The 57671-nt window shown below is 42.7% G+C and carries 43 protein-coding genes (1 of these 43 running past the window's edge); 14 read left to right on the forward strand and 29 right to left on the reverse strand.

The window, feature by feature from the left end; translation table 11 throughout:
- Positions 1-142: 142 nt before the first annotated feature.
- The 8 genes from M8E35_RS17715 to spoIIR form a co-directional block, all read right to left on the reverse strand.
- A complete protein-coding gene (locus M8E35_RS17715) occupies positions 143-1360 on the reverse strand; it encodes an ABC transporter permease (RefSeq protein ID WP_252470779.1) in 1218 nt (405 codons plus the stop codon).
- A complete protein-coding gene (locus M8E35_RS17720) occupies positions 1357-2085 on the reverse strand; it encodes an ABC transporter ATP-binding protein (protein WP_252470781.1) in 729 nt (242 codons plus the stop codon). Before M8E35_RS17720 ends, M8E35_RS17715 begins: the two co-directional genes overlap by 4 nt.
- A gap of 111 nt (positions 2086-2196) precedes the next feature.
- Positions 2197-3735 (reverse strand): efflux RND transporter periplasmic adaptor subunit, encoded by a 1539-nt coding sequence (locus tag M8E35_RS17725; protein WP_252470783.1) that lies wholly within the window; start codon positions 3733-3735, stop codon positions 2197-2199.
- A 187-nt stretch (positions 3736-3922) separates the two neighbouring features.
- Positions 3923-5590, reverse strand: a complete 1668-nt coding sequence (locus tag M8E35_RS17730; protein ID WP_252470785.1) for a sensor histidine kinase — start codon at positions 5588-5590, stop codon at positions 3923-3925.
- Complete coding sequence (locus M8E35_RS17735) at positions 5587-6273, reverse strand: response regulator (protein WP_252470787.1); 687 nt, start codon at positions 6271-6273, stop codon at positions 5587-5589. Before M8E35_RS17735 ends, M8E35_RS17730 begins: the two co-directional genes overlap by 4 nt.
- Positions 6274-6943: 670 nt before the next feature.
- The gene (locus M8E35_RS17740; RefSeq protein ID WP_252470789.1) at positions 6944-7387 is read right to left on the reverse strand and encodes a MarR family winged helix-turn-helix transcriptional regulator; all 444 of its coding nucleotides are present in this window, start codon (positions 7385-7387) and stop codon (positions 6944-6946) included.
- Positions 7388-7615: 228 nt separating this feature from the next.
- Entirely contained in the window at positions 7616-8428 is an 813-nt protein-coding gene (locus M8E35_RS17745; RefSeq protein WP_252470791.1) for a GerMN domain-containing protein, read from the reverse strand.
- Between the two features lie 127 nt (positions 8429-8555).
- Positions 8556-9170, reverse strand: a complete 615-nt coding sequence (gene spoIIR / locus M8E35_RS17750) for a stage II sporulation protein R (RefSeq protein WP_252470793.1) — start codon at positions 9168-9170, stop codon at positions 8556-8558.
- Between the two features lie 181 nt (positions 9171-9351).
- Between spoIIR and M8E35_RS17755 the strand changes: the two genes are divergently transcribed.
- Positions 9352-10092 (forward strand): ZIP family metal transporter, encoded by a 741-nt coding sequence (locus M8E35_RS17755; protein WP_252470795.1) that lies wholly within the window; start codon positions 9352-9354, stop codon positions 10090-10092.
- 209 nt (positions 10093-10301) lie between these two features.
- On the opposite strand, the gene M8E35_RS17760 is transcribed toward M8E35_RS17755, so the two are convergent.
- Entirely contained in the window at positions 10302-10988 is a 687-nt protein-coding gene (locus M8E35_RS17760) for a GDSL-type esterase/lipase family protein (RefSeq protein WP_252470797.1), read from the reverse strand.
- A gap of 151 nt (positions 10989-11139) precedes the next feature.
- On the opposite strand from M8E35_RS17760, the gene M8E35_RS17765 reads away from it, so the two are divergent.
- The 3 genes from M8E35_RS17765 to M8E35_RS17775 all read left to right on the forward strand — a co-directional run bounded on the left by M8E35_RS17765 (position 11140) and on the right by M8E35_RS17775 (position 12707).
- Complete coding sequence (locus M8E35_RS17765) at positions 11140-11616, forward strand: YlbF/YmcA family competence regulator (RefSeq protein ID WP_252470799.1); 477 nt, start codon at positions 11140-11142, stop codon at positions 11614-11616.
- A gap of 322 nt (positions 11617-11938) precedes the next feature.
- Entirely contained in the window at positions 11939-12421 is a 483-nt protein-coding gene (locus tag M8E35_RS17770; protein ID WP_289710899.1) for a hypothetical protein, read from the forward strand.
- Positions 12405-12707: a hypothetical protein gene (locus M8E35_RS17775; protein WP_252470801.1), complete on the forward strand. Its 303-nt coding sequence runs from the start codon at positions 12405-12407 to the stop codon at positions 12705-12707. Before M8E35_RS17770 ends, M8E35_RS17775 begins: the two co-directional genes overlap by 17 nt.
- Positions 12708-12885: 178 nt before the next feature.
- Here the strand turns inward: M8E35_RS17775 and M8E35_RS17780 are convergent, their stop codons facing one another.
- Positions 12886-13788, reverse strand: a complete 903-nt coding sequence (locus tag M8E35_RS17780; RefSeq protein ID WP_252470803.1) for a hypothetical protein — start codon at positions 13786-13788, stop codon at positions 12886-12888.
- 84 nt (positions 13789-13872) lie between these two features.
- Between M8E35_RS17780 and M8E35_RS17785 the strand changes: the two genes are divergently transcribed.
- A complete protein-coding gene (locus M8E35_RS17785; protein ID WP_252470805.1) occupies positions 13873-14811 on the forward strand; it encodes a metallophosphoesterase in 939 nt (312 codons plus the stop codon).
- Positions 14812-14898: 87 nt separating this feature from the next.
- On the opposite strand, the gene M8E35_RS17790 is transcribed toward M8E35_RS17785, so the two are convergent.
- Positions 14899-15915, reverse strand: a complete 1017-nt coding sequence (locus tag M8E35_RS17790) for a cell wall hydrolase (RefSeq protein ID WP_252470807.1) — start codon at positions 15913-15915, stop codon at positions 14899-14901.
- A 273-nt stretch (positions 15916-16188) separates the two neighbouring features.
- On the opposite strand from M8E35_RS17790, the gene M8E35_RS17795 reads away from it, so the two are divergent.
- Positions 16189-16593, forward strand: a complete 405-nt coding sequence (locus tag M8E35_RS17795) for a hypothetical protein (RefSeq protein ID WP_252470809.1) — start codon at positions 16189-16191, stop codon at positions 16591-16593.
- Positions 16594-16635: 42 nt separating this feature from the next.
- On the opposite strand, the gene M8E35_RS17800 is transcribed toward M8E35_RS17795, so the two are convergent.
- From M8E35_RS17800 to M8E35_RS17845, 10 genes are all read right to left on the reverse strand, one after another.
- Entirely contained in the window at positions 16636-17220 is a 585-nt protein-coding gene (locus M8E35_RS17800; RefSeq protein WP_252470811.1) for a TetR/AcrR family transcriptional regulator, read from the reverse strand.
- Between the two features lie 73 nt (positions 17221-17293).
- Complete coding sequence (locus tag M8E35_RS17805) at positions 17294-20437, reverse strand: efflux RND transporter permease subunit (protein ID WP_252470813.1); 3144 nt, start codon at positions 20435-20437, stop codon at positions 17294-17296.
- Complete coding sequence (locus M8E35_RS17810; protein WP_252470815.1) at positions 20434-21642, reverse strand: efflux RND transporter periplasmic adaptor subunit; 1209 nt, start codon at positions 21640-21642, stop codon at positions 20434-20436. Before M8E35_RS17810 ends, M8E35_RS17805 begins: the two co-directional genes overlap by 4 nt.
- Positions 21643-21814: 172 nt before the next feature.
- On the reverse strand, positions 21815-22165 hold the full coding sequence (locus M8E35_RS17815) for a hypothetical protein (protein ID WP_252470817.1): 351 nt from the start codon (positions 22163-22165) through the stop codon (positions 21815-21817).
- Positions 22166-22197: 32 nt separating this feature from the next.
- Entirely contained in the window at positions 22198-23859 is a 1662-nt protein-coding gene (locus M8E35_RS17820) for a S41 family peptidase (protein WP_252470819.1), read from the reverse strand.
- A 182-nt stretch (positions 23860-24041) separates the two neighbouring features.
- Positions 24042-24377 (reverse strand): M domain protein, encoded by a 336-nt coding sequence (locus M8E35_RS17825; protein WP_252470821.1) that lies wholly within the window; start codon positions 24375-24377, stop codon positions 24042-24044.
- Between the two features lie 114 nt (positions 24378-24491).
- Positions 24492-25985, reverse strand: coding sequence for a degradosome RNA helicase CshA (cshA, locus tag M8E35_RS17830; protein ID WP_252470823.1), 1494 nt, complete (start codon positions 25983-25985; stop codon positions 24492-24494).
- 402 nt (positions 25986-26387) lie between these two features.
- Positions 26388-27551, reverse strand: a complete 1164-nt coding sequence (locus M8E35_RS17835; RefSeq protein ID WP_252470825.1) for a TolC family protein — start codon at positions 27549-27551, stop codon at positions 26388-26390.
- Positions 27552-27703: 152 nt separating this feature from the next.
- The gene (locus tag M8E35_RS17840; RefSeq protein WP_252470827.1) at positions 27704-28114 is read right to left on the reverse strand and encodes a hypothetical protein; all 411 of its coding nucleotides are present in this window, start codon (positions 28112-28114) and stop codon (positions 27704-27706) included.
- Between the two features lie 55 nt (positions 28115-28169).
- Positions 28170-29003 carry an SLAP domain-containing protein gene (locus M8E35_RS17845; RefSeq protein WP_252470829.1) on the reverse strand — a complete coding sequence of 278 codons (834 nt, stop codon included), beginning with the start codon at positions 29001-29003 and terminating at the stop codon, positions 28170-28172.
- Positions 29004-29574: 571 nt separating this feature from the next.
- Between M8E35_RS17845 and M8E35_RS17850 the strand changes: the two genes are divergently transcribed.
- The 3 genes from M8E35_RS17850 (at position 29575) to M8E35_RS17860 (ending at position 33897) form a co-directional block, all read left to right on the forward strand.
- A complete protein-coding gene (locus tag M8E35_RS17850; protein WP_252470831.1) occupies positions 29575-31686 on the forward strand; it encodes a hypothetical protein in 2112 nt (703 codons plus the stop codon).
- Between the two features lie 507 nt (positions 31687-32193).
- On the forward strand, positions 32194-33048 hold the full coding sequence (locus tag M8E35_RS17855) for a tyrosine-type recombinase/integrase (protein ID WP_252470948.1): 855 nt from the start codon (positions 32194-32196) through the stop codon (positions 33046-33048).
- A 33-nt stretch (positions 33049-33081) separates the two neighbouring features.
- Entirely contained in the window at positions 33082-33897 is an 816-nt protein-coding gene (locus tag M8E35_RS17860) for a hypothetical protein (RefSeq protein WP_252470833.1), read from the forward strand.
- 143 nt (positions 33898-34040) lie between these two features.
- On the opposite strand, the gene M8E35_RS17865 is transcribed toward M8E35_RS17860, so the two are convergent.
- The 7 genes from M8E35_RS17865 to M8E35_RS17895 form a co-directional block, all read right to left on the reverse strand.
- Positions 34041-34859, reverse strand: coding sequence for an SLAP domain-containing protein (locus M8E35_RS17865; RefSeq protein WP_252470835.1), 819 nt, complete (start codon positions 34857-34859; stop codon positions 34041-34043).
- A gap of 272 nt (positions 34860-35131) precedes the next feature.
- Positions 35132-35950, reverse strand: coding sequence for a hypothetical protein (locus tag M8E35_RS17870; RefSeq protein ID WP_252470837.1), 819 nt, complete (start codon positions 35948-35950; stop codon positions 35132-35134).
- 339 nt (positions 35951-36289) lie between these two features.
- The gene (tnpA, locus tag M8E35_RS17875) at positions 36290-36496 is read right to left on the reverse strand and encodes an IS66 family insertion sequence element accessory protein TnpA (RefSeq protein WP_252470839.1); all 207 of its coding nucleotides are present in this window, start codon (positions 36494-36496) and stop codon (positions 36290-36292) included.
- 750 nt (positions 36497-37246) lie between these two features.
- Positions 37247-39538, reverse strand: a complete 2292-nt coding sequence (locus tag M8E35_RS17880; protein WP_252470841.1) for a hypothetical protein — start codon at positions 39536-39538, stop codon at positions 37247-37249.
- A gap of 87 nt (positions 39539-39625) precedes the next feature.
- The gene (locus M8E35_RS17885; RefSeq protein WP_252470843.1) at positions 39626-43423 is read right to left on the reverse strand and encodes a cell wall-binding repeat-containing protein; all 3798 of its coding nucleotides are present in this window, start codon (positions 43421-43423) and stop codon (positions 39626-39628) included.
- Positions 43424-44028: 605 nt separating this feature from the next.
- Positions 44029-45618, reverse strand: coding sequence for an N-acetylmuramoyl-L-alanine amidase (locus M8E35_RS17890; RefSeq protein WP_252470845.1), 1590 nt, complete (start codon positions 45616-45618; stop codon positions 44029-44031).
- A 97-nt stretch (positions 45619-45715) separates the two neighbouring features.
- A complete protein-coding gene (locus M8E35_RS17895; protein ID WP_252470847.1) occupies positions 45716-48268 on the reverse strand; it encodes a S8 family serine peptidase in 2553 nt (850 codons plus the stop codon).
- Positions 48269-48573: 305 nt separating this feature from the next.
- On the opposite strand from M8E35_RS17895, the gene M8E35_RS17900 reads away from it, so the two are divergent.
- From M8E35_RS17900 to M8E35_RS17920, 5 genes are all read left to right on the forward strand, one after another.
- The gene (locus M8E35_RS17900; RefSeq protein ID WP_252470849.1) at positions 48574-50637 is read left to right on the forward strand and encodes a cell wall-binding repeat-containing protein; all 2064 of its coding nucleotides are present in this window, start codon (positions 48574-48576) and stop codon (positions 50635-50637) included.
- 614 nt (positions 50638-51251) lie between these two features.
- The gene (locus M8E35_RS17905; RefSeq protein WP_252470851.1) at positions 51252-54530 is read left to right on the forward strand and encodes a cell wall-binding repeat-containing protein; all 3279 of its coding nucleotides are present in this window, start codon (positions 51252-51254) and stop codon (positions 54528-54530) included.
- A gap of 358 nt (positions 54531-54888) precedes the next feature.
- Positions 54889-55242: an EamA family transporter gene (locus M8E35_RS17910; RefSeq protein ID WP_252470853.1), complete on the forward strand. Its 354-nt coding sequence runs from the start codon at positions 54889-54891 to the stop codon at positions 55240-55242.
- A gap of 8 nt (positions 55243-55250) precedes the next feature.
- Positions 55251-56345: a GNAT family N-acetyltransferase gene (locus M8E35_RS17915; protein WP_252470855.1), complete on the forward strand. Its 1095-nt coding sequence runs from the start codon at positions 55251-55253 to the stop codon at positions 56343-56345.
- Positions 56346-56672: 327 nt separating this feature from the next.
- Positions 56673-57497: an XrtA system polysaccharide deacetylase gene (locus M8E35_RS17920; protein WP_252470857.1), complete on the forward strand. Its 825-nt coding sequence runs from the start codon at positions 56673-56675 to the stop codon at positions 57495-57497.
- Between the two features lie 57 nt (positions 57498-57554).
- On the opposite strand, the gene M8E35_RS17925 is transcribed toward M8E35_RS17920, so the two are convergent.
- On the reverse strand, positions 57555-57671 hold the 3' portion of the coding sequence (locus tag M8E35_RS17925) for a hypothetical protein (protein ID WP_252470859.1). Its footprint extends 93 nt past the window's final position; the window shows 117 of its 210 coding nt (coding positions 94-210); the start codon falls outside the window, past its right edge; the stop codon is at positions 57555-57557.

Consider the following 57671-nt stretch of genomic DNA (forward strand, 5'->3'; position numbering starts at 1 on the left):
TGCCGATGCTGAAGGGCCAATTTCGCCCAGGTTCACATCCTGCGCCGCCCAGAGGTTGGCGAAATTCCTTCAGCATCTAATGAGCCAGTGAACGGGAACGTGTGAGAACGGGCAATTTCCCCTGACTTTCACAAGCCCCCCTTTATTCAAACCTTAATGCGTCTATTGGATCCATCGCAGCAGCTTTACGTGCCGGGAAGACGCCGAAGATAATCCCGATGGCGGCCGAGAAGCCAAAAGCCATCACCACTGAAGTTAAGGAAATGCTGGTATCCATTGACAAGGCCTTCCCCGCCAGGCTCGCTCCTCCATAGCCGAGGGCGATACCTATACCACCTCCCAAGATACTAAGTACGACAGCCTCAATAAGGAACTGCAGAAGAATATCCATTCCTTTAGCCCCGATCGCTTTTCGGATACCAATCTCCCGGGTTCGTTCGGTAACTGAAACAAGCATGATATTCATGATTCCAATTCCCCCGACCAGCAGGGAAATACCTGCAATTCCGCCAAGGAGCATAGTTAAGGTTTGAGTTACACTTTGCATAGTTTCCAGCATATCAGCCTGATTCTGAACCCTGAAGTCATTATCTTTACCTTCTTGGATTTTATGGGCTTTGCGCAGAGTTGCCGTAATCTCATCTTGAGCCGTTTGCATGAGATCCTCGGATGTCGCCGATACCAGAATATTACGCACCGTTTTCTTTCCGATCAAGCGTGCCTGAATAGTAGTAATTGGGGCGGTAATCATATCATCACTGCTCTGAAATCCAGTGGACCCTGTGGCAGTAGTTACCCCAATGACTTGAAACGGTACATTATTGATTTTGATAGTCTTCCCAATGATATCAGCATTGGCGTCTCCCATTAGGTTTTCTACGACGGTCGGGCCGAGTACAGCGACTCTTGCACTGCTATTCACATCTTGCTCAGTTATAAAGCGCCCGCGTGCCATCGTGACATTTTTAATAATTTCATAATCTTCTGTAGTTCCATTAATACTTGTGGAGGTGTTTCCTGACCCTATGACTACTTGGGCATTGGAACTCGTAACCGGTGCAACAGCTTTGATAGCCGTTCCTACTCTAATCTTAGACACATCAGTCATGTCTAAGCTCGCTGAACTCCCGGCCCCCCCACTAACCCCTCCCGAAAACGATTGTCCAGCACTAATTGTAAGTAAGTTCGAGCCCATGCCCTGAATCTGGGAAGTGATTGAAGCAGTGGCTCCATTGCCGATTCCGACCATAGCAATGACAGCCGCCACTCCGATAATAATCCCCAGCATCGTTAACGATGACCTGAGTTTATTTGCTCGTAAAGCCCTGAGAGAGACTCGGATACTTTCTAAGAAGTTCACTCTGCTCCTCCTTCTTCCTCGACGACTTGCGCTTGAGCCTTACGTGGATTTTTAACTATTTCGTCCCCTTCAATATGACCGTCTCGGAAACGCACAATCCGCTGGGTAAATTCTGCAATATCCGGTTCATGCGTTACAATGATAATCGTATTTCCCTGGGCATGCAGGCGCTGGAAGATCGCCATAACTTCTTCACTAGACCGACTATCTAGGTTCCCCGTTGGCTCATCCGCTAAAATAATCGATGGGTTTGTGACAAGCGCCCGAGCGATAGCAACCCTCTGTTGCTGCCCGCCAGATAATTCTTTAGGCCGGTGATGAATTCGATCGCCAAGACCAACAGATTCCAAGGCCGCAATGGCCCGAGTTCGCCTTTCTTTCCCTCCCATTCCTGCATAAAGCATAGGAAGTTCTACATTTTCTACAGCCATGGTTCGAGGAAGAAGATTAAAACCTTGGAAAACAAAGCCTATCTTACGATTGCGGATTACGGATAAATCATCACCGGTCGCCTTTGCAACATCTGTTCCATCGAGAAAATACTCTCCCTCTGTTGGTGTATCCAAGCATCCTAAAATATTCATCATCGTTGACTTGCCAGAACCGGAAGGCCCCATAATGGCTACAAACTCCCCCTCTCCAACATGCAAGTCTACTCCGCCTAACGCCGCAACTTTGATATCACCGTTTGCATAGATTTTTTTGATTCCTTTGAGATTTATCATAACATCCCTCCTGAAGTATCCGCTAAAGGCAAGTTCAACGAGGTCCCTTAACTTATCGCCACCATGAAACTGACATTACTCCTGTTAAATTGCTCATAACTAAGTCACCTATTATTTAACTTTTACTGCAGCCCCACCAGCGGGTGCACCAGCTGCACCTGCTGGTCTGGCTCCGCCGCCTAAACTAAATCCTCCCGTAGAAGCTTTATTTGTTGCAGTTGTACCAATAATAGTAATGACCTCTTGCCCTTCTGTTAAACCACTTTTGACTTCCACATTTGTTCCATCATCTAAGCCAAATTCCACTGGGATGAATTGTACATTGGCTCCGGTCTGTCCGCTGCCAGATTTTTGGACAACCTTAGGTTGAGTTTCAGACTGAGAAGACGAGTCTTCTTGTCCCGCAAGATTATCTTTTGCACCCATGGGAACCATAACGCCTTTTTCATCCCCTCTAGTTTTGACCGCCTCACTTGGCACTGTTAAAACATTCTTGGCCTCTTCTACAATGATGTCAATATTAGCATTCATTCCCGACCGAAGCTTATCACTGGCTTGTTCTACTGCCACCGTAACTTCAAACGTTGTAACATTTGAAGTAGTTGTTCCTTGAGGGGCAACTAAGCTCACAACCCCGCTGCTATGGTCATTTGGGTAGGCATCAAGAGTAATATCCACTTTCTGTCCAACTTTGACCTGAGCAATATCGGCCTGATCAATTGACGCATTCACTTCAAGACTACTCCCAGTGGTTCCTGAGGGCGTGATCGTAATTTTGGAATCATCTGTTGTATATTGGTAAAGTTGTAAATTGGAATCGATAACGATGGCATCCGTAGGCGCAACTATGGTAGCTCCTGACAATTTTGCCTCCGTACTGTCAAGTTGAGCCTGTGCTTGTGTAATACTTGCTTGAGCCGAAGCTATGTCTGCAACTGTCGGGCCGGCCTCTTGCTGTTTCACTTTATATTGAGCAGCCGTGACATCTGCTTGAGCAGCTTCTAAAGCCTTAGCCGCGCCTCCATTTTGCGCATTTTTGGCCGTTGTTAAGTCAGATAATGCATCGTTCAATGTGCTTTGAGCAGATTGTATAGACGACGTGTCTCCGCTCTGCTGCGCCTTAGCTAAAATATCACTAGCCTGTTTAACTCTCTCATTAGCCAATGTGACTTGGTTTGCCAAATAGGCCGGATCCGCATCCTGCTGTGATGTGGTTAAACTCTTCTGTACTTTTGCAAGTTCCGACAGAGCCTGAGCTTTCGTTTGTTCATTATATCCATCATAAAGGGATTGGAGCTTAGCCTCAGCGGCCGCTAAGTTGGCTTGCTGCTGCACGACATCAGCTTTAAGGTTTGTTTCATCGATCTTAGCAAGAACTTGGCCTTTTTTTACTGTATCACCGACCTTGAAATTCAGCTCAACCACCTGTCCCCTGGTCACATCTCCATTGTTGGAGAACTGTAACGGTATCGACTGAGGGTAATTAACCGTTCCAGTTGCAGTAATCACCTTGCTTACATCTCCAATTTTTGCTTTAGCTGTGATGTTAGCAGCCACTACTGGTTTAGCCGTAAACTTTTTATAACCCCAATACCCTCCTCCCAAGACCAAGACGCTTAAAACCCCTATGGACACCCATTTTTTGTTCATGCTCTCTCTCCTCTTTTTATGTACTTAAACAGTGGTTTTCTACTCAACTGAGTTTTAACTTAACTATTCAGGGGCACTCCGCCAGAAGTTTTCGATAGATGTCTATTACTTACTGGATAAAATTCCTAATCAGGATATCACAGTGTTATGATCAAACAACGATAAACTTCTTAAGATCTTGTCAGGATTAGCTGAGTTTTTGCTGAGTCTTCTCATTCTGGTTTATGGGTAATAAAATCCTAAAACAGCTTCCTGCACCAAGTTTACTTTTTACTTGAATTGAGCCACCATGAGCATGGATAAATTCTTTAGCAATCGCGAGCCCTAATCCGGTTCCACCACTTTCCCGCTCTCGAGCTTTATCTACTCGATAAAAGCGGTCAAAAATATGCTCAAGTTCTTCTTCCGGAATTCCTTCTCCAGAATCTTCAACCGTTACTTGTACCCAACTATTAAACTTCAAATTCTCCTTCTTTTTAAAGACCCTTGGCTTCACTTCTTTTGGTTCTTCGGATTCTTTGCCTTCCTCCAGTTTTTCGAGCTTGTCTATCTTTTCCCCTTTACGACGGAAGACATCTCGTAAACGATGAGCCCCGTCGGCGCCCATCCCCTCTTCAACAAGCCTTTCTTGCTCTGTCAAGACCAAGCGAAGAGTTCCACCAGGCGGAGTATGTAAAAGAGCATTCCCTATCAAGTTGACAAAGACTTGAGTTAAACGATCCGGATCGCCAATAATTTCAGGTACATCTCCCAAAATTTCAGTGTGCAACTTCCGCTCCTCGAATTCAATCGCAAATTGCTCTGTAATCCGTTCCACTAACTTTCTTAGATTTACAGGTTTTAGAGCCATCGGTAATTTTCCGGCTTCCGCAAGATTTAACTGTTGGAGATCCCTGACTAAACGAATCAGTCTCAAAGTTTCATCCTGAATAGGAAGAATCGTTTCCGGAGTTGAAGGCAGAACCCCTTCTTGGATCGATTCCAGTTTTCCAAGGATAACCGAAAGTGGAGTTCGCAATTCATGGGCAATATCTGCCACCATGTTACGCCTCACTTCCTCATTGCGAGACAATTGTTCAGTCATTCGGTTAAAGTCCTGAGCCAAGATCGCGATATCACCGTTTCCCTTCACATGAACCCGCGAAGACAAATCTCCTTTTCCTACATTCCGAACGGCTTCCATCAGATGGTTCAGAGGTTTAGTGAAATGTCGGGTCAATAACATTCCCAGGAGCAAGGCTATTATAGATGTGAGAGTTAACCCGATGAGCATAGCCTGGATAATCGAAGTTCCAATTGTTCTGGCAAGTTTATTATTAGTAATCAGAGGATTTTCCTGCCAGTAATAGCCAACTGTTTGCTCCTTCACCTTGATTTCTTCCCGTTGTTTCATGATTTTGCTACTTGAAGGAAACTGAGAGAGGGGTTTGCCAAAATCTTCATTTCGCGAGTCGACTACAACCTTGTCTTCCAGGTCAAATACCCAAAAAGGCGGGCCATCTCGGCGAGGCCTGCTAAATTTCAGATCCGACTCAGGCATAGCCCTCACGACGGGAATTCCGTCGATAAAGGTTACCAGTTTTCTTTCTGTCTCGTTTCCTTCAGTTATAGACCCAAACCTTCGTTCTGCCTCATTAATTTTCGTAACGTAGCCTTGGGCTCCATCCCAGCTGCCACGGGCTTCATAGTAGCCACTCAAAAGCCGCTTCCAACTCTCACCATAAGCTTGTTGTACATAGGTTTCAGCGTGCCCGAGCAACGCTTGGGTTGAGGTAAGGGCAATCCCCGTGAAGAAAATCGCCATAAAAAAAACCATGCCAATGAGCCCTATGATAAATTTTCGTCGTAAGGTCACAGGCCTTCACCGAACCGATACCCTACGCCAAACACAGTTTCTACATACTTTGGTTCACTGGGATTGTCCTCAATTTTCTTGCGCAAGTTTGAGACGTGGGTGTCAATAGAGCGCTCATAGTAGAGATATTCTTCCCCCATCGCTTGACGCAAGAGCTGCAGACGACTGTATACGGTACCCGGGCGTGTTGCGAGCAAATGTAAAATGTTGAATTCCGTTGGAGTCAGAAGGACCTCCTGCCCTCGTTTTAAGACTTTGTGGCTTGAGACATCCAAGCTTATCTCCCCTCGAATTATGACTGAAGAGGTACTTTCCTGCGATACTCCGGCCGAGCGCCGAAGAACAGTTTTAATTCGAGCCGCCAATTCTCGAAGGCTAAAGGGCTTGACAATATAATCATCCGCTCCAAACTCTAAGCCAAGCACGCGATCGATTTCCTCTGATTTTGCAGTGAGCATGATAATTGGAATTGTACTTGTCTCCCGCAAACGTTTACACATTTCCAGCCCGCTTATTCCTGGAAGCATCCAATCCAACAAAACGAGGTCTGGTTTTTCACGCTCGATTAGCTCCATCCCCTCAAGTCCATTGATTGCTGTTAAGACACTATATCCTTCCCGTGAGAGGTAATCTCTAACAAGGGTTAGAATTTCCGGTTCATCATCGACTAAAATGATTTTCATTTTTACCACCACTTTTCCGCTTTTATCATTAAATATAAGTATAACGGTTATATTTGAGTTGTATCTAGGGAAGATTTGAAGATTTTATGAAGATTTGGGGTCTGTGAAAGCCGGGGACACTTGCACGTTCACACACGTTTCCATTCACTGGCTCGTTGGATGATGAAGGTATTTCGCCAACCTCTGGGTAGCGCTGGATGTGAACCTCGGCGAAATATTTCCTTCATCATCGGCACTCGCTTTATCGTGAACTCCCACTGATGTGTTCTCTTTGCAAGTGTCCCCCTGCTTTCTGGTCGACTAGGATAGAGACAGGGGGACGTTTTAGGTTGATTTGGGGTCTTTAGAAAGTCGGGGGGACACTTGCACGTTCACACAAGTTCCCGTTCACTTGCTCATTGGATGATGAAGGTATTTCGCCAACCTCTGGGTAGCGCTGGATGTGAACCTCGGCGAAATATTTCCTTCATCATCGGCACTCGCTTTATCGTGAACTCCCACTGATGTGTTCTCTTTGCAAGGTGTCCCCCTGCTTTCTGGTCGACTAGGATAGAGACGGGGGGACGTTTTAGGTTGATTTGGGGGCTTGGAAAGTCAGGGGACACTTACTTTTTTGGTCGATTATAAATACGATACCCTCGCTTAAGCTTTCTTAAACGAGGGTATCGTATTACTTCTTTAATTCCATTCGTTCTGTCAGGAGTTCCAAACTGTATGACAATTCGTTGCGTTCCCGATCTGTGTAACCTGTGAGCACTTCACTTAAGAATTTATGTCGTTCGGCGATCACTGCTTCCAGTGCTGCCTTCCCCTTAGATAATAAATGCAGTCTGACTATCCTTCGGTCCTTGTCGTCTCGAACACGTTCGACAAGCTTAACCAGTTCCATTCTGTCTGCTAGATCGGTTGCTGTGCTGCAAGCCACAAACAAGCTCTTACATAATTCACCCATCGTTTGAGGCCCATATTCTTGAATGCTTATAAGTGCATTGAACTGAAGTTCAGATATTTCCAAGTCTTGTAGAACCGCTCGACCACGTTCAAATAAAATAGTATTAGCACGTCTCAAAAATTGCTCTAAGCGTTTTGTTAATTCTCCGTTTGGTATCGCCATTCACACCCTCATTTCCCAAATATTATAACAATTCTATATTATCATAAATCTTAGCCTTGTCCATCAAAATGAAACAACATGAACAAAAAAATTGCATAAAAAAACGAGGAATGGTTCTTAGTCAATTATTGAACTAAGAACCATTCCTCGTGCCTTGCTCAAGCTACATCTTTCTGCCAGTTTGGACAACGATCCCGCGGCAAATCCGGTATTCCGAGCCTTTCCAACTTAGGTGGAACTGGGAGGATAATTGAAAAGGTTAATTGAGCTCGGAGAATTAGGCAGGGCCTCGTTATTATTTTGACTGCTGCTGTCGTTAGAATTGTTGTTAGTATTGCTATTAGTATTATTGCTATTGTTGTTGGTATTATTGTTATTACCGCTGCTTGGTACGACTACTCCTAAGCCCGCCTTTCCGGTTCCGGTATCGGGGACAATTGGATTTGCAGTAACTGCCGACTTAACTAAACTTGCCTTGTATACTAGATTTGTCGCAGCAACGGTCCCATATTTACTGATAGGAGCCCCCTCAACACGAATCTGGACTTGCTTGATTGTGGAAAACTGAGTCAATGTATTGACTAGTCCATATAACGCTACTTCAGGGGAAACTTTAGAGTTGGGTTGCAAAAACTCTTTACTTAAATCTACAATAACCACGTTATCTTTAATCGCGATATCCCGCAGGGTGGTGACCGTGGAAACGGAGCTCTGCATGGTCTCTGTCATAATCGGCCCTTTTAACCACTGATTGACCGTCTCTCTAGCCATGCTAACAGTCTTTTGTAATGTCCGTTCTTCCTTCAGTAAGTATTTACCACTGGTATCCGGGAAATAAAGCGCAATCACCACACCCTCGCCAGCGGTTGTTGTTGCGGGAAGAGCGGTCCCCTTCTCTTCGTTCGCTCCTATCCAGTCCGCCAATGGAGTCGAGGCTCCATCCTTTTTAACTAATGTCTCCAATGTCCCACAGCCTGTCATGAGAATTAAGCTGAGGAAAATAACCCCCATAAGAATACAATTTCGAACCCGTACTTTCATACTTTTTGCCCCTTCCTCAGACAAATTTTCGGCTTTTATTAAGGTGATTTTAAACTCCACTTGCAGAAGTTTTCTATATCCTCTTTTCTAACCTATGCTTTGTCCAAAAAAATAGTACAGGTTCCTACTATAAAAAGAGCCCTTTGATCTTCTCCCAAAAGAAAAAACGAACTTTTGGCTTGCTTGTCAGAGCGTACTCTGTCTGACTTTTTCCATCTACTTGAACCGCGGTGGAATGCTCAACGTCCACAAAGCAAAGTGCAGGAAAAAGAACACACCACCAATTTGATCCTTGTCCCTCTCCGATTACCACACGCAATGCTTCATATTCCCCAGCAGGCAATACTAAGGTCCCATAGGATTTAGTCGGGAAAGGAAAATGCCCATATTCCGTGTGAACGGTATAATTCTTGTTCCAAGCTTGAATTACAGAGAGTGCAATACCCTCCATATCTGGCTGAATCTCGTTAACAATTTGCCGTGATTCTTCTAAAGACTGAGCAGCGGCCAACTGTGGTGCAACTTCTTTTAAGATTGCATCTCTAACCGCTCGCTTCAAGGCTTGGTCTTCGTCACTATCTGAATTGGCGAGGACGTGAAAACGAATTAATTGATCCGGTGTTTGCGCCAGTGATGTTTCTACATTCGCGCTTCCCACCGCAATAGGTCCCCTAAAGGTCCCAAATGTCAAAATTCCTATCATACTTATAATAATTGCACTGATAATAACTCGAGCTCTCATGCCTAAACCCCTCTTCCGAAAACATTTCTCTCTAAATACAAGCCTGTCCAGGAATGTGAAGATTTAAACAAAGTAGCATCTCTAAACAATAATATTCTTGATGGACAACACCTTTCTCGTATAAAGCACACCTGTCAGCCATAAATATGGGTATCGTGATTTTCATAGAAAGGAGCTTCTTATGCACGACATCTTTGAGATCGTCTGGATTAGTATGATAGCTGGACTGGCTACTACGCTTGGCAGCCTGCTTGTCCTCATGTTTGGCAAACCAAAAGAGCGTATCCTTGCCTCCCTTTTAGCTGGCGCCGGAGGAGTGATGTTAGCAGTCGTGAGCGTTGATTTGCTTCCGGAGGCTTGGGAGGTCGGGCCACCAATTCAAGTATGCTTAGGGTTTGTCCTCGGGCTGCTTTTCATGTATCTGGCAGACATTCGCCTCAATGTCTCCCATGACACGCTCCCTCTGTCACGGCGACAACGACTTAAAAAAACCGGCCTGCTCGTCGCTGCCGGTATTGCCTTACATGATATCCCCGAGGGGATGGCCATTGCAGTCAGTCAGGAAGCCGCTCCCGGTCTGGGGTTTTTGATTGCCTTTGGAATTACGTTACATAATCTCCCTGAAGGAATGGCTACGACAGCTCCCTTAAAAATGGCTCAAATCCGTTGGTGGAAGATCCTTCTGCTTAACATCGGAATTGCTTTTTTCACGCCCCTTGGTGCCTTGCTCGGTCTCCTCGCCTTGGAGGGTGTAAAAGATTCCCTCGCCTTCTTTCTGGCCTTTGCAGCCGGTGCCATGACCTTACTCGTTTTTGCTGAGTTGATGCCTCTATCCCGCGAACGGCACCCCCGCTACGCGTTACTCGGTGGTACAATCGGGTTCATCTTATTTGCCTTGATCAGTCTGTTGCTTCCAGCCTAATAACCTCTGGCTAGAGGGAAGAAATGGAAAAAGTCTCTATCACCAACCTATCTGCCTAAGATTAGCAGGGGCGCAACGAATAATTAATTTCGTTACGCCCCTGCTTTTAGATAAAGATTTTTTATAATCATACGATAATCCTTAAGTTAACTTTTAGTTAATCGTTGTTAACCTTTTTAAATCTTCTAAGCTTAAATATAGCTTCCACGTTACTTTAGCACCTGAGCCGCATAGTCTCCCATTGCTTTATATCCTTTGGCATTGGGATACTTATCATTAATGGTTAACCCGGTTAAATATTTCCCCTCAGTATCAAACAATGCTTTTGAAAAGTCTAAGGTTAAGATTTCCTCCTGCTGAGCGTAACCCCATTCCCATTCTCGAATCTCATTAATACTTTCACGTTCTCCAGGATACTCGATCGGCAAGGCAAGAATAGGGATAATGTGATTAGATTTAGCTTTTTCCACCATAGCTTTAATATTTGTCTGGACTTCGGTAAGGGGCACATCTTGAAGCGCATCCCCAATTCCGGCAAAGATGATGACTCTGCCGGGTTTCTCTGCAACCACATCCGTGTCAAAGCGATCAAGCAAGTCTTTCGCAGTTTGCCTTGATTTCCCCTTATTGATCACAGGGACCTGAAGAACCTCCGCCGTGCGGACAGTCCAAGAATATTCTGGGTCCAAAGGATAACCGAGCGTAAAAGAATCTCCTAAGGCAACAATCTTCGGGTTGCTTAGTGATGGATTCGTTGTTGTCGAATCAGGATTCACGGGAACAACAGGCGCCTTTCCACCTTGACCCCAAAATCCTGCAAAACCCGCAATCAAGACGATAAGGGCCAGACCAACGGCTACTTGAATCAAGCGTATCTCCAGCCGATATGTTCGCATTAAAAATTCCTCCTTCCTTTATCAAATATTCTACATCCTTGACCACTTTCCTTCTTCATTCTACATTCATTCTGACTGATCTTGTGAACGCATCATACACCAGTATGCACTTTGACGCATATTTTGGTATAAGAAAAAAGGAGGTAGCCTTATGAATTACATTATCAAGGCCCGCGAATTAGGAGAAGCCTTGTCCCAAACTCCAGAAGTTCAAGCATTAAAAGTTGCCGAGGCTTCTATTATGGCCGATCCTATGAGTAAAGAGGCATTTGTTCAATATCAAGAAAAAGAACGCGGGCTCGTAACCACTCAAATGCTTAGTAAAATTGTTCCAGAAAAGGACACCCTAGCGCTTCTCGATCTAAAAGTTCGTTTAATGAACAAACATCCTCTAATTAAAGCCTATTTTGTTCAACAGCAAAACTATGAAAAACTAATGGCTATGGTTAATTTGACCCTGACTACTGCGATGCATGGAATGCCATCTGCCAGTGACCTGCCCATTCCTGAAGAGTTTAAAGGCATGGCCCAGCAAATTCTTGACAAAATCAGTGGTGGAAACGCTATGGAGAAAATGCAAATCTCGCCTGACATGTTAAAAGGCATCAAACTCCCTCCCAATCTGTAATCATAGAAGGTGTGATTGAGTAATGAGACCCTCCGGTTATCAGGGAGCACATTTTATAAACGATATCTCGCATCCTTTGACCTTAATTGCCTTTCTTTTGGTCATTGTATTAGGGGGGTGGGTAACTATACGCGCTTGGTTCTGATGATTAGCAGAAAGGGGGAACGCCGTTATTAACAAGCATGACTGTATAGCACCGTTACCGGCGACTCCTTTTTCCTTTTCTATCTTAGTGACAAGCCCTATCCGCCGAAACCTATTGTATTGTCCTGTCAGTTCAATTATCTTTCCTTTGGCTAAAACAAAAATTCAGTTTGCTTCTATGATTGTTGCTGGTTTGGATATCTTTATAGCCTTTCTCTTTAAACGTTCTTTGGCTCATCCTCCAGACCTCTCCCGCCCTGCTCCTGAGCAATATCCTGTGACCCTAACTATGCCGCAACTAAATCAACTGATACGCTCAGCTCTTAATGGAGAAATCCCTCTGTCTTCATCACAGAGATCTGTTCCTGGGCAAGGCTTTGGTCCCGTCGGACTAGATGAACCGCTTTTCCCAGATAATCTGAGTTTCTCATTGATCATTTCAGCTCCATTTGCACCCTTCGACGGCAGCCCAGACACATCATTTAATGTCCCATTATTTGAAGTCCCAGGTGTCCCCGGCAACCTAATTATCGCAGTAAGTATACTCATTGCACAGTTTTTTATCGAACGAGCGGGGGTCGGAAATGGGGACAACAACTCAAATAGGAAGGCTGCTATAAGTCGATCCGAGGGAGGAATCTCATATGTCAATGCCCTTTAAGTCCCCATCCTATCCCGATTGTTGCCCACCCGCTTCCCCTTGTTCAAAACCACCCTTAGGCTCTAAGACTTCAGATTCTTGGAATTATACCTTTAAGCGTCTTATACCGCTTCTGGAATATCCAACTGTTGGAGTCGGCTTTCTGGCCTGTACCTTTTTCTTCTTCATTGCCTTTCTTTCAGATCCCATCTTAGCCAATGTAACCTCAATGACATTAGGGATCGTCGTAACACTAACCACATTCAGCCTGCTGATATTGATCGTATTTATTCAGGTATTATTATGAGTCAAGACAACTCTATCCTTTAAAGGAGTTATACTCTGACGAAGTTGGGTTCATTTAAATCAAGCTGAGTTTGGAACAAATTAAGGGCTGAACAAAACTACTAAATAAGTTTTGTTCAGCCCTTTAACATCGGAATTTAAATTTAGGTTAATTATAAGTCAAAAGGGTCAAGCTCTTTCTATAACTGATTGGGTCCGCCCATCGGAGGATTGGTTGGCGGAAGCGCGGGGACAGGATTTTCCGGATTTACACCCATCTGATTTAAAGATTGCAGTAACTCTGGATTCATCGGTACTTCTTCCGGAACGATCGGTGCCTTTTTCCTGCCATTCATGAAGCCTGTAATCTTACCCCAAATAGATGTTGCAGTCGCTTTCATGGGGCGTAGAAACGTCATCACTCCCATTGGATCTTTGACTTTCAGAATCAAGGGACCATTTGGAGCTTGCCCCAGCTGTGCAGGATTTTCTGCAGAAACTACGACACGGTCGTAATGATGCAGTGGAACCGGGCTTTGGAAATGAGCACGATAAACTCCATTGCCAACTTGACGCAGAGTTCCGACTAAGAACCCTGTCTTTCCTTTATCATCCACCAAATAAGCAGCATATACCCCCGGTTGTCCTGGTCCGAGAAAAGTTTGCGGTGCTGGAAGATTGGCAATCAGAAGAAAACTATTGTCCGGAGAAATGGTCGCCACCCCATTGCCATTAATCCCTTCTTGGGCAGCTTGTAAGATAAGCTGGCGCGCCTGACCTGGGTTATAGGGGATACCTTGCTGATACCCTTGTTCCGGCATATATCCCATACCCGGATTAGGTCCACCTTGTACTGGAGGCGGCCCCTGCCACTGGTTTCCTGGACCTGGTGGGTGCTTAGCTCCAATAAAGCCTCCCCTCATATTTTGGATTTGTCCATCCTTTTGGAAGAATCCACTGGCCTTAAGTCCTGAACCAAGTGTATTGCGAATCGAACCCGGAGAGTATCCCGAGCCAAATTGACCATTGGGTAATTGACCAGGGAAGCCCTGCGGTCCGATGGGCTCATAAGGATTGTTCGGCTTATCCCCAACGAACCTCACTATGCTCCCTCCTTTATTCACTTCAATGTAACTTTATATCATGATATGATAGTACGCATAGAAGGGTTCTGAAAGGAGGACACAATGCCCAATAAATTGACTCACCCGCTTGCCAAAAAAGTATCTCGCCGTAATTTCTTCCGTGGAATCGGCGGTTTTATAGCAAATCATTGGCTTCTTTCTTCAATCCCCCTTGCTGGAGCGGGAGTTCTGGGCTGGGCAGAATACGATACGCTTACTTTAAAACTCCAAAATTGGGACTTATATTATCCGAACCTGCCGGCAGCCTTAGAGGGAAAGACGATCTGCCAACTAAGCGATTTGCATCTCGAAACTTTACGAATTTCCCCTGAAAACATATATGAAAGCGTGATGGCTGAAAAACCGGACCTCCTCGTGATCACAGGAGATATCATATCTACCCGCACAGATCTGGATAAATTGGACCCCTATTTGGGTGGATTAACTGCTCCTTACGGGAATTTTGTCGTCTTGGGGAACAACGATTACAGTCACCTTTCCCGCACTCTTTTTAAACGCTATCTCCATGAATTAATAAGCATTGGATGGACTCCCTTATTGAACGATGCTGCTTTTCTCCCGAACCTCAACCTTTGGGTCATTGGAATCGATGACCCGGCAACCGCTCATGATGAAGTAGATTTAGCTTACCAAAAAGTAGTCTCTTCTCAGCAACTTGCAACTGATCCTCCCTTTCGCCTCGTCTTAGCCCATTCCACAGATTGTCTGGACGATGTAGCAAAAAACGGAGCTGATCTTCTTCTCACAGGGCATACCCATGGCGGACAAATCCGCCTGCCGGGATTCGGGCCTCTAATCACCAATACTTATTTAGGAGACCTGGGGTTTTATGAAGGCTACCATGTCATCAATGGAGTTCCCTTGTATATCAATGCGGGTATTGGAGAAAGCATGATCCCTTTGCGCTTTAATGTCCCTCCCGAAATCGCATTTTTCACCTTGCGTAAGGGGAATGCGGAGCCGAGGCATCAGACTGAATAAAATGAGGCTGGCTAAATTACACGCTCGAATAGTGAAAGCCCCACAACTCGATTGTTGTGGGGCTTTCGCACTGAAATGCCGTTACCTTTATATACTAAAAGTATGGTTGCCGATGCGTTTGATAACGGTACGGCTCTTAATCCATTGGTCTGTTGCTGTTTTTGGGTTGTAGTAAAAGATTGCTCCATTTGTTGGATCCAGACCGGATAGAGCTGCTTCGGCTGCCTTGTAGGCCTGATCATTTGGGTCTAGATGAATTTGTCGATCATTTACCGCAGTAAAGGCTCCAGATTGGTATACGATTCCTTTTATTGTTTTCGGAAAACGAGGATCCTTTAGGCGATTAAGTACAACTGCTCCGACAGCAACTTGTCCCATGAAATCTTCCCCTCTGGCTTCTCCATAGATGACACGGCTTAACAGTTCGATCTCTTGTTCGGAGACTAAACGGCCTAGCCCTCGTGAATGAATCTGGCTTTCAGAGGAGACAGCTGAATCGGCTTTTGGGGTCTCTAGTGTCTGACTGTCGTTTTTAGTTGGCGGGAGCGGGCTTATGGTTAATTTCTGAGGTAACTGATTGTCTTGGTTTACGAATATTTCGTAGGTTTTGATCTTGGAGCCGGTTGTTGGAAGTAAGTTGCTTAAATCTGCAGTGGTGTAACCCTCTTGATGAGTTTTTGCAAAAACTGGAATGCTCCGTAAAACACTTACCCACCAAGGTGTATAGGCTTTATCATCTTCTGCAGCAACTTGTTCCCTTTCTGCTGCTTTTGCTTGCGCTGAAGTTATCAAGATTTTATCGGTAAATTCCTTTACATCCATCGTCTTGAGATCTTCAGATCTCTTCTTTGTTACTGGGGTCGGAACCCATAATGATTGCCCTTCTCTGATTTGATCTGGGCTTTTTACACCGTTAAGTTTTACGAGTTGGTCAACTGTTGTTTGATACCTTTGAGCTAAATCCCAAAGGGTTTCTCCCCGCTGAACTACGATTTTCGTCGTGGCTATTGAATTAGTATTGAGCCCTTTATTTGCATTGGTAATGGTTTCGCTCCCAAGCCCTAGTACAGGATAAATATTGGCCTGCCATAAAAACAAGCACATTATCCCACATAGGACTATCGCCAAGGATTTCCGACATCGTCGGTGTGGTAATAAAATAAAAATCACCTCTTGATTATTAGACTATTTCTAGTCTTTCCCATTTGAGATGAGTTTTATAACAACGCTAAATTAAATGCTTAATAGTGGCAGAATGCTTAACTATTATTTGTCATAAGCTACTAAAGCAAACATATATTATAATGACTAAGCAAAGATAGATTAGTCTCGTCTTTTGTTTCGTCAAGCTTGGTAAGTGAGGTGAGGCTGACAAATATGAAGGCTTTTATTAAAAACCTGTTATTGTCGTTTTCTCCCCCCGAAGAAGCCCCGCTCAGCGAGGAAGAACGCCTGCTAATGGAAATCGAAGAAACTAGAGAAAAAATGGAACATGCCTGGAACCGCCTGGATTATGCAGACCCGGAATACGTAGATATTGCGGTACTCGAACTTCTGCTGGTAGAGACTCAATATGGGATTCTTAATAAACGCTATCGTTTGATGTTGGGTATAAACGATAATTCTTACTTCTTACCATCGGCTGCCAAGGCGTTATCCTCTACACTGGAGAAGAATTGCCGAAACCACGCCTTCTATGGGTCTCTACTAAATCGCATTGAAAACCCCCCAACGAAATCAGTTACTCCCCAATTGAATTCCCCGAATCCTTATCAGTCATAAAGAGCTCCGCCGAAATCGGCGGAGCTCTTTAATATCTGTTTGTTATCTAAGCCCTCTCAATATCACATCCACGATTGCCGGATGATCTATCTCCCCTATAGGTCTTGGATCGATAAAAACCCTTTGTTTACAAAACTGTTCCAGTGTTCCAATAATACAACAAGTAGCTAATTCCACATCAAGATTGGATCTTAATTCCCCTTTTTGTTTAGCAGCCTTGACCATCTCTTTGTAATATTCGATAATAACCGACTGAACCGCCATGTGATGAAGACGAATATCTTCCGAAAGGATTTTAACCTGCATAGCAATGTGCACGAACTCCATATGATCGTTCATAAATTGAGCGGTAAAGCGTGAGCAGTTCATAATCTTTTGCTCAATAGTCTCTCCCTTATCCATACTCTCTTTAAGCCCAATTCTAAATTGCTCTACACTAAATTTGAGTATTTCTTCAAATAAGCGATCTTTGCTTTCAAAGTACTCATACACTGTTCCTTTTCCGATTCCCGCCTCTTTGGCAATATACTCCATCTTTGCGCCGTCGAAGCCGTGTTTAGCAAAAACTCGGATAGCTGCTATAAGGATTTCTGTCTGTTTTTCTTCTCGCGACGCCGTGGGTACCATCTCCTTTAATCTGAAGCAATGTTCGACGCTCTTTGTTGAACCTCAATACCACATCGAGCATCGAACCTAGCCATTAAACTGAGTGCGTTGTCTGAGGTGCAGTGATTTGCTTTTGCTTTTTCTTTTCTTTTTTACGTTTTCTTGAATCCCGAATATCCTCAAAAATTGTATAAATAACGGGTACAAGCAACAGGGTTGAGACTGTCGAGAGTGCAAGTCCAAAAATTACAACGATTGCCATCGGGGCCATGGTTTCTGAACCTTCTCCAATCCCCAAAGCCATCGGTAACAGACCGAGGATAGTTGCAAGGGTGGTCATCATAATCGGCCGCAAACGAATCGGACCGGCGTTTTCGATAGCCTCTTCTCGTTCCTCTCCCCGCTCTCTGCGTTTTATAATATAATCCACCAAGACAATGGCATTACTGACGGCAATACCTACTAGGAGAATCAATCCGATAAACGAGGGCACGCTTAAGGTTGTTCGGGTAATAAACAGTCCCAACATCCCACCCGAGAATCCCATCGGCAAAGATAGAATAATCGTGAATGGGTGTAACAAGGATTCGAACTGAGATGCTAAAATCATGTAGACGAGGAGGATTGCCAGTACTAAGGCCATCCCCAAATCTGCAAAGGATTCCATTAGTTCTTTATTCTCACCCAACACTTCATACGTATACCCATCTGGGATCTGATACTCTTTTAACTTTGTTTCAATATCCGTCGTGATACTCCTCAGATCTCGATCAATAATCTGACTCGTGATATGGACTACACGGGTCTGTCCTGTACGTTCAATCTTTACAGGACCACGACCTATCTCGACTTCGGCAACTTGACTGAGGGGAACGGTAATTCCAGAAAGTGTAGGAATTGGAGTCTGACCTAAATTTTCAAGACTCGTCTTAAACGTCTCATCCCCAGTAAGAACGACATCGATCTCCGATCCTTCATAACGATAAGTTGTCGCAGTGGTTCCAGAAATCGTCCCCTTTACAGCCTGGGAAATCTGCGCAGCTGATAAACCAAATTGGGCTGCATTGGGACGATTGACTTTAACCACGACTTCCGGAACCCCGTCTGTCATACTCGTTTTAACTTCGCGGGTTCCGTCAACTGACGCAATAATAGTTTGAATATCCATTCCTATTGCCTTTAGTTGATCAAGTTCTTCTCCTTTGATAGCAATGTCAATAGGAGTTGTGGATCCACCCATTTGCATATTATCCGTGATAGTCACCTTAATCTCTGCACCAGGAATATCTTTAGTCAAAGAGCGAATCTCATCGCCCACCTCTACGACACCCCGGGTTCTGGCGTCAAGATCCACAAGCTGAATACTGAGTGAGCCCGTATTCGCCGTATCCCCTCCAAGTGAAAACCCACCGTTAGTCCCTATTTGGGTAAAGACGGTTTCGACCTCAGGGATCCCTTCCAGCTTCTCCTCAATTTTCGTCACTGTTTCTTCAGTATCTTGAAGTTTTGCCCCATCTGGCAACGTAGCGTTAATCGTTAATTGTCCAACATCTGACTCCGGCATGAATTCAGCCCCTAGGCTAAGTACGGATGCAGACGAAAGAACAAACACCACTGTTGCTGTCGCCATTACCGTCTTTCGATGATGCAAGGCATAGTGAAGAAACTTCTTATATACAGCTTCAATTCGACCAAAGATCTTGTCAAACCCGTGACTAAAGCCGTCGATAAGACCTTTAATTCCGGTACGTCCCTCTGGAATATTTCCTGTCTTCATAAGTTTCGCAGAAAGCGTTGGAACTAAGGTCAGGGAAACAAGGAGGGAGGCCATCAGAGATATAGCAAAGGTCATTGCCAATTCCCTGAAAATTGTTGATACAACTCCCTCAACAAAGACGATGGGGAGAAAGACCGCAACCGTCGTCAATGTGGAGGCGAATACAGCCATTCCGACCTCAGATACCCCTTTAACAGCCGCCTCATATTTAGAGTATCCCTCCTGACGATGTCGATGAATGTTTTCCAAGGCCACGATATTATCATCCACCAGACGCCCCATGGCCAGGGTTAATCCCCCTAGAGTCATCATATTAATCGTGATCCCTGCAAAATAGAGGACCGCAAAAGTCGCCATCATAGCAATTGGAATCGCTGTCGCCGTGATAAAGGTTGTTCTAATATTATGGAAGAACATAAATACCACAATAATGGCTAAGATACCACCCATAATAGCTTCATTTTCGACCGTTTTAATGGATTGCTTGATGTCTACAGACTGGTCCATGACGACATTAACTTTTAAATCAGGGTACTCTTTGGCAAATGCTTCAACAGTGGCATTGACCTCATCAGCTACTTGAACAGTATTCGTCCCTGATTGTTTCTGAACTGCGATACTAACACTTTTCTCTCCATCTGATTTTGAAATCGCAGTGATCTCTTTATGTTCGATACCAACTTCCGCGATATCCTTTAATCTGATCTGCCCTCCACTAGGCAGAGGAATCAAAAGATCTCTTATCTCCTCAATAGATTCAAACTCACCCGTTGTTCGAATCGTCAGTTCTTGGGTTCCTTTTTGAACCTGACCTCCTGGGGAGTTAAGGTTTTCTGCACCAATGATTTGCGCTAAGGAACTAATGGTTAGGCCATATCCATTCATTTTCTCCAGGTGGGTTTTAATTTCAACCTGATCCTCATACCCGCCCACAACTGAGACTGAAGCGGCCCCGGACACCCGCTCGAGCTGAGGTTTTAACTTATCCTCCGCAATAGACTGCAACTTAGCCAGATCAGCATCGTGTCCACTTAGGGTTAGTATTACTACAGGCATTGCATCTAAATCCAGTTTCATGACCATCGGCGCCCCTGCATCCGAAGGTAACCGACTCTTAATCTGGTCAACCTTCTCCCGCATTTGAAGGGTCGCAAAGTCCATATCCGTTCCGTTTTTAAACTGTGCTATAACGATCGAGTTTCCCTCAGTTGTTGTCGAAGTAACCGTATCAATATTTTCGACGGTGGAAACGGCTCCTTCTAAGGGATTAGTAATAAGTTTCTCGATTTCTTGGGGTCCCACCCCAGTATACTGTGTCACCACGATCGAAACAGGAATTTCGATGTTCGGCAAAAGATCAATCGGCAGGCGAGTCAGCGAAATACCACCTAAAAGAATGATAACGAGCATCGCCATGATGATTGTGACTGGGCGCTTAACCGAAACTTCTGCTAGCTTCAAGACTCTTCCCCTCCCACAATCTTCACCTTGTGGCCTTCTTCAACTAGGGTTTGCCCTTTAACGATCACCGTGTCGCCCTGGTTCAACCCTTTGAGGATTTCCATGTCCACCCCCGTATCCAGGCCTGTGACAACCTCTTTAGCAACGGCTTTATCTTCTTGAACTACCCAGACAATTGTCTTTTCATTTTTGAGGACGACGGCCTCACTTTTAATCGCCATTACGTCTGCCTTCTCATCAGTAACTAGTTCGACTTTAGCAAACATGCCTGGTTTAATTAAACCGTCCGCATTCTCAATTAGAACTTTAAGAGGATACAGCTGAGTCTTCGGGTCAGCAGATGGACTAATATTATCAATCTTCCCTGCGAAGTTTTTCTCGGACACCGACGGAACCGTAACTTTTACTTCACGATTCTTATCCAGTCTGTTCACCAAATTCTCCGGAACACTAATAGTGCTATAAAGACTGTCGGCGCTCGTAAGACTCAGAGCGGCTTGGGCACTCGTTGCCGTATTTCCTACCGTTACATTGACCTGAGAGACAATCCCATCAACCGGAGCAGTTACGGTTGCATTATCTAAAGATTCGTGTGCTTGGGTAAGTTGAACCTCGACTAACTTCAAACTGCTGTCTGAAGCTTGCACACTTAATTGTTCAATCTGGCCGGCATAAGACGATTCCAGCTCCTTAAGCCCTAACTCTGCTTGGTCGAGTTGGGACTTTGATGCTGCACCAGCATCATAAAGAGCCTTTGTATTTGCTAGGGTCAGTCTGGCATCGGCAATCTTTTCTGAAGCAAGAGCCTTTGTTCTTTCCAGGGAGGTTTTTGCAGATTCCCACTGTTCTTTGCTGTTTTGGTATCGAGCTTCAGCTAACTGATAGGCATTACTTAAATCAGTTGTGTCGATAGTTAAGAGAACCTCTCCCGCATGAACTGTATCCCCTACCTTCACGTTAACGGACTCAACCTTGCCCTGAACCTTTGGAATGACAGCTACATCGGTCTCAGATGAAACCTTTCCACTCAAAATGGCAGTATTAACGAGGGCTTTATTTCCAACCATTTCTACTTCTACTGGTATGTATTTTTCTTCGACGACGGCAGCAGGTTTACTTCCACTGCACCCTGTCAGCAATCCAAATGCCAACAGCGCCACGAGCAGGATCCGGACCTTTCCCTTTTTCCAAGTTTTCTTTTCCAACGCCAATCTCCTCCACTTTACCCATATATTATCTCTAATCTTCAAAACCGACTGTTCGGTCACTTCTTAGTTATACCTTGAATACCCTTGGAAATCAAGCCTAATTACTAAATAATCTACTGAAAAATAAGAGTAACCCACCAGTTAAACTGATGGGTTGCTAATTATTTACTCAGCTGTCTGAGGCTTCCTTTTTTCGTCCTCGAATGTCCTGCCATAAGGCCATTAGTTGTTTTATACCCTCTAAGAAAACAGCAACAAAGCGCAGTGGATTCTTTCTCATTTCCTCCAGACTCACTGCCACCTCATTCACCGTTCCACCCACTTGCTCACTTGTTTGTCTCACTATGGAGGTAACCGCCTGAACATCCGATAGCAGATAAGGCAAATGAGCATTAATATCCTGTACTGTCTGCTTAGCTTCATCCGTTAGTTTCCGCACGGAGCGTATCCAAAGCATTAATTCAACGCCGATTACTCCGAAAATGATAGTAGCTACAAGAGCACACACTTCATATACCATGGCTCATCCTCCACTCTGTTGTCCTATCCCTATTATCTTTCGCTTAAATCCTTAATAGCAGTGCCATAGTCCAGATCATAAGGAGTTAACAGGTTTCTCTCACTGATCCTTTCCTTCGCCTTAAAGGACTGAATCTTGGAAGTGCCTCCTACTTCTTCACCTCCACTAATCGTATGTGCGATGGCCAGGCCACCCTCTTGCAAGGACAGGCCGGAGGCTCCGAGGACTGTCGGATGAATGACCAACCAGTAGGTCGTATCCGGAGTTAACTCAACCTGAGGAATCACTTGCACACCGAAAGTCCCCAGCGGTTCAAACGTCGAAAGCGTCCTCTCCCCTGTGTAGCTGTTAATCAGCTCGATGCTGGAGTTATTAACGCTCTGCCAATCAATTTCCCCTGAGAAATTCAATGTGAATTTCTTGTCCAGAGGAATCTCAGAGAGCTGAGCAACTTGACGATAGCTAGAATAATAATGGAGATAATTTAAAGACGGTTGTTGTGAACTGTTCGCCACGACACCCGATAGTTCACCCCAAGCTTCCCAATAATCCTTCGTACGAGCTAAAGCGAGTGCCTTGGTAGAATCTGTTAACATAAGTTCCGCCGCTTTGAGCGAGTCTGCGTGCTGGATTACCACATTGGGGCTAACCCCTACTTTATCGATCTGATTCCCTAGTGGGGAATAAAAGTGATCCACCGTCATTTTAAGAACTCCGCCATTCTCTAGCGGAAACATGCTCTGAACCGAGCCTTTGCCATAGGAGGTAGTTCCGACTATAGTCGCCTTGCCATGATCCTTGACCGCAGCAGCCAGAACCTCTGAAGCGCTGGCACTGTTTTCATTGATTAGAAAGATAATGCGTTCATCAATTTTCCAACCAGGATCCCTTGCCTCAATGGGAGAAAGAGTACTGGTCCGATCCTCTACACGTACCGCAATATCCGATCCGATAAAATAGCCCGCCAACTCAAGAGCCGAACTCAGATATCCGCCTCCGTTATTTCTCAAATCTACAATCCAGCTATCAACGTTTTGATCTTTTAACAGCTTAGCTGCAATCTCGAATTCCTCAGGTGTATCATTCCCAAATGAATTCAGATCCAGGTAGCCGATATGTCCGTCCAATATCTCCCCTGTCACAGTGGGCTCAGAAATCGCTCTGCGCTCAACTTTCAGATCTCGGGTCACTGTGCCTTGCTTTACTCTGAGTTGAACCTTACTTCCTTCAAGGCCCCGAATTAAGTTCACAGCCTCTTCCGAAGTAAGCCCCGCTAAGGATTGCCCGGCGGCACGAGTAATAAAATCTCCAGCTTCTAAGCCAACCTCTTCTGCCGGGGAGCCTGAAATGACGCTCAATACCTCTACTCCTTCAGGTACCATCTCAATATAAATCCCAATCCCCGTGAAGCTCATATTAATACTTCCGACGAACTCCTGGTATTGCTCCGGCGTAAAATACATTGTATGCGGGTCTCCCAGTCTTTTCAGCGTCTCTTCCACGGTTGGAGCGTTTAATACATCGTTAGAAACCGGCTCGACATACTGAGTTTTAATAAGAGAACGAATTTCAGTCAAGACTCCAGCGTCGGAAGCCAAGACCATCGTTGAATTACTCAGTATTAAGAGTAAGACGAGAATAATGTTTAATAGACTGTGACCGACTGCTTTTTTTCTCAAAAATCTTGCTAGCATATTATTAATAATCTCCCCTCCGAAGTTCCAGACCTCACTATGGATTATAGATTCGACACGTTACTGGAATTACCTTCGACTAGTGTTAAAAGTTCTTTCCAAGCATATAAAAATGCCCCCTATAGTCATCTCAACTAAAGAGAGCATTTTTATTCGCTGAATCGTCTATCAGAATGTTTCATTTAAATCGCCTTCCGTTTTGTAATTACATCACCTATAGTGTTTATCGTACCTTCCACATTGGTTACCGTATACTTTAGATTGTCAAGCTCTGCCCTATGAACTTGATTGTTATGCTCTATAGCCTTTACAACCATATATATCTCATCTTGTCTAGACTCTAAGTTATCCATTCTTAATTCCATTTTTGACTCTAAGTTATCCATTCTTAATTCCATTTTTGACTCTAAGTTATCCATTCTTAATTCCATTTTTGACTCTAACTTATCCATTTTTGACTCTAACCCATTCAGTTTATTGAGTATAAGCCTAAACATCTCTTTAATCTCAATCTCCATTGTTTCACCACCTTATCTTCAAAATTATACCATTCCCAAGCTGCCCCAGCAAGATAAATTGGTACTCAAAAAAAAGGAAAAGGTCACCAACAACCTTTTCCTGCATATAAAAACCTATTGGCCGTTCCTCTTATTGTCCCTGCCTCTTTGGGGTCCGGCAGTGCCACCGCGGAAATCGGCGCCTTTTCTCCTCGACCATGTATCCACCTTTTGACCATAGCCATCACGATGGAAGTTTCCTTGCTGAGGTCTGGCATTCCCCATGTTTCTGCCACCCATGCTCCTTCCCCGAGCCGGTGCGGCTTCGGTCAGGCGAACCTCGACATTGTCAGGTTCTTTGGTAATAATCTTGAGCGCTGCGGATAAAAGTGTTACTGAATCGTTTTCAGCTAGTAAATCTTCCGCGACTCCTTTATATTTCTCGATATCCTCTTCTGCAATGACACGCAAGATCTCGGTCATAGTCAGGCGTTGTTGCCCTTGGACTGCTTCTACGATGGTTGGAATAGGTTTACGAATGATTCTTCGCTTGATTACAGATTCAATCAGTCGAAGCATACCTATCTCCCGTGGAGTGACTAAGGTAATCGCTAGACCGGATTTCCCTGCCCGGCCAGTACGGCCTACGCGATGGACATAACTCTCTGGGTCTTGAGGAATATCAAAGTTAAAGACGTGAGTTACTCCGCTGATATCGAGCCCCCGGGCTGCCACATCAGTAGCGACCAAAACTTCAATAGTCCCGTCTTTAAACTGTCTCAGGACGCTGTCTCTCTTGCTTTGAGTTAAGTCGCCGTGAATGCCTTCAGCTGAATACCCACGCTTGCTCAAGGCCTCGGAAAGCTCATCAACACGACGCTTAGTTCGTGCGAACACAATCGATAAATCCGGGGATTGAATATCTAAGATACGTGATAAGACGTCGAACTTTAAACGCTCCGTGACTTCCACGTAATGTTGCTCAATATCAGAGACCGTGACACCAGTCGCTTTAATACTAATCAGCTCTGGATTCTTCATAAACCGCTGGGCAATGTTTTGAATCTGTCTGGGCATCGTTGCCGAGAAGAGCAATGTCTGGCGTTCTTCAGGAATTTCCTTTAGGATGGTTTCGATATCATCCAAAAAGCCCATATTCAGCATCTCATCCGCTTCGTCCAGAACAACGATTTTGATTTCATGAAGGCGAATTGTTTTCCTTCTCATGTGGTCCATTAAACGTCCTGGAGTCGCCACAATTATATGCGGTCTCTTCTTAAGCGCTCTAATTTGCCAATCGATTCCTTGTCCACCATAAATGGGTAAGGCATTAATTCTTTTAAACTGACCAATCTTGTTTAACTCCTCAGCCACTTGGACCGCTAATTCCCGAGTAGGTGCCAGAACAATCCCTTGAATATGTTCGGCTTGAGACACAATTCTCTCAACTAAAGGTATCCCGTAAGCAGCTGTTTTGCCTGTTCCTGTTTGGGCTTGCCCGATTAAATCTCTACCTTCCATTGCTGTAGGAATTGTCTGTTCTTGAATTGGAGTTGTTTCTTCAAACCCCATGTTGATAATTGATCGAATAACCGGTTCACTTAACGATAAGTCTGTAAATGTAGCCAATACTTTCATTCTCCTTTTTGTGTGTTATATTCTTTAAGTTTTCCAATTGCGTCCTTATCTATAACTGCGAACTATGACTGCGAAGAAAAAATATCTTATCTATCAATTAACCGCCGAAACAGAATATTCGCGATAGCGCGTGAGTTTCGCCAACGAGAGAAATAGACGCTTTATGGCACCAACTATATATTATACCATAGTTATCCATTAATAGAAAGCACATGAAAATAAAATTCTAATCTAGACATACTAAAGGACCTCCGCGTCCGGAGGTCCCAATTGCGCAAGTCAATGGTTCAATAGGGTCTTAACTGACTTACAAAATAAAATTAGCACTAATGTTTGCGAAAGTCAAGATAAATCCACAGATTTACCCCTAGATTGTGGATATGTGGATATTTTTTAGCTAAGTCCTTTTAAAAACCACTCGTAATTGCATTTTGCATTAAATAAATCAGTTTGCATTGCTTTTACTGCATTTTCTTTGACCTGATAAATATTGTTCGCATCATCCATTTCTAACTTTGAAATCATTCCTAAACCCATCCTGATTTGAGCTTCAGAAAGTGCCACTTTTTGATCTTCAAGATTCTGCTCTGCCAATTTAAGTGCACTCTGTAATTTGGAAATATCATCTATCATAGTGTAATAACTTGTTTTTAAGCTATCCTTTGCCTGGGTAAGTTTTAAGTTCGCATTAGCTAAATTATAATTTGCTTCTTTATACTCTTGAGATGACATTCCATGATCTTTTTTCTCTGAATTAAGAGCAGATTGTAAGATCACAATTTGTTGTTCCTGAATTTTGATATTATAATTACTCTCCAAAGCTGCTTTCATATCAGCATCTGTATCTTTAACAGTAAAGTCTTCATCAACTGAAGGAATACTGCCGATCACCAAGGAATTCTCCTGTTCGTTGAGCAAATCTTTTAATTTACGTTCATAAGAATCTTGTACCAATTTGGTACTTTCAAGCTTAGTTTGCAAGTCAACTAACTTAGTCCGAAAAGCATTCAAATTATTACTGGACACCATACCCAGACTCTCTTGTAATTGCATCTTGGTCAGCTGGTCTTGAGTACTATCAATACTCCTGGCAATATCTTCTAAATCTAAATTAGACTGGTTATACTTAATAAAATTACTTTCTGCAGAAAGCGTCTGATAATCATCACTCATCGAAGCTTGAAGATCGATAATAGCCAAGGCAGTAGGCAGATCAACTATACCTCTCTCGACTTGCTTCAGGGCCTCAAGCAATCCACGTTTTTGCGCATTTAAGCTTATGATTTCGGAAAGGTCACTTGCTTCCCCTCTTTCATCATTAATGTCTTCAAGATCATCCTCTAATTCTTTAATCGTTCTCTTAAGATCTGCGCTGCTAACCTTACCCTTTAGTCGTTCGTTCTGATTAATCTGTACGTTTATATTCTGTTCAGCAATAATACTTTCAATATCCTCAAAATTTATTGTTCTAGGACCTGTAATGTCAGCTAAAGCCATAAAAGGTTGTCCAAAAATTAACATGGCTGACATTAATGATACTCCAAATAGTTTCTTCATATGTAAACTTCCTTTCATGATACCTATGTGCTAATTGTAATTTACAATTTTTCAGATGTCAAATTGTAATTAGCGGTAATAGAATTGTCGGAACATTCTTTATAACGGGGTATTCTGAGGACAGGACTGCTAAGGCCCTGCCCTCAGAATACCTATTTCAATGTAGCTTGCTTTAACATTTTCCCATCCTTGATGACAATGATATCTATAGTACGGTTAGGATATTTTTCTTTAATAACCTGACTATATTTCTCCACTACTTGGTCAGCGGACAGCGCCTGCTCATTATTAATTGTAATATCAACGTTTACGGCAGGTTGTTCTCCTTCTATCACTTGAACCATAACACTTTCTATACCCTTTTCGGCTTCCAACTGCTCTTCCAAGCTCACATCACTTTCTAATTTAGTGGTAGTCGGAGGAACATTCCCTTTCGATTCTGTTCCTTGATTCGTTTGGTCTTGCACTTTTGTGTCTGGAGTTGATTTGGAACCTGAACATCCTGTTACCAAAAGAAACATTGATAATACACCAATAATCCTTAACCATTTATACTTAGCCAATGTTATATTTCCTCCTTTTCTCCACTTACCTAATAGATTTTAATATAAACATCCTCTAATGTAAGACAGGCTTTGACGTGTTTTTTTCTATAACATCAATATGCCAACTTGATAAATCGATATCTCGATCTTGTAAAGCATGCTTAAAGTTAAAGGTCCACAATATGGCCTTATACGGTTCGATGGCTATATTCTTGACATCAAATACCCCACGAGCTAACTCCTCTTGATGAGCATCAATAATAGCTAAGGGTATTTGCTCCAAATTTATTGGCTTAGCGGTAGAATTTCTGATTATAACTGTAGCTAGTAGATCGCTTTCTGTTGTAATCTTCGCCCAAAGTGGCGAGAAATCCACTTCTCCATACTTCATTAGTGGAAGTTTGGCTAATATCTCTTCCAATTCTTTCTTTTTGTCCACTGAAATACTCTCTGGTAATGCCTGGTACTGAATTTTGATATTTTTTGAACGTTTAGGCCGAACGTCAAAACACATCTGACAGCCTTCAGGAATATCCTTAGTAAAAACATTATCTGGTTTGAAGCGAACAACACAGGCCTTTGCTGAACCGCCAATAACTTCACCTATGGTTTCTCCGCTAAACGATTGCTGAGCTAGAATTTGCCTATTTGAGTCTAATAAGACTAAAGGCACATTCTTAAACTTTACTTTCTGGCTATAGCCGTTGTTAATAAAAAAGCCTACTAATAGAGCCCCATCCGTAGACGATGCGCTTGTAAAATCGATAGTAACTCGCCCTTCAGTAACGGAAGGCTCAGACATTTCTTCAGAATTCTGTTCCGATGAGTTTACTTCAAAGATGTCCTTATCCAAAAACTCAGAATCAGCTTCCTTACCTTTAAAGATCTTTGGGAATTTCAACAACATAATTTAATCCTCCAATATTCGTAAGCGATATTTCTATTTTCTCATATCCTTAATCATTTTACTACTGGAATATTCTTTAATATTTCTCCTATTTTAAACCAATGCTCATTTGCAAACATTTACATGGGTTAAAGCCAAGTCATATTTTTTCTTATCTCTATCTTGTAAAACAAGACAAAGTTAAAGGGTCCACAATATACATACCATAAACGGTTCTATCGAGGTATTATTTGATTATATACCATATTTTTTAGATTACATAATTAGATTACATAAATAGTAACTCCTTGGAATATCTTACATATTGATTTTCGGCATATTCTGTATTATTATTGAGATAGATTCTTAAGGGCAGTAGTAAACCATTTAGACAAAAATGATTGGTAACGCCGCCTTTATAGAATACACTGTATACTACATTAAGATAGGCAGTTGTGGCAACGACTGCCTATCATTTTTTTCCTTTTAATCTGAAACACGTCTATAGTTTTACCCTTAGAAATTCTAAGGGTTTTCCTTATTCCAGGTAAGTGCTATTAACAATACTATCACGGTAACATTCAGTAACGAATTGGACGCAAACCCTGCTGTCGACGACTTTACGGTTAGCCAAGCTATCGATGGTGGTGAGGGGTCGGATGTTACTCCAAGCGATGTTACTCTCGATCCTACAGGAAAAGTAGTAACATTAACCGTTGATCCAGTTGTTGCCACAGCTGTCGATCAATCAGTAGTATACAGTGTATCCTATAAAGGTGGAGATACAGTAGCCGCACCTGCATTCCTAGTTAACGGATTTGCGCTTGCTGTTACTAATGTGCAAGTGGTTTCTGATAACAACACAAAACTTACAACTGTAACAGCCTCTGTCAAAAACGCAGAAGAAGGTGCAACAGCAACAGTCACTATTTTTGCATATGATGCAGAGGGTGCATTGAAAGAAACACCAGAAATTACTGTCCCAGGAGTTGCTATTGAAGGAGATGCTATTGAAAAAGAAATTAATGTAGCAGCTCTTGTAAGTGCCGACTATGTTGCAGTAGTAACATTAGATGAAGTTACTGCTGAATTAGAGTTTACACTTGACTTTGCAGCTGTAGACGCTGCAGTTGCATCTGTAAATTTAGCGAATACAGAACCAAAACTGTGGACTGCATTACAAAACTCATTATTTACTGGTCCTAAAATTGAGTTAATAACAAAGTATCGTACTTTTTTGGGTACAACAAATGAAAAAACTACAGTGAAAGCAATTCAAGATGTAATTGATAGTGTTAATGTAGGTGAAGCTGATAAAGCTCTAATGGTACAAATCAAAGGAGCATCTACCCAAATTGAATTATTGGCTCTTTTAGAAGCTAACTTTGAAGGTGTAGTCTCTGATTTAATAAATGAATATCAAGATGCTGTCAATGCTTTAGAAGCTGGAGCTACAAAAGCAGATTTACAAGATGCAATTGATCTAATCAATGACTTTGCATTAGCAACATCAGCAGTTCAAGGACTAGTTGACGAAGAAGGTAACCTAGTAGCAGATCAAGCTGGTATCGATGCAGCTCAAGTATTAGTAGATGCATTGCCTGCAGATGTAGATCCTGACACAACTAAAGCTAATTTACAAGACGCTATTGATTCAGCTCAAGTATTACTTGATGCAGCTAACCTCGAAGCACAAGTAGTAGCAGCAACAGTTGCTGTTGAAGCACTTGTTGATGAAGAAGGCAGCCTAGTAGCAAACCAAGCTGATATAGATGCGGCTCAAGTATTAGTAGATGCATTACCTGCAGATGTAGATCCTGGCACAACTAAAGCTGATTTACAAGTCGCTATCGATTCAGCTCAAGCGTTACTTGATGCAGCTGACCTTGAAGCACAAGTAGTTGCAGCAACAGTAGCAGTTACAGCACTAGTTGACGAAGAAGGTAATCTAGTAGCAGATCAAGCCGGTATCGATGCAGCTCAAGTATTAGTTGATGCATTACCTGCAGATGTAGATCCTGACACAACTAAAGCTGATTTACAAGTCGCTATTGATTCAGCTCAAGTATTACTTGACTCAGCTGATGTAATTGCAGCGACAGCAGCAGTAAACGCGCTAGTAGACGAAGAAAATAACTTAATAGCAGACCAAGATGCCATTGATGCAGCTCAAGCATTAGTAGAGGCATTACCAGCTGATGTAGATCCTGACACAACTAAAGCTGATTTACAAGATGCTATCGATACTGCTCAAGAATTGCTTAACGTTGCAAACATCAATACAGCTATCGAAGCTAAAAATGTAGTTGCGCTACAATCAATTATTGTTGAGTATAACTTAGCTTCTTATAACAATCTTACAAATGCTCAAAGAGTTGAATTAACAGAATACATTATTGCTAATACTACAGATCCTGTAACATCAACGGTAGATTTCGAAGCAGCGATATTCACTGAGGGTGCTCCTGCTACTGGATATGTATCAGATTATCTTGCTGATATAGCAACTGTAAATAACGCTGCTTCCATTACAGCTATGAGAGATGCATTAACTGCTATTGACTATGATGTATATAATGGACTTACGTCAGTCGAAAAGTTAAATGTAGCTGAAGAAATATTAGCAATTGTAGGAGCAGAAAACTTTGTAGACTATACATTGATATCTCAAATACAAGCTGCTATTGATGCAAGCATTAACTGATAAGTTAAACGAAGCTTAAAAGTCCTTCATAAGGGTAAAAAAAGATGGTAAGCAAAGGGGGAGATTCCTTATTAGGGCTCCCCCTTGCGTCAAGACATTGGAATAAAAGCCCAATATCTTGCTAATAAGTCTTTCAGCAATGAGGGACTGAAAAATCCCTCACATAACTATGTCTAATGTATGCAGAAATATAAGGAACCTCGGTAGGACCGTGGTTCCTTATATTTTCTGCAAAAGCTTATAGCAATCTCACATGAAATTTATCTTACATACTCAAGATATGCTTTAATCATGACATTTACATAATGTCAATCTTTTTTGTGTGTTTTTCTTTAAAACGAGAAATAATTTCAATACCATCTTTATATTACTTAATAATTCGCCAAATAACAACATGAAAATTATGGACTGATCTCTCTTTGACATCGCTATCTTGAATAAAATCCTGCCATTTATAAAATATTACTCATAGAGATTAATCTAGAGGAAGAGGTGTAGTCAGTGTTAATGAGAGAGGTCATAACACTTTTTAAGAAACATTTAATTATAAATGAACGCTCGCCTGAGACATTACGCGCCTACATGATTGAACTCGAGAACTTTGCTCAATATAACGAAACTCAATATAATGGACCTGTTTATCTGGAAGAGGTCACCGTACGAGATATTGAAGAGTACCTCCATGAACTTAAGGTTAGAGGAAGTCACGCCTCACGGCGGAGCCGAATGGTCTATATCCTGCGATCGTTCTACAACTTTGCTACACGGCAGGAGCTAGTCAATAACAATGTTGCGGCGCGTGTTGACTCAGTTAAGGTACAACAATTAGAGCGAACTTTTTTAAGTGATGAGGAATTTCAGGAGTTAGTGTCTGTTATTACGAACGACCTTATAAAAGTCCTTATTTATACACTATTTATGACCGGTCTTCGGATCAAAGAGGCCTTAGATTTGACCTTACAAGACGTAGATTTTACGGCCAATGTCATTCGAGTAAAACATGGTAAAGGGAACAAGAGCCGAGTCATACCAATTGGTGATAAACTACTGCCCATTTTACGTAATTACGTTGATAAAAGTCGGCCCAACTGTGAAAGTTCCAATTTCTTTGCCACGAAGGTGTCTGGACAACTCTCTGCCAGTATGGCCAATAAAACTCTAAAACAAACTGTTTCTCAGCTTGGATGGAACAAAAAGGTCACCTGTCATGTGCTTCGCCATAGTTTCGCTAGCCATTTAGTTAGGAATAACGTTAATATCGTACGTGTTCAGAAGCTTTTAGGGCACGCGAGCTTGAAAACGACGAGTATTTATACTCATGCGACAATGGATGAGTTAGCAGAGGCCGTCAATACATTTTGAGTGACTTGCTAAATTTGATAAGGAGAATTGCTCATGTCTCAGCAAAATAGTAAACGTGCCAAGCATGAACGTGTCGGTCAAATATTAGAAATGTTACAAGCTGGCCAACCCCGTGATAAAATAGCCGACCAATTTGGCTACAGTACTTGGAAGAGCCTAGATATATATATGAGAAGACACGGATTTACATGGGACAGTCAAAGACATATCTATACCAATGCAGTGTCAGAGGTTCCACTCAAGAAAGAGTTAGCCGTCCCTATCGACCGTGATGACGATGCCCTAACCGATGTTAGCCCTGAAGAGGTCGTTCGGCTCTTTAGCACAGGGATTCTTGACGCACGCGACATAGCTAAAAAGACAGGCTTTCCTGGACATAAGGAAATGGCAAGCTATATGCTTCGCCGTGGTTATGTATGGTCTTCCACCTCTTTAAATTACATTGACTCCAATCCCTCCCCACAGAAGACAAGCTTGAATAGCTGTACCGAAGCTGAGGATAGTCTTCAGGTTATAGATAGAGTACCTACAGGCCATTCATTAAGCGAAGTCTTGATTAATGACAAGTACATATCACTTTTAGAATTCCTGTGGGAATCTCGTAATAAATTAGTTAAAGTTATCGAATCCTTGAATGATGAGGATAAGATTCAGGTCTACCCTATCCCTGGGCAAGCAAAGACTAAGAGTATCTTCTTATCGGATCGTCTTACCGATCTAATGATGGCTTTGTGCGATAAACATAATTTGAGCCAGAAACAAGGGTATGAGGCCGCTTTAGTGGAGTATTTGTCTAGGAATGGTTTTCGAGATCGAGTAGAAGAATTACTTGATGTTCGCAGGATCTAATGCAGTGAGATACATCGGAAACGCCAAAAGAGCCCTCTGTAGGGCTCGTACCCGGGGGAAGGAGCCGCTAGGCGACTTCCCTCGAGCATTTTCAACCCTTTAAATGGATTAAAGCCAAGTCATATAGTTCATGTAAACTCCTCTTAGAATTTTACAATATTAATATGCCAACTAGATAAATCAATATCCCGATCTTGTAATACAGACCCAAAGTTGAAGGTCCACAATATAGCTTTAAATGGTTCTATCGATAAGTTCTCGATATTGAATACACCCCTAGCCAACTCTTCTCGATGAGTATCAAAAAAAGCTAAGGGTATCTGCTCAAGATTTATTTGCTTATCTGAAAAGTTTCGGATTATAACAGTTGTTAGAAGATCATTTTGCACAGTTATTATGGCTTTAAGTGGTGAGAAATTTACCTCACCCTGCTTCAGTGAGGGGAGTTTTGCTAAAATCTTTTCCAGTTCCTGCTGTTGGTCTTCGCTGATATTTTCAGGCAATGACTGATATTGAATTTCAATACCTTGGGGACGTTTAGCTGGTATATCAAAACATATCTGGCAATCCGACGGAATATCTTGCCCATAAACGTTATCTCGTCGAAAACGAACAACGCAGGCCTTTTCCGAACGACCAACAACTTCGCCTATAACATCTGCACCAAAAGATTGCCGAGCCAAAACTCGCTTATCCGAATCCATTAAAACTAAAGGTACACTCTTAAATTTTACCTTTTCCCTCATTCCATTGCTAACAAAGAAGCCTACTATTAATGCTCCATTGGCTGGCGATGCGCCAGTAAAATGGAGGGTAACTTCTCCTTCATTAGGTGAAGGTAATTCATAGAACTGCTCTTCAGAATTCTGTTGTTTGTGCTCTAACGGATTTATATCAACAATATCATTCTTCGCATCCTCAGATGTTTTCTTTCCTCTAAAGATTTTAGGGAACTTCAACATAATTTAATCCTCCAATATATTAGCCACTATTTTAGAATACTCATATTTTCGATAATTTTACCACTTTAATATCCAATGATATCCAATAATATCCGAGTAATGAGAGACTTTATCTTAAAGTATTTCAAAATTCTCCAATCCAAATTGTAATTCTCTTCAAGCATAAAAGGCAAACAGCCTGACGCCCATTTGATAGAACGTAAGGCTGGAATAGCAGAGTCGGAAGCACGCAAGAGGGTTAAAAAGACTTCTTTTGGCTAGCATACAAGCATCTATTCAGAAACATCTAACAACGCTCTTTCAAATTGATTCTTCATATTGAGAGTAGGAGTGACTATATCCATAGATTGATATGTCTTTTGAATGGCACGTGCAAGTGAAGAAACACTACTAAAAGTAGTATTCGGATGTATGAGATGATCAACAATTTTATCCTTTATCTCTTTAGATAATGACAAGTACATCGGTAACTTCATTTTTTCTAACACCAAAATATACTCTAATCTATCCTTTACACTATTTAAGGTATCTAATAAATGATTCATATAATTACACTTTTCTAGTAGAACTTCTATCAATTCTTGCTCTGTTTGGTAATTCTTCTTTAATTGAACAATTTGTTCGACTACGCTTAATCTTCCTTCTTTGCCCAGATTGATATAATCCTTCTCATTTAATTCAATAAGAGCTTCATTAACCTCATCAATATCAATAGATTGGTTTATCGTTTGTAAAATTTGTTGTCGCGTAATCACAGTCTTTATCATCTTCTGCTTTACCGTTGCAGAAGATTTAAACTTTTTCTTTAGGGATCGCATTCTGAAATCACACTCTAACCGGTTATCTGAGCCAAGTGTCAGATTCTCTAACATAGGCAGTATTGAGCTAATTTCGTCCTCGCTTACTGTGCCTTTCGATTCTAGGTTTCCGAGTTTCTGGTTAAGATCTATAAATAGTTCTGACTGATCAATCGCCCCAGTAAATGTCAGATTCAAGTTGTTAAGTTGATTAATAACTTGTTCTTTATTGGATGATGCTATAGTTATCGGTATATTATTAATAGACGTTAATCTATTGTTCCTCAATACCACAATGAATCCTCCTAGTTTTGTATTTCGATTTTATTATATCATCCTTATGTTAACTCTAGCTATTAATAAGTTCAAAATTATTAATTTACTATTTTACCAAATACATGTAACTTAACTGTTCTACTTTGATTCACTCCTTTCATTTGTTTTGAAACACAAAAAGCCCCACGTTCTTTTGATTGAACGTGAGGCTTGAATTATATTTCGCAAATATATTATATATGTCTTAAAGGTCCGCAAATGCGAGTTTCTGCCAAGTAACTGCCTAATTTACATTAGGTAGCTAGTTATAAGCTTATGTATTTTGGTCCTTTCCTTGGGGGAGTATTTTGGTAAGGATTATAAGTCTAGCTGTTTCTTATGTAGTGAGATATAGAAAATAATGCAGTGAGATTCATAAATAATGTGAAGAGAATCCCTCGTAAAGAAAGATGCCCAGTCAATGTAACTATGGTACTTAATTCCTTTAGCTTCACACCATTCCTTTACAGTAATACCGCTAGCGCGGCATTCGGCAACCAGTGCTTCTTTTTCACTCTTATCCACTACAACAATACCTCCATGTAAGGTTTTCATGGGGATATTGTCTCATGAATGTATTGGGTTGACTATGCACCTGAAGATTAAGTGCTTACTTACATTCTCTTAGGTAACGCTATTTGTTCCACCGCTTACGAATTAACCTGTAGGAACTGCCTTAAAATTTATTTATTTATCCTGTAGTTTACACGGATGCACAAATATTGAAATCGTCTTATAATAAATAAAATTATTAGAGCCTTAGGCTTACACCTGCACTAATTACAGGCGAAGGTATTCGAGAACTAAGATTTACGGTCTCTTGCTGTTCCTGAAGTTTAAACCTTCTAACTCAGTAATGATAAGCAGTTTTCTTCAGCCCGTTTTGAATGCACCAAGCCTGGATACTCAATCCACTTTGGCAGCACTCTTCAATGCGGTCTCGCAACGTTGTTCTTGGGCTAAATCTCTTGCCATAACAAAACCTCCTGACTTCTAGTATTCACTGCTGTTAACAGAATTCCAAAAGACAGAAGGTTTTTTCGAGCCGCTATTTTATCCGTAAGCGCTTACGGTAAATCCCTGCGGGATTTAGGTTACACTATTTGGGTTCGATAGTTCACATTATGCCAACAAGAAGAGAGCCCTCGCCGAAGCGAAGACTCTCTTAATTAATTGTCAGAATAGTTTCCCATTGTGTGGGGGTCAGACCGAGCAGACCCCGGGGGAAGGAGCCGCTAGGCTACTTCCCTCAAGCTGGAGGCTTTTACCGAGCATTTATAGCCCAGCAGCATTCTTAATCGCAGTAATAGTAGTGAACTCAGCAGCAGGAGTTTGTGCTTGTAGCTCTACCAATTTAGTGAGAACTAAATCTGCTGCATCAATCTGTTGACTTTCTGTTAAAGCTGCAAATTCGGGGAATTCAGTTACATCTAAGGCTGTAATCATATCAGTGATATTAGCAGCTAAGTTAACATTACCTAAGAAGGTGGTACGAGCAGCAATTTGAGTTGCAATTTCAGTAGTTACATCTGTAGTAAGGGCAAACTCATCAGCTGGCGGTCCAGCAATAGCATCTCTAGCAGCTAATACTAACTCCGCAACTTCTAACTTTGCGGTAGAATTAAGGTTAATATAAGCTGTTGTTCCTTGAGCAACCGCTACTGCAGTTAATGCAGTACGCATTTCAGTAGCAGTTGTTGCATCATTAACAGCAACTAAACGAATAGCTGCATCAGCAACGCTATTTGCTGCAGTTATTACGTTGGTTTGAATGTCACCTGCATTTGCAATAGTTGCACCACCATCTACTAATGCCTTGTATTCGGTTATTAATTCAGGTCTAACGTTGGTTAATGCTAATGGTGTAGCTTGAAGCGCAACAAGGAGTTCTTGTTCAGTTGTAGCTGCTACTACAGCTGCCACAGCACTAGTTAATCCGCTACCGTTACCAGCATTAATTACGTTATTTTGGACGTCAGCTGCAGTTACAATAACTGCACCACCATCTACTAAAGTTTTGTAAGCAGCAATCAAGTCAGGATTAACAAGAGTAAGAGCTAGGTCATCAGATTGTAAAGCAGTAAGTAATCCTGCTTCTGTAGTTGCATTGTCAACAGCTATAATAGCAGTTACAACATCTAGTCTATCAAGATAACCTTCTTTAAGTGTATTTACGGCTAGATCTTCCATTCCATTTACTAAAGCTGTTGCAGTAGTAACCTTGGCAGTCGTCAATGGTCCAGTCTCAGCAGCCACTACTGCTGTTAATGCCTGAGCATTATTAACAGTATTAATGTCCACTTGAACTGCTGCTACAGTTATCTCTGTTCCATTGAGAGCTGCATCGTATGTTGCAATTAAATTAGTGTTTACGCGTGCAAACGCAGAGTTCTGAAGCGCTGCAAGTAATTGAACTTGATTTGTTGCATCCATAACTGCTGCCACTGCAATCATATCATTGATTACTAATTGTGCATCAGCTTTGTAGTCAACATCAACACCTCGTGCTGTAGCTACAGCTTGCGGTAATGCTTCTGGTAAAGCTGTTACTGCCGCTTGTGCAGCAGCAATGAATGTTACTGCAGGGGTTGCACCATTATCACCATTAGGAGTTGTAGTAAGAGTAGTCATAGCGCCTTGAGCTGCAACAACTAATGTATTGACGTCAGCATTTGATACAGTTGTATTAGCTGCATTGACGATTGCCTGAATTTCGGCTATCGTATCTGTTGCTGTAGGTACAGCATTTGCAGCATCTATATCTGTTGTATAAGCCCCAATTAAATCAACATTTGCGTTCACAAATGGTTTAGCGCTTAATAATTGGTATAATGCTACTTGGTTTACTGCGTCAGCAGCTGTATTTACTCCTGCAACGATATTGTTAACTGACAATTGTACAGAGTTGATTCTGGCTTGAAGTAATGTTCTTGTGTCTGAAGCTGGTAAAGCAGTTACAAGCACTTGAGATGCTGCTAAATCTGCTTCTAGTAAACTACCTTCAGCTAAAACAACTGCGTCAGTAGCTGCTTGAAGAGCAACAACAGCAGGATCCTGGTAGTTAACTGTCTCAGTGTATGTTACTCCATCATATACAAATAAAACAACATTATCACCATGTACTAATGCTGTTTCAAGAGTAATTTCTACAGGAGCTGCAACACCTTCAAAAGTTACTGAAATCGTAGTACTGTTAATAGCACTTACACTAGCAACAACCAGTCCCTGTGCATCTCCAGGTTCACCCGTACCATCCCAGATTGGCCCTGTCTTTGGTGCTTGATTAGCTGTTTCGAACTGTACTAATGTCTGACCTTCACTAGCTAAGTAATCGTCAACGTTAACAGAACTACCGTCATCGTTTAAGTCAATGAAAATTCCATTAGCAACATTTTGCAGTAAATAGGTTCTGAAGGATTGATTATAATTTTCATCACTATAGGTTCTGTCCAAATTAAATCCGACATCACCTACATGTACAGTTGCTGCCAAAGCTGAAGAACACATTCCTAAAACCAATGCAGAAGTAAGTCCAACAACTAATGCTTTTTTATTAGGTCTTTTCATACTGTCAAACCTCCGTTTATTAATTAAGTATAATTAGATACATGAGTGGCTCACAGTGCTCAGCTGTGAGCCACTCTATTATTTATGCTATTTCGTGATAGTTACTGTTTTTGTTGCTCCGTCTGCAACGATTTCAAATTCAATTTCATTTGAACCTGCATCATACGCTCCAGCAACTGTTTTATATACTCCATCAGCTAACTGTACGTCCTGTGCCTGACCATCAACGGAGATTACTTTAACGGAGGTTACATTAGCTGGGAAATCTACTTTAACTCCAAATGCAATTCCGCCAAGACCATCTTTAGTGCTAACATCTGAAGCTGTTAAGTCACCTAAGACTACTCCTTGTGTTCCATCTTTCTTAGCAGCTTTATAAGTTGCTACTGCTGCATCTAGTGCATTAGCTGCAGCTGTTACTTCTGCGGCTGTATCAACTGTCGTTTTAGCATCTGTTGCTGTTTGGATAGCAGTAGCCAAGTTAGCTTGAACAGTTGCTGTTACCCATTTAGTACCTACTGCTACATCAGCGCCATCAACACTAGTTACTACTTTAGCTGCGTTTGCTGCTGTAATTGCAGTGTTGATAGGGGCTAGGCTAAGTTGACCTTCTGGCTCCATAACGAAGAACTTAACAAATTTACCAGTTTTTGCATCTTTAACAATCGTTACATTTGTCTCACCGCGAAGATCGGATAAGGACTCATCAGTGATGTCATTGTTGTCATAACCATCGAGCACTAAGCCGTTGTCAGCAAGTTTGTAGGTGTCACCATTTGTAAATGTGACTTCTTTGCTACCAACATCAACCGTTTTAACACTCAATCCAGTCATTACACGATCTGCAAAGTTGTCATCAATATCTGAGTCAGCGGTAGCAAGATCCTTAACAATATCAGAGTTGTCTTCATCAAATTCAAGAATTACTACATCGCCTTTGGCAAGATCACTGCTCTTTTCGAATCCAGCAACCTCATCAACTTTATAAGTTTGCTCTTTGCCACCTGCGAATACAGTAAGACTAACTACTTCATCATCGGTATTACGAAGGATTTTAGTAACTACAGCTTCATCATAAGTGGTGTCTGAGCTGTCTGTTTTATCATACCAAATAGCTACTACTTCTTGATCGTCATTGTAGATGTAATTTCCACTAACGATTTCTGAGCCGTCGTAGTCGCCAAAGGTTGTTACTTCGTAATCATCAGCGTCAGTATCAACACCATCTTCAGTAGCGTCAAAGAGTACAGTACCGGAAACTAACTTATATCCATTTACATACTTATCACCAGCTTCAATGCCGCTAGTAATTGTCTCGATACCCACATCCTCGGATGAACCACTAAAGAATTCGATTTCTTCAAGGTTACCGTCATCATCTAAGTGTAACTTGACTAAACTTCCAGCGTCAGCTTCGTCATCGAAGGAAATAGTTACATCAGATTTGTTGCCGGTATTGTCTGAAAGGACAATACCATCCTCAGCAGCGTTTAGAGATGCTGTCCAATCATTTGAACCATCGTTATCAATGTCGTATTCTTCACCATCGACAGTAATAGTATCAAAGTCTTCTAAATCCATATCAAATGAGAGTTCATCCTCATCTGCATTTACAGCTTCAATTTCAACTTTGTCTCTAGCTGTTTCATAACCAATGATATCCTTGGTTAACACTGCAACTTTTGAATTACCTTCAACAAGAGCAGTATCTCCACTGATATAGATTAGGTTACCGGCATAGTCAGCGTAAAGCGCTACATCACCAGCGGCTTGAAGTTCTTCTGCTGCATCAGAGTCTACGTCAGTAACTTCACCGTCTTCATCGATGTAAACTGCTCCGCCTTGCTCATAATCGAAGTCTTCTGCTACTTCAGAGTCATAATCAAATTCGTAAGTTTCTCCATCGACTTCAATTGCGTCCGCAAAAACCTCATCAATTTCGCCAGATGCAACTTTATTATTCAGAACTTCAGCATAACCGTCCTCATCTGCGTCTTCGTTGAAGAATAACAGATCGCCTTCCTTGAGATCAGCAGCTGCAATTACTTTTCCGTCTTTGATGATAGTAGCGTCTGAAGCGTCAAAGTCACTGGATCCTTCAATACCAATAACTTCATCATCATCATTAACTGAATCGACGATTAAGAAGTCGCGTAAAGTATACGCACTAACGAATTCAACGTCTCCTGAAGCGTCAAAGCCTACTTTTGCAAAGTTGTACTTCTCATCAAGAAGATCATCGTCTTCAATGTCTACTTCTTCGCCATTTACATAGAATTTAAATTTCTCTTTTGAGGTGCCAGAGAAATCTTCCTCAGAGATATCATATGCTTCGTCTTCTCCAAGAAGTGTGATCTCGTCCTCATCTGACACTTCGATTGCATCAACTTTTGAAGTTGTACTTAATAATTTGAAATTAACTAATTCGTTATCACCATCGTACCAAACCTGTGCGAGTTCACCCAGTGCAGCTTGATAATCAAGCTTAAAGCTATCAGGTACATCAAGAGTTACTACATTGCCGGCATAGGTGCCTTTATCGATAGCAACCTTAATTTCTTTATCGACTGCGTTGATATCAATTACACGAACTTTTTGGGAATTCGGACGGTTGAAGGTAAACGATAGAATCGTTCCATTAGCATTTACTGTAACGTTATAATCTTGAAGGTACTCAAGTACTCTTTCATCATCATCTTGAGAGTACAATTCAACAGTTGCAGTTAAATTGTTAGAAGACATTTGTACACTTTTAATGCCATAACGTGCCATTGTATCAGCATTTTTAACTGTAATATCTGAGGTTTGAAGTCCAGATACAGGCTTGCTGAAGACAATTTCAAGGTACTTGTTTGAATCGTCAAGAGCACTTACGGAGACGATTTCCAACTTATTAGAGTCAGGGGTTACTTGACCAGCAGCAACTCCAAGACGAACACTTTCAGGAACAACATATTCTCCGCCAAGAGCAGTTACTACAGTAGTAGCAGTTGCTTTACTGTAAGTGAAAGCTGCAGCAGCAGGAACTGTTTTGCCATCTGTAAGTACGATAGCGGATTTGGTTTGAGCTGCAAGCGGAGCACCTGCGAGAGCATCAATACCGGTTATGCCGTTGGCAACATAGACATTCTCAAATGCGAGAGCGGAAGCAAAGTCTTGGATTACTTGGTTGTTGGTGTCATAAGCAGACATTCCAGCGTGGCGAGTAGCACTTGGAAGTCCAGCTTTTACAGCATCACTGATGACGCCGGTTCCACCGATAACATCACTAGCTGCGATAGCGCTGTTAGCAGCTAAGTAAGCAGCCACACTAGCAGGAAGCGCATCTTTGTCAGTTAAGAGGATTGGTTGATTAGCAGCAGAAGCTACTGAAGCGATAGAGAGTGCATCTACTACAGTGTTAGCTACTGCAACTTTAGTTACACCAGTCATTTTCTTAGCGATGTTGACGGATGTTTCAGCACGGTCATATCCACCAAGAGAAACAACTTCAATACCCATAGCTTTTAACTCATCAATAACACCTTGTTTGATAACAGCGGTTCCGCTAGTTACATAGACGGTTTTAACTGCGAGTTTAGTGAGTTCAGCTTTAGTAGCTGCGTCCAGGGTGTTTCCAGCTCCGGTTAAAAGAATAGGTGCTTTCAAGGAAGCTGCGAGTGGGCCAGCGGTCAATGCATCAACCATACCATAGGAAGCTGAGGATGCGAGAATTGCTGCGCCAGTATAACCTGTTTGATCAGCAATATTTACAGCGGTTTGCTCAGCAGTTACACCTGCGATACGAGTTGGTACTGTTGTGGCAGCAAAAACATTAAAAGGAATCAAGCTTAATGTCATACCTGCGATAGCCAAGGAGGCTAAGGCTTTTTTAGTTTTCTTCATGTAGTGAATTTCTCCTCTCGTAATTGGATCTCTTTCTTTTAGGAAATGAACTATCTCTCTTTTACCAGGACGTCTTTTAGTCGCCCCTCACCCCCTTAAAATGTGTAGCACAATCTTTAGACATTGCGCAATATCTAAAAGCATTCCACAGAATAAACGGGAGCGTCCCCCCAAAGGATGACGGTATTTCATCCCTCCTGTGGCGTACCATTTAGAACGCATAGAAAATGGAGATTAGAACGCATGGGAAATGAAGAAACCACAAAAGGCCTATATTAGCTATATATATTCTTCGTTATAGCCAATATTCCTGCTTGCTGTCCGATTTTTTTTATAGGGACTTGCACTGGCTTTATCCCCCTCGGACAAGTTTCCAATGTACTTGTCTTAGTTTACACTAAAACCTACTAGTTTTCCACCATTAGTCAAAAAATATACTTACTTTCAATGGAATAATTGAAGTATAGCACAAAATTCGACTCTAAATGTGGACATTTTATGGAGTTTCAACAATTAATCCGGGAACCCACTTGGTACTTTACAAATTTAACATGCTTTAACCTATGAATCAATGCCCAATTTAGGGCAAACTAAATTGTTAATGCCTAATACCCTTTAAAGCCTAGAATCCCTCGGTATATTCCTTGAGCAGCCTTACTTTGAAACTCCGGAGATCCTAAGAGATTTTCTTCGGTTGGATTGGACAGGAAGCCAAGCTCTATCAAGACTGCAGGCATTTTTGTGTTCTTAACTACATAAAACGGCGAGTTCTTAACCCCTCGATTAGTCAAGCCGATCGATTTGATCAGTTCACCTTGAACGTTCTCTGCAAGGGCCAATGATTGATTGGCCACTGGATTTAGTGAACTGTAATAGGTAGTCGCACCAGAGGCGGCAGGATTGCTAAACCAATCATTGTGCAGGCTGATAAATAAATCTGCATTCAGGTCGTTAGCAATTTTAGTTCTCGCCTCAAGGTCCGCCCGTTCTGAATAAGCTCCCTCAGCCGGCGAAATATCCGTGCTTCGGGTTAAGACAACGTGCGCTCCCGCTGAACGCAACAATGCAGCAAGATTGAGTCCAACAGGCAAAGTGTTGTTTTTCTCATACGCCCCTGACGCTCCGGAAGCCCCCGGATCAGGACCTCCATGCCCTGGGTCAACAACAATCGTCAGACCGGCCAAAAGGTAAGAGGGTTGCTCGGTACCCTCCAGCATCCCCTTGACGTTATTTGTGATTACAGCCGTTCCTCCTATAATTACGACTTGGAGGGGGCTTTCTGCCGGTCTGGACAAGACAGAATAGGTCGGTCCAGGCAAACTGGACGTTTGGGTCATGACAATGCTTGCACGCTGTTTGGCAGCCAGTCCTCCTGCGGCCAGAGCATCGGGAAAGTTTTCCCCGGTTACCAAGTACGCAGTTTGAGACGACAAAGTATCCCGGGCAAACTCATAGATTTCAGCCGCAGTTTCGTATCGGTCATTACCAAAAATCCGTTCGACACTTTTTAAACCGCTCAATGTGGCAGAGGATACCACAGCTTCTCCGCCTACGACAATTGTATGCAAATCCCCTTCTTCCTGAAGGCTGTTGAGTGCTTGCTGAGTGGAACCGGGCATTTGCTTTGATTTTGTCAGTAGAATTGGAATTTCCTTTGACCCTGCGTAAGCTGATACAGAAAGTGCATCGGGAAACTGTTCTCCGCTAGCTAAAATGACCTCTCCCTTCGATCCTACTCGTTCGGCAACTTTTTGGGCCGTTTCATATTGATCATACCCAAAAATTCGTTCAGGTTGGTCTAACCCTGCCTTGACGATATCTAGCTCAACCTGTTGATTTAAAGCAGCGACTCCTCCTAATAGGATGACTTTCTGCGCGCCCAAACGTTTAATTTCTTGCATAACCTTCTCATCGACTCCCCCCGTTGGGGTTAAGAGAATAGGTGCATCCAGCTGATGAGAAAGTGGTGCCGCTACTAAAGCATCGGGAAAATTGTCGCAATTGGCGAGTAAGACGGTCTCCGCATGTTCCCAACCATATTTAGAGACGTGAATGGCTGTGTCTATCTGACGCAACCCATAAATTCTTGACGTTTCTAAGGCTAATGGAGTGGCGTAGACCGGATTCTGGAACCCTGCCAGAAATCCCAAGCCTAATACCAACATCCCTAAGAGTCTCCATTTCAACTTTGCCACTTCATCACTCCTCGTTAGTAGAATCTAAAACCTATTGACTAATTTCAACAAAACACCCTCTGTTCCTGCCAGACTTTCCTCCTAATTCGAGATTAAATTACTGAACCCAGGTTCGCACCGTTTGAACTACATTTTCCGGCAAGGCGAAGACTCCTCCCAAGGCCTCTGTCTGATATCCCTGCCAAGACTTTAATAGGAAAGAAAGACTTGACGGAATGTCCAGCTGTGTGGGAACTAAGACGACTCTGGATCCATAGAACGCTGCCCTTACTGCTCCTGTTAAGGCATCCGGGTAGTTTTCACCGGTAGCTATTTCTAGTCTGGCGGTTGTCGGCGGATAGGCTTGTAAGACGGCGGCTGCGGTATCATACGCTGTCATTCCGCTAATTCGACTGGGAAGAGGCAGTTGGTCCATAACTGCAGACCCGACTACCGCCGTTCCTCCAATCACTAGTGATTCGGTAACTTTTAGCTCCTGTAAAGTGGTTTCAGTCTCCGCTGATAGAGTCTGGGGCTGTGTCAGTAAGATCGGTATCCCCTGCCTGGCTGCCCATGATGAGATAACCAGCGCGTCTTGAAAGTAACGTACACTGGCTATGACAGCCCTGCCCTCGGTACCCAATTCTAAGGCAATCGCCCGAGCGGTTCCTTCTGCTGTATAACCGAAGAGACGTTTTACTTCGTAGGTTTTTCGAAGTTCTTTTGCGATTTGATCAGACAAAGCTGCTGTGCCCCCCAAAAGATAAACTGTCTTCGGGGCCAGTCGCTGTATTTCCCCTCGAACATCTTCTGAAAGTCCCGAGCTTGAGGAGAGGAGGATTGGGGCTTGCAGTTTATACGCTAGTGGCGCTCCGGCCAAAGCATCCGGGAATTGATTGACTTGGGCTAAGATAACTGTATCTGCGCCAGTTGTAAAGGTCTCCTTGGAAATCTGCACTGCCGTTCCTTCCGCGGTCGCTCCTGCGAAGCGCTGGCTCTGCTGTCCGCGATCCTGAGCTGTTCCAAAGGCATAGACCCCCGGCATATAGAGTCCGAATCCAGCTTCCCCATTGCTGATTTCCCCGCCTAAAGAGATCCAGCGCAAGCCATTCCATCGATATAGATTTCCTCCGAAGTCCCCCTTTAGGTCAGGATCTCTCCATTTTAGAGAGAGCATCTTCTGGGGTACCGTACCTCCCCAGTTAACTTGGAAGGCTGGGGTCAAAAAGGCCGCACCATTTGGTAAGTCAGCAGGAGGGGACACCGCATTTAGGGTTACGTTCACCGTTTGGTCAAAGGCTTGTGATGGAATGGTTAAATCGACTTGAGTTGAGCCTTCAGCCGCTTCGATAATTCCACCTAAGGTATTAATGACCGCCGGAGAAGTCCGTGGATCGAGGGTTTGATTAGTAAGATTTAAGGTAAGCGCCACATCCACTAGTCCATAACCATACCGGCTATCTCGCCCCGGAGAGCCTAAATCTTCTGTTCCTTGCTCAAGAGCCTGAACCACTTGATCTCTGGACCATTCGGGGTGTTGGCTCCAGATCAAAGCCGCTTCCCCTGAGACAAACGGAGCAGCCAGAGACGTCCCACTCGCATAGGTGTAACCAGATCCCTCCGCTCGATTCCATCCATCTGTCGGGATGAAATCCCCCGGTGCGGCTAGATCAACTTCTGAGCCTGTGGCTGAGTAGCTTGTCACCTTACCCGCGTTGTCAGTGGCGGTGATTGCCAGTACACGCGGATCAGAGGCGGGGTAGCTCACTCCCGGGTTTGCTTGAGATTCCGGGTCATAGTTTCCACTAGCCGCGATTAACAAACACCCTTTATTATGCGCATAAGTCACTGCCTGTTTTAAAATATCCGAGGAGACGGACCCATTTTCTGAGCCCAGGCTTAGATTAATAATCTTTGCTCCGTGATCTGCAGCCCAGATAATTCCGTCGGCTATGGCATCGTCATACCCTACTCCTGTAGCGCCAATGGCCTTGATCGGCATAATCTTAGCTTGATAGGCAACTCCAACAATACCCTCATCATTGCGTTCAGCGGCCGCAATTCCGGCTACTTGAGTGCCATGACCATTATTATCTCGATTGGCTCCACCTGCTTCGCTGCCCGTAATTGAATTGTATCCCGGGACTAAATTAGCCATCAAATCCGGGTGCTCCAGAGCAATACCTGTATCGACGATAGCTATGGTCACTCCCTGGCCGGTTGCTCCCATCTCCCAGGCTCCCTGTACCTCCCTAGTGATCAGTGACCATTGTTTCAAAAAAAGCGGGTCATTGGGGGGGGGTGCTTCCGGTATGCTTTGGATTGTCCTTGGATAGTTTTCTTCAGCACCTGTGACTCCTGGAGTACTCTTTAATACCCCTATGATTTCTTGTATATTGACATTCTCCTGAAACTCTAAGGTAGCAAAGTTTAAGGGGCCATAGCGTACAATCTTGGCGCCAAAACTTTTGGCTACCAGATCGACGTTTGTCCCTGGGGCTAAAGAGAGGACGACTTGGTGCAGATCTATTTGACTTGTTTCTCCTTGATAGTTGTCAGGGGTCTCAGCTAACGCAGGGATCGGAGAAACCCCTGCGTTCAGAAGCAATACTCCTACAATCCCTAAAGACAGTAGCGTAGATTTGGTTTGATAGAACCAGCTCTTGGGCATCTCTTCCACGCCTTTCTTTTCCAAAAATGTCTGTACATTAACAGAAATACTTCTAAATTATATTGCTTTAGATTTATTCGACAAATTATTTAGCATTCCTTTCCATAACTTGATTTCCGTTACTGTTATAATTTGGACTATGCGAATCCGCTCTTACTAGAAGGAATTTGCCATTATTAAAAGAATAATAAGGCTTTAGAGTCTTTTAGTGACTTCCTTTCGATTCAAGTTTAGAGTGCTTCCACTTCAATCTCTAAAGATGCTTCCGCACATCAGCAACAATAAAGAAAGAGGTTAGGTTATTAATGAACTTTATCACAAAAAAGCTTATCTACAAAAAATTCTTAAGTATTTTCTTTAGTTTAATGGTTCTACTAAGTCTTGCACCTGTTCTCCCATTTCAGGTTCAAGCTGCCCCGACGGAATCCGTCACTGATCGCATCTACGGGAATACACTGTATGACACGGCTGTCGAGATATCTAAGGAAGGTTGGGATTATGCCAATGTCGCCGTCCTGGCAACCGGAGGAAATTTTCCGGATGCTTTGACAGGAACCGTCCTCGCTCATAAGGTCAATGGGCCCTTGCTGCTGACCGAGTCGAATCGTTTAAGTCCCGTAGTAGCCGAAGAACTCAAACGCCTCGGTACAAAAGAAGTTTATCTTCTTGGGGGAACTGTCGCTTTGAGTGCTGGAATTGAAGAGTCTCTTAAAGATTTGGGAATTCAGCCTAGGCGTCTTTCAGGATGGGATCAGTACGGAACGGCTGCAGAGATCGCCCGTGTGGCAACTCCAAGTTCTAATCAAGCCTTTCTGGTGAATGGGGAGCTTTTCCCGGATGCTTTAAGTATCTCTTCTTATGCTGCTGCTCAAGGAATTCCTGTCCTACTCACGCGTTCAGATTCATTGCCGGAGGAGACAGTTAAGGTCCTAGCTGAACTAGGGGTTACCGAGGTGACGTTAGTTGGCGGTACGGCTGTAATCAAAGACAGTATCGAGGACCAGCTGAGCAAGCTCCCTCAACCTGTCAAAGTTACTACCCGTTACGCTGGGTATGATCAGTACGAAACAAACACCGCAGTCTTAAATGAGTTATCCTTCGATACTTCCAAAGTCTATGTAGCAACAGGGCAAAATTTTCCGGATGCCTTAGCCGGGGCTGCTTTGGCCGGGAAAAGCAACACGCCGATTCTATTAATTCCCAGTACTCAATTAGGGGACTCGACAACCAGTTATCTCAATCAAAAACGAGCTTCCGGCTCGGCCTTTACGATTTTCGGGGGGTGGGGTGTTATCAGTTACAATATGGAGAGTGTGATTCGTACCGGTGCTGTCCAACCGCGGGTTTCCCTTCAATATACTCAGGGCGGTTATGGCGGCACGAATGGAATGCTCAATCAGGTCGAGTCAATTCCTTCCCCTGCCACAGATTATGCCGATATCATTGCCCCTAGTTGGTATTACCTGGATGATACCGCTGATGGAAATGTCGTTGGTGGTTGGGATGCAACCCCAAATGACTACAAGCAGTTTACATCCTTCGTTCAAGCTCGTAATTTGAAAGTCCTTCCTGTTATTCAGTCATCCTGGAACACTCCTAAGACAGTTGACACCGTCATGGCTTCAGAAACTGCCAGGGCTAAACTGATCGGACAAATTATGGATCGAATGAATAGTGTCAATGCTGACGGGATCGTCATTGATTTTGAATTTATGAGTAATGACACCGGACCTTATCTAACCCAGTTCATGAAAGAGCTTTACGCCAAACTTCACCCCTTAAACAAGTTAGTGATTCAAGCCGTCATGCCCCGAACAGGCGCTGAGGTCTGGCTCGAAGAGTTTAACTACCCTGCTCTTGCTCAATATGTCGATTATTTGCACATTATGACGTATGACTATAGCCACGGAGCCCCTGGACCCATCGCCCCGCTGGATTGGAGCAGCAAGGTAATGAAATATACCCAAAATCAAGGGGTCGACATGCGTAAGGTTCTCCTCGGGATTCCCTACTATGGAGTAGACTGGACCGCTACAGGCAACACCTCCGCTCCCTATAGCCGTGTCGCCCGTGGGCTACACACCCTTTATGGACCAACTGCGGACAAAGACTTAGGCGGAATGATGGAACTGATAGCACAGTATAATAGTCCAGTCCAACGAGATGCTTCACAGGTCCCTTATTTTAGTTACACGGATACTGCAGGTACTCACACTGTTTATTATGATGATGCCCAAAGCTGGAATGCTAAAATGGGGTTACTCAGTCAATACGGACTAGGTGGCGTCGGAGCCTGGTCCCTCTACTGGGCGTCAAACCCTGAAAGTTCTAGAACAATCTTCGCCGTCTTAAAACAACATCTGCGCTGATGTAGGAAAAGCTTCCGCTTGATATGAGTAAAATAGTTAAGCCGTTCACTAAATTTTAGTTAGTGAACGGCTTTTTAAATTCTAATCTATCTTTATAATTTCCTCTCTCTTACTCTTTTTTCACTTCTTACTTGCACATTATTTTATTAAGAAATCTTAATAAACCGTTCATTAAATATTCATAATTGCACTGTACTCGTGTATCGAATAATTTTCCTTACATATAAACAAAGGTATTTAGTCCTTGTTTAAGATTAACTTACAGAATAGTAACTGTAAGTAATAAATGGTAATTTAACCAAAATGTTTGAAATGTAATTCTTTGTTTAATATGTTAGTCTCTATTTGCAGGCGAAAAACATTCACACTATTTCAATCTTTAATTTTTCGCTCTTAGTCGCTCTAAAAAGTACCCACTGGGCTGAAATACATTTTCAGGGAGGGACGCTTCCAGAAAATCCAGTGGAATATTTTTAGATACTGCGCAATGTCTAAATGTTTAACTATTTTTTATAAGGGGGTGCGGGACGGATAATCAGCGTCTCAGAAACAAACATCTGAGATAGTACATTCAACTAAAAAATTGGTCAAAATCGAGAGGAGAAATTCAATTAATGAAAAAGACAAACAAAGCCTTAGCATCTTTAGCTATAGCAGGTATGGCTCTAACATCAATTCCTTTTAATGTATTCGCTAATGGTACAATCCCAACTCGCTTATCAGGTATGACTGCTGAACAAACTGCAGTGGCAATTGCCGATCAAACAGGTTATACAGGCACAGCAATTCTTGCATCTTCAACCTCTTATGGCATGATTGATGCGTTAACCGCTGGACCACTCGCCGCCTCTTTAAAAGCTCCTATCCTTTTAACCGGAGCTGGCAACACACTGGACGCTGCTACTAAAGCTGAACTTACCAAACTCGAAGTTAAAACTGTTTATGTAACTAGCGGAACCGCTGTTATCAAACAAAGTGTTATTGATGAGTTAAAAGCTATGGGTATTGAAGTTGTTGCCCTTGGTGGATTTGACCGTGCTGAAACATCCGTCAACATCGCTAAGAAAATGACGGGAGTTACCAAAGTTGCTGTTGCTAATGGCATACAGGATGCACTCTCCATCGCTTCAATAGCTTCCGCCGCTAATCAACCAATCCTTTTAACAGACAAAGATGCGCTTCCTGCTAGCGTAGCCGCTTATTTGGCTGCTAACTCAGGCATTACAGCTAGTGATATTATCGGTGGAACCGGCATCATCAGTGATGCAGTAAAAGCTGGACTCCCAAGTGCTACTCGCCACGCTGGTATGACTGCTTATGACACCAACAACCAAGTAATCCAAGACTTTGCTGCCGGCATCCAATTTGACAACGTCTATGTAGCTAACGGCGTAACTGGTATTGATGCTCTTGCAGGCGCTCCACTTGCAGCTCAAACCAAATCCGCTATCGTACTTACAGATGGAACTACGGTTCCTGCTGTAGCCGCTTTCACATTTGGCAAAAACCCCAGCAGTGTCGTTACTGCTCTTGGTGGCACAGCTGTTGTTCCTGAAAGTGTTCGTCTTGGAGTTGCTGCTGGTCAAGTAACACCTGACTCAAATAAGTTGGAAATTGTATCAGTAACTGCACTTGACGATAGCAATCGTTTCATTGAAATTAATTTCAGCAAAGCTGTAACTGGACTCCAAGCTGCCGATATTGTTGTTGAAAACGCTGACACATTAGATCGTTATGGTATCAAAAACGTACAAATGTCTACTGATGGCCTAAAAGCAACGGTTGAATTATTTGCAGCGAGTGATGCCGGTCAGGTACTTGAATATCTCCAAGATTATAATGTTACCGTAAATGCTAATGGAACAATTCTAAAGGCTACTTTTAACCGTGCTAATTCTATGAAAGTTCGTGTACAGGACATCAACGTAGGAGATAAAGAAATAGTAGCTTACAACGATAAAACTGGTGAAAAAATTACTTTAGATGTACCTGACAGCCTTAACTTTGATTATCAAGCTGCATTAGGTGAGCTTGTACAAGTTTGGTACAATGCTGATAATCAATTAACTAACTATACCATTGCTAGCTCAATTGCCAAGAATGATGCAATTGAAGTTACAAAAGTAAATGAAATCAAACTTCTTTCTGAAAACAAAAAGTATGATATTTCTGAGGAAGACTACACCAATACTGACGATCAAAAATTCGCTTTCTATTTGGATGGCAAAGAAGCAAACATTGCTGATCAAGTTAATAAGACCTTTAACTTTGCCAAAATAGGCTTTGACAAATCAGGAGACATTGAATATGTCAGTGCTTATACTTTAAAAGACGTCTTAATCGTTGAGTCTGTTGACGGAGATGAAGTTCTTGGAGTTGACGGTTCAGCTTCAGCCGGTTCATTTGACGCATCAGATGCGACTATTATCAAAGACGGAAAAGTAATTGCTCTTGCTGATCTCAAAGCAGGCGATCTGTTATTCTTTAGCGATAGCGCAGATAACAATGACGGCTATGCTGAAGTTTTGAATAACAAAGTAGCTACCGGTGAGATCGACACAGTATATGCTGACTCCATTGAAGTGGGTGGAGAAGTTTACGATTTCGATTATGACTCTGAAGTAGTAGCTGACTTCGATTATTCGCAACAAGCAGTTTATATCGACGAAGACGGCGATGTAACTGATGTAGACTCTGATGCAGCAAAAGATCTTCAAGCTGCTGGAGAAGTTGAGCTTTATGCCGACTATGCCGGTAACCTGATCTTTATCAGCGGAGACGCAGTTAACGCTGATAGCAATGAACAAGTTGCAGTGTTAACTAAGGATATCCTAGGTTACTCATTAGCCAGGGACAAAGTAGAAATTGAAGCCTTAACTCAAGATGGGGACGAGCTTTCCTTCGATATTGAACTGAAAAGCCTTGATACAATTACTGTAGATGGTATTGAGCACGATATTGATAACGGTGCTTCAAAAGATTGGACAGCATCCTTAATCGATGGTAACACCGGAATTAACTTAAAAGATAACTCTAATGCAAAAGCTGACGTAAACATTATGTTTGATAAAGAAGCTGACGCTGGAAGCCTAGTCAAGTTACACTTGAATGATGAGGGTGATCTCGAAGAATTAGAGTTCTTTAGTGGCAATGTAAATGAAATTGGCTACAGCACAATTTCCGCTTCTAACAGCCTTGAAGCTGGGGATAAGTATCTTAGCGGTTATAAGTTGACTGCAGATACACTTATGTTTGATGCAACAGTCGACAGTGTCGATACTGATGCAGATGATATCAAAGTTTCAACTTTCGGCAACTACAGTGGTTCTGAAATCGTTAATGGTAACTTCATCTATAATGCTGATGATGAGGTAGTGGCTGTTTGGTACGATGCTACAGACAGCTCAGATGTCACTTATGAAGAAGCTGTGGTAACTAAGGTTCTTCGTAACACTGATAACGAAGTAGTTAGTGTTACCGTATTCGCAGCTGGTGAAGTGAAGACGTTTGCGGTAGATGAGGTTGCCGGATTTGAATCTAGTAGCGATCTTGCAAAAGGCGATGTAGTAATCCTTGAAATCGACAAAGATAACAACACTTTGGTAACAGGATTTGCTACATCGGACGCAGATATCACTAATGATGGTACTCCAGAGTACGCTAACCGCGTAACACTTGGCTTGACAGTTAAGAGCGTTGATGTTGGCAGCAAAAAGGTCACCTTTACAAATGGCGCGACTTACAACCTTGCTGAGGGTGGATTAGTACTTGATGGTAAAGATAACAGTGATATCAAAGTAAAATCCTTATCAGATCTTCGCGAAAAGACTAATGTAACTGTTGTTCTGGATGCAAAAACCGGTTCGTTTGCTAAGTTCTTTGTTATTGAATAGTATCTTCTTCTAGTCTGACCTTTATACAAAAGGACAATTCATTCAATTGAGCAAGAGAGTCTCTCGTCTTTCATTAAAGGCGAGAGACTCTCTTCGCAATTGGTCTATCTACTGAAATGCTAATCCATTGCTACTGCACGTGTAACTACCGGCTTGACTCTTACAAGCGTTGATGTTTGAGTTAGTAACTATTTTCATCACACAATTGTTCATCCCTCTAACACTAATACATATTGAGACCGCCAAAAGTCACAAACTAATGCTTTAATCACCACCCTTATCTTTCTTTAGTAAATATACTTGCTTAAAAATGCTCAAATTGTATAATGTTTTAGAATGATAATCTAGAGAGTATGAGGTGGAGATTTTGTTAGTTCTCCTAACAATCATTAATTCAATGCTCATGGTAACGGGGCAAACCCTCTGGAAATTAGGGGCCTCCGGAAAAGAGATACATAGCCTCGGTCAACTCCTACGCATTTTCTTAAGTCCTTATGTGATTTCCGGCCTTGCGGTGTATGCGTTTGCTTCCGTCCTCTGGATTTATATTTTAAATAAAGGCGAGTTAAGCTATGTCTATCCGATTCAAAGTACAGCCTTTATATTTGCCCTTCTAATAGGAACAACGATTTTCAAAGAACAGCTCACGGCCTCGAAGGTCATTGGGGTTTTAGTGATTTGCCTGGGCGTAATTATTATCACTCGAAAGTAGGCATCAGTATGTGGACATCGGTTAAGTATCTGCCAGAGAATCTACCTGAAACCATCGAAATGACTCGCGAATACTACGGAGATTCCTGGATTTCAGACTCAGACTTCCTCAAGTGGCAGTATGAAGCGAACCCTGCCGGGCCGGCCATGATTCGATTAGCTCGGGATGTCGAGACCAATCAGCTGGCAGGTCAATATGTTGTAATCCCCATGCGTTTTAAAGCGTTTAATGAACTCATTGAAGGAACCCTCTCCTTAAATACCCTCACCCGTCAAATTTATGGAGGACAAGGGATTTTTACTGGATTAGCCAAGGCCGTCTATCAGGACTGCGCTGAGCAGGGGTCCCTCTTTTGCTATGGTTTTCCTAATCCCAATTCCTATCCGGGATTCATGAAAAAGCTAGGGTTTACAGACCTAGGAAGCGTCCCCCTTTTGCTCCGCCCCCTAAACACTAAGGCTTTGGTCAGAAAAAAGCTGGGTTCTTTGCTTGCTTCTCTCTCCCTGCCATTTCACTTCTATTATAAGGTGAAGGACCGCTCAGATGAACGCTATGAGGTTTATCCACTTACTCCCTCAAATCTCTCTGAGATGAATGCTTTCTGGGCTAAGGTACAGGACAAATACCCTATCATGGGAATTCGTGATGCCGACTATCTCCGCTGGAGGTATTTCGATATTCCCCTTCGTGACTATCAAGTCTACGGAGTTCGCCAGAAAAATAGCACTCAGTTGCTGGGATATATTGTAGGACGATGCACAGAAGTCGCCTCTATGTCTTCTGGAATGATCGTTGACTTTCTAGTCGACTCAGAGCATCCTGTCGCAGGAAACTGTCTCGCGAATACTCTTCTGCGCTTTTTTGTCGATAAGAACATGGATTTAGCCGGCTCCTTAATGATGCCTCACACCGAAGAATCCCGTATCCTTAAAGGTAATGGATTCTTTACCTGCCCAAAATCCTTTGAACCTCAGCCTTTTCCGGTAATTTACCGGAGGCTTGGACCTTTAAAAGGGAATTATAAAGAAGGAGAAAAGGACTACGATCCTTTTCTGCGACTGAATCAGTGGTTTTTAACTATGGGCGATTACGACGTTATTTAATGTTCATTTAGCCTTCTGATTGGTTTGCTAATTTATCGAAAAGTCTAGATTTTGCAAGGATTTACGGGTAGTTTTGCCTAATATATGTGCATGAAAAAACAGCCTTTGACCTCAAAAACCGTCAGACCCGGCCGGGCTTGTCCAACAATTCGACAGCGCTGTCGAATTGTTGGACAAGCCGAGGAGAAGGCTCCCACCCTTGTCGGAATTGCCCAAATTCTGATTTTCATTACAAGCAATCCAAATGAGGATTAATATTAGTTTTATACTAATACAGTTTAACCTATATAATTTAACTGCTTATGCAGACGAAAGTTGAGTTAAGCAATGAAGAATATCTTAACCATTGATCTAGAGGAATGGTTTCACGCCAACTATCATGATGACGTTTTTGATAACCAAAAATCTTATGCGGTGCGAATTATCCAGAACACGGAACGTCTATTAACCCTCTTTGACCAATACAAAGCCCAGGCCACCTTCTTCGTCCTAGGCTATGTTGCCGAAAAACATCCCCAACTGATCCGGAATATTGCTGCTGCCGGACACGAAATTGCCTCCCATGGGTATGCCCATCAACTTATTTACAAACAAACACCCAGCGAATTTAAAAAGGACGTGAGCCAAGCTAAGCAACGCGTTGAAGATATTATCGGCACAAGCGTCAAAGGCTACCGAGCCCCTTCATGGTCTATTACTCCAAAATCTCTCTGGGCTTGGGAGATCCTCCAGGACTTAGGCTTTGTGTATGATGCCAGTGTCTTCCCCATTGAAACCTATCTCTATGGCCTGCCCACCGCCCCACGCTTTCCCTATCACCCAAAATACAATGGAAAAATACTCAAGCTGCTTGAAGTCCCTTCCTCAACGGTACGGGTGTTAAACAAGAATATTCCCTTCGCTGGTGGCTTTTACTTCCGAGCTCTTCCCTATCCTGTGATCGCACAGTGTATCAAAACCGTCAACAAAGAAGGTCAACCCGCGATTGTCTACCTTCACCCCCGCGAAATCGACCCAAATCAACCCCGCCTCACCCTCAGCACTAAAGAAAACCTCATTCACTATTACGGTATTAATGGGTGCGAAAAAAAGCTCGTACATGTGCTGAAAGAGTTTGAGTTTACTTCTATAGAGAAGTACTATGGGCTTTAAATTTATAACTTAAAATAAGAAACGAGATGGCAGGGATTATTCCTACTATCTCGTTTCTTATTTTACAGACTTAAGCCTTACTATGTCACCCCAATTACTCGCAGTGATCAATTCAACATTTAACAAGTCTTTTCTAATAGCTTTAATTTCTCCACTTATCTCCGCTATGTTAAA

The sequence above is a fragment of the Desulfosporosinus nitroreducens genome (assembly GCF_023897015.1).
Lineage (GTDB): Bacteria > Bacillota > Desulfitobacteriia > Desulfitobacteriales > Desulfitobacteriaceae > Desulfosporosinus > Desulfosporosinus nitroreducens.

Bases quoted from the DNA above. Each gene is read 5' to 3' on its own strand.
- M8E35_RS17720 (WP_252470781.1), bottom strand. From the start codon at position 2,085: ATGATAAATCTCAAAGGAATCAAAAAAATCTATGCAAACGGTGATATC.
- M8E35_RS17725 (WP_252470783.1), bottom strand. From the start codon at position 3,735: ATGAACAAAAAATGGGTGTCCATAGGGGTTTTAAGCGTCTTGGTCTTG.
- M8E35_RS17735 (WP_252470787.1), bottom strand. From the start codon at position 6,273: ATGAAAATCATTTTAGTCGATGATGAACCGGAAATTCTAACCCTTGTT.
- M8E35_RS17740 (WP_252470789.1), bottom strand. From the start codon at position 7,387: ATGGCGATACCAAACGGAGAATTAACAAAACGCTTAGAGCAATTTTTG.
- M8E35_RS17745 (WP_252470791.1), bottom strand. From the start codon at position 8,428: ATGAAAGTACGGGTTCGAAATTGTATTCTTATGGGGGTTATTTTCCTC.
- spoIIR (WP_252470793.1), bottom strand. From the start codon at position 9,170: ATGAGAGCTCGAGTTATTATCAGTGCAATTATTATAAGTATGATAGGA.
- M8E35_RS17755 (WP_252470795.1), top strand. From the start codon at position 9,352: ATGCACGACATCTTTGAGATCGTCTGGATTAGTATGATAGCTGGACTG.
- M8E35_RS17760 (WP_252470797.1), bottom strand. From the start codon at position 10,988: ATGCGAACATATCGGCTGGAGATACGCTTGATTCAAGTAGCCGTTGGT.
- M8E35_RS17765 (WP_252470799.1), top strand. From the start codon at position 11,140: ATGAATTACATTATCAAGGCCCGCGAATTAGGAGAAGCCTTGTCCCAA.
- M8E35_RS17770 (WP_289710899.1), top strand. From the start codon at position 11,939: ATGATTGTTGCTGGTTTGGATATCTTTATAGCCTTTCTCTTTAAACGT.
- M8E35_RS17775 (WP_252470801.1), top strand. From the start codon at position 12,405: ATGTCAATGCCCTTTAAGTCCCCATCCTATCCCGATTGTTGCCCACCC.
- M8E35_RS17785 (WP_252470805.1), top strand. From the start codon at position 13,873: ATGCCCAATAAATTGACTCACCCGCTTGCCAAAAAAGTATCTCGCCGT.
- M8E35_RS17790 (WP_252470807.1), bottom strand. From the start codon at position 15,915: ATGTGCTTGTTTTTATGGCAGGCCAATATTTATCCTGTACTAGGGCTT.
- M8E35_RS17795 (WP_252470809.1), top strand. From the start codon at position 16,189: ATGAAGGCTTTTATTAAAAACCTGTTATTGTCGTTTTCTCCCCCCGAA.
- M8E35_RS17800 (WP_252470811.1), bottom strand. From the start codon at position 17,220: ATGGTACCCACGGCGTCGCGAGAAGAAAAACAGACAGAAATCCTTATA.
- M8E35_RS17815 (WP_252470817.1), bottom strand. From the start codon at position 22,165: ATGGTATATGAAGTGTGTGCTCTTGTAGCTACTATCATTTTCGGAGTA.
- M8E35_RS17820 (WP_252470819.1), bottom strand. From the start codon at position 23,859: ATGCTAGCAAGATTTTTGAGAAAAAAAGCAGTCGGTCACAGTCTATTA.
- M8E35_RS17825 (WP_252470821.1), bottom strand. From the start codon at position 24,377: ATGGAGATTGAGATTAAAGAGATGTTTAGGCTTATACTCAATAAACTG.
- M8E35_RS17835 (WP_252470825.1), bottom strand. From the start codon at position 27,551: ATGAAGAAACTATTTGGAGTATCATTAATGTCAGCCATGTTAATTTTT.
- M8E35_RS17845 (WP_252470829.1), bottom strand. From the start codon at position 29,003: ATGTTGTTGAAATTCCCAAAGATCTTTAAAGGTAAGGAAGCTGATTCT.
- M8E35_RS17855 (WP_252470948.1), top strand. From the start codon at position 32,194: ATGAGAGAGGTCATAACACTTTTTAAGAAACATTTAATTATAAATGAA.
- M8E35_RS17860 (WP_252470833.1), top strand. From the start codon at position 33,082: ATGTCTCAGCAAAATAGTAAACGTGCCAAGCATGAACGTGTCGGTCAA.
- M8E35_RS17865 (WP_252470835.1), bottom strand. From the start codon at position 34,859: ATGTTGAAGTTCCCTAAAATCTTTAGAGGAAAGAAAACATCTGAGGAT.
- M8E35_RS17880 (WP_252470841.1), bottom strand. From the start codon at position 39,538: ATGAAAAGACCTAATAAAAAAGCATTAGTTGTTGGACTTACTTCTGCA.
- M8E35_RS17885 (WP_252470843.1), bottom strand. From the start codon at position 43,423: ATGAAGAAAACTAAAAAAGCCTTAGCCTCCTTGGCTATCGCAGGTATG.
- M8E35_RS17895 (WP_252470847.1), bottom strand. From the start codon at position 48,268: ATGCCCAAGAGCTGGTTCTATCAAACCAAATCTACGCTACTGTCTTTA.
- M8E35_RS17900 (WP_252470849.1), top strand. From the start codon at position 48,574: ATGAACTTTATCACAAAAAAGCTTATCTACAAAAAATTCTTAAGTATT.
- M8E35_RS17905 (WP_252470851.1), top strand. From the start codon at position 51,252: ATGAAAAAGACAAACAAAGCCTTAGCATCTTTAGCTATAGCAGGTATG.
- M8E35_RS17915 (WP_252470855.1), top strand. From the start codon at position 55,251: ATGTGGACATCGGTTAAGTATCTGCCAGAGAATCTACCTGAAACCATC.
- M8E35_RS17920 (WP_252470857.1), top strand. From the start codon at position 56,673: ATGAAGAATATCTTAACCATTGATCTAGAGGAATGGTTTCACGCCAAC.